This window comes from Mycolicibacterium celeriflavum (assembly GCF_010731795.1).
Classification (GTDB): Bacteria; Actinomycetota; Actinomycetes; order Mycobacteriales; family Mycobacteriaceae; genus Mycobacterium; species Mycobacterium celeriflavum.
Window position 1 is genome coordinate 2,674,322 of sequence record NZ_AP022591.1, and the last position, 54,425, is coordinate 2,728,746.

Here is a 54,425-nt window from a genome sequence, read left to right on the forward strand (position 1 = left end):
TAGATGCGCGTGACGACGGCGCCGACGACGAGGCCGATCGCCAGCCCGATCGTCGACATGACAAGGGCGTGGGTGAGACCGGCGTCCGCGCGGCCGTCGAAGTACAGCAGGGCACGGGCGCCGAGGAACACCTGATGCATGGGTTCGAACCTCGCCAACCAGCCGAAGATCCTCGGGGCCGCCTCGAGAGGGATGGTCGCGCCGTTGGACGGCAAGCCGAGCATCACGAAGATGAACAGGTTCACCAGCAGACCCATCGAGCCCAGCGCGGCGATCAACGAGGTCGCGGTGATGCCGACCGCGGCAATCGTGAAGGCGCCGTACGCCCACAACGCCCAGACATTGGGTACCGGCATGCCCAGCGCAGCCCCGATCGCGATGTAGATCGCTGAGGTGAGCACGGCGAGGATCACCATGAACAACCACTTCACCAGCAGCGTCCGGAACCGGGAGATCTTGACCTGCTCGGCGAGCCGGTACACCGGGCCCAGCTCGGCGGGCACGAAGCCGAGCATCGAATCGACCAGCGAGCTCACGATGATGCTGCCGGTAAACCCTGCGAGGAGCAGCAGGAGCGCGTAGTAGAACGCCGAGAGCCCGTTGCCGGTGCCGTTGGGCAGCGGGTCGGCGTCGTTGACCTGAACGTCGAGCGGGCTCGACAGTGCCAGCGACGCCGCCGCCGGCAGCGGACCGGCGGCCTCACGCATAACCTGTGCCGACAGCTGCTCGCCCACTTTGGCGTTGATGGCGCGGACGGCCTTGCCCAACGCCTCCCCCGCGATGCTCGCGCCGAGTGTGGAGGCTCGGGGGTTGAGCGAGATCGTGACGACCGGCCTGCTCAGTTGCCCGGGCCGCAGCGCGCCCTGTCCGAGCTGCTCGAGCTTGGCCGAGAAGTCCTGCGGTATCTGGACCGCCCCGTAGATTTCCGCGGTGCCCAACTGCCGCTCGGCCTCGTCGGCCGTGAGCACGCGCACGTCGAACTGTTCGGAGTCGAGCCCGGAGGTGAGGCCGTCGACGATCTGCTTTCCGGCGGGTCCGACATCGGCGTTGACTACCGCGACCGGGAAGTGCCGCAGATTCGTCGTCGGGTTGAGGATGCCGGCGAGGTACAGGGCGGCCAGCGCCGAGAACACCGTCAGCGCAACGACGATCGGCGACAACCAGAACCGCGGGGTGCGCAATGTCTGCAGCGGGTCGGGGGCTGCGTGGCGTGGATGCATGGGACTGGTCATTCGCCGTGAACCTGCTTGCCCGCCAGGAAGGTCGCCCGCACCTCGAGGTCGGCGATCTGTTCCGGCGGCACCGCGCGCGGGTCGGCCGACAGCACCACCAAATCGGCGTACTTGCCGACCTCCAGCGAGCCGATCACATCGTCGGAGAACAGTTGATACGCGGCGTCGAGCGTCTGCGCGCGGATGGCCTGTTCGACCGTGATTCGCTGCTCGGGCCCGATCACCCGGCCGCTGGGCGCGGTGCGGGTGGCCGCGACGCTGATGTTGCGCAGCGGCTCTTCCGGGGTGACCGGCGGGTCGTTGTGCAGCGAGATGCGCATGCCGGTCGCGACCGCGGATCCGCAAGGCATCCAACGGGTTCCGTGCTCGGGACCGAACAGGCCGTCGACGATGATGTCGCCCCAGTAATGAATCTGGTCGACGAAGATGGAGCACGTCACGCCGAGGTCGTGGGCGCGCTGAAGTTGCTCATCGCGGATGGCGCCGACGTGCTCGAGCCGCAGCCGGTGGTCATCACGCGGCCAGCGCCGCAGCGCGTCCTCGTACACGTCGAGGATGGTGTCGACCCCGGCGTCGCCCTGCACGTGGCAGGCCATCGGCCAGCCCTGCGGGAAGTAGGCGTGCACGATCTCGGTCAGCTGCTCGCGGGTGTAGTTGGCGTGCCCGCACGACCCCGGCGCGACGCCGATCGTGCGCACGGCGTCGGTGTCGAGATACGGGAACGACAAGTCGATGTTGCCGATCCACGGTGAGCCGTCGACCCAGATCTTGATCCCGGTCTGCCGGAAAAGGTCGTCGCCGTTGGTCGGCGACATGTCGGTGTCCATCTGCGCGTTGGAGATCTCGTAGACCCGCAGTCGCACGGTCAGGTCGGTGCGCAACTGCTCGATCACCGGCCGGAACACCGGGTCGAACGCCATCTCCGAACACGTCGTCAGCCCGGCCTTGTTGAGCCGGCGCAGTTCGGCGTGCAGCATCGCCGGATAGTCGCTGGGGTTGATGACGCCGGCCAGCAGGCTGAACACGGCGCCGGTCTCCTCGGCGGTGCCGTCGAGGTCGCCGTCGGCGTCGCGGCCGTAGCGCGCGCCCTTCGGGTCGGGGGTGTCGCGGTTGAGCCCGAGCTCGCGCGCTGCAGCGCTGTTGAAGAACGCCTTGTGCCCGGAGTTGTGCACGATCACCAGCGGTGTCTCGGGCGCCTGCTTGTCGAGCCACACCAGCGTCGGCTCCGGAAGTCCCGGCTGCAGCAGCGGATCCCAGCCGTTGAGATAGGCACCCTCGGGTCCGCGCTTGGCCACCTCATCGCGGATCGACGCCACCACGTCGTCGGCTTTCGGCAGCGTCACCGGACGGATGTCGACCATCCGGTCCGACAGCACGATGGCCTCCATCAGCGGATGCCCGTGCGCCTCCACCAGACCCGGCATCACACAGCCGTCTCCGATGTCCAGCGTCCGGGTGTCGGGGCCGATCCAAGCGTCGATATCGCCGCGGTCGCCGACCGCCACGATGCGGCCGTCGGCGACGGCGAGCGCCTCGGCGGTCGGCCGTCGGTCGTCAACGGTGAGCACCGTTCCACGAATGACCAGGTCAGCGGCGGGCATGGGTCATCCTCTCAGTCGGAAAGAAGAATCCGATGAAAAACTCTTGTGGATCGTGTCGATTTGAGTGGGGCGCCGTTCGACGTAGTTGCGAGGGCACGATGAACGAGCCCGTCACCCACCGAATAAGGAGACGAGAACGATGGCGCGTTACATGCTGATCATGCGGTCCACCCCCGAGGCCGAAGCCGCGATGGCCGAGATGGAAATCGACTTCGACCAGATCATCGAGGAGATGGGTCGCTTCAACGAGGAGCTCATCAAGGCCGGCGTGATGTTGGCCGGCGAGGGCCTGACGGGACCCGAGGAGGGGTTCGTCGTCGACTTCAACTCCGACCCGCCGGTCGTCACCGACGGGCCGTATACCGAGGCCAAGGAGCTGTTCAACGGGTTCTGGATCATCGACGTGTCCTCGAAGGAAGAGGCCAAGCAGTGGGCGCAGAAGATTCCGCTGGGCAAGGGCGTCAAGGTCGAGGTGCGGCGAGTCTCGGAGACGAGCGAGTTCCCGCAGGACAACCCGTGGGTCAAAAAGGAGATCCGATGGAAGGCCGAGCTCGCCGAGAAGATCGCGGCGCAGGCCCGCGCGGAGGCCGACCGGCTCAGCTGAGCGTTCGCCCCTAAATGCTGCGGACGTCAGGGGTTCCGACAGAGCGGCGCTGCCTCGGAGGCAGCGCTGCTTTGTCATGCCTACGCGACCTTCTCCAAGGTGAAGCCGCTTTGGTAGGTGGCCCCGGCCGGATCTCCACACGCCGCGGCGGCCTGGGTGTTCACGGCGGTGCCGTTCAACGTTGCCGCGTCGATTGAAAAGGCAACTGTGCCAGGAACAGTCACGTGGTCACCGGGCGGCTTGCACCGAACCGCCTGGGCGTACTGGACGGTCATGTCCCAGCGCCCGTTGTTCAGCATTGCGCGTCCGCCATACGGTGTGACCCTTTGGTCGGTGACAGGTGTGACGGCTACGTCGGCGCAACCCGGACCGCACGGCGTGATCACCCATGTGTTGTTCTTGCCGGTATCGGATCGATAGTTGTAGGTACCGCTCAGCCCGGCCGCTGAACCCTGCGGAGGCCCGCCGGCCCAGGCAGCGCCAGCCGATCCGATCGCCACGCCGGCCGCGACGATGAACACTGCAGACAGCTCGCGCGTGATGGTCATGCCGTTCCTCTCTATGACGAAAAGCTCAGGCAGCCTTCACCAGTGAGCTCCAGATGACGCTGCCGCGGAGCGCGTTGGGGTCGAATCAGACGTGTCCGGGCATCCCTCCCATACCGCCGATGTGGCCCGCACCGCCCATTCCGCCGATATGGCCCATACCTCCCATACCGCCGATACCCCCGATGCCGCCCATACCGTCGCCGATTCCGCCGATATGGCCCATTCCGCCCATACCGCCGTCGATTCCGCCAATTCCGCCCATGCCCGCCGGCGCCATCGGCGGCGGTGCGATCGGCGCCATCGGCGGAGGTGCGATCGGTGCCATCGGCGGTGGTGCGATCGGCGCCAACGGTGGCGGTGCGATCGGCGGCGCCGGCGGTGGCGCTAGTGGCGGCGGTGCGACCGGCGGTGCCGGTGGCGGCGGAGGAGGCGGTGGTGCGGGCGGCGGCGGTGGTGGAGGCGGCGGTGGGGTTGGCAGCCCGTACGGGCCGCCAGCACATACCGGGTTGGCAGGCTGGCTGATGCATGCGGGATCAGCGGGGCCGGTAGGCGGCCCCGTCATGGGTGGCGGAGGCGGCGGCGGCCCCGGCGGAGGCGGAGGCGCATACGGGCCGCCCTGGCACACGGGGTATGTCGGCATCTGCGCACATCGCGGATCATCGGGGCCCGTCGGAGGTCCAGGCGGCGGGCCGGGAGGCTGCAGCGGCGCCGGCGCAAGGGATGTGCCTGCGAGGGCTGGCATTCCACTCGCCGGCACGGCGGCACCGGTCGCGGCAACGACGATGAGCGCCCCCGCCACAGCACCTTTCGCCACGATGTCGCGGACTTCGGAGACTTTGGTCCAACTCATCTTTTGCTCCTCAGTGCCGCACCCGATGGCGGGTCACCCAAATTTATTGACGCCGAAGCATATTCGCCCATACCTACTCCCCGACGAGTCGAACTGCTCGAACGCTAACCCATCGAGCTTGCCCTGGCAGGCGATTCTGAAGAACTTTGCCGACACCGGCTGAGTGGCCGGCCTGACTGCTACGCGATCGGCGGGCGCACTCCCGTCGCGCGGATCTCGATGGGACCCCGTTGTTGCGTTCCCGGGCGAGGTGCAACATGACGCTGCGGAGGCACTCGATGTCGCTCGACATGGCGTCTCCCGACTTCCTTGTTGGCACAAGACTGATGGTGCAAACTTGTCGAGGGGTACGGCGAGACACCCGGGTTCACGCCCCCGCGCACACTCCGGAGTCGCGGATCGCCCGGCCATAGACGTTGGCGGTTGCGATGTTGGCGTTGATCTGGCCAGACGGCAGCCGCCGCTTGGTCTTGTCGCTGATCTGGGTGAACTGGTACCAGAGCCGGTAAATCGAATCCCCGTGGAAGAGCGGCGAATACTCACTCTGGTCCGGGTAGTTGACGATGAACAGCGTGTGCGCGCGGGGATCGAGGAACGCCGCGGACTGGTCGAGGTTGGCGGCGACGACATCGCCGGCTTCTGTCACTCCCGGTATCGACCAGTCGTCGCCCTTATCGTCAAGGAAGTGCTGAAAGCCGTACACCTGGGTCATCAGCTCGTCGTACTGGGCGTTGAACCATTGGCACGAGTCACGTTGTGCCGTAATCTGCTCCGGCGTGACCCGCACCTGCCAAAGGTTGTACGGGAACACGGTGTAGTCGGGCGACCAGTTCGACGGGTACGGAGTGAACACCGGCAACGTCTGTGCGGCGGGTTCGGCCCGGCTCACCGGTGCGAACACCAGCAGCGCTGTCAGTAGCACGGCGAATGCTCGAAACATCGCTATGCATCGCCGAATTCGGGGCGTAGGACCGGCGCTAACGCCGCGAGCGGGATATGAGCTTGTACGGTACCGCCGTCCATCGCCCACTGCATGCGGCCGATCGTGTAGTCCAACGGGGTGTCGCGGCCGACCGGATAGTCGGGCATGTAGAGGATCAGCTCATCCGGTGTGAGCGCCCAGGCCCGGTAGCCGCCGGAGTACACCTTGTCCGGAGACCAGCGGTCGGGAGTGAACGGGTAGGTGCCAGGCTGGTGCGGTGGCGGTGCGGCGTCGAGTGCGGCGACGATGAACGGCGCGCCCAGGCGCGGGATCTCGGCCCGGTGGTCGACGCCCGGTGTGAACAGGTCGGCAAGTTGCAGCTGCCGCCCCCCGGCGAAGGTGAAGGTGCGGTAGGCGTCGCTGATGATTGGCGCGTTCGGGTGTGCGAGGGCGTCGGTACCGACCGTGCCCGAATACATCTCGTGGAAAACGGCAGTCATCGCGCCGCCATTCTGGAAGATCTGGAAGTGCTGCTCGCCGAAGCTGTCGTGGACCATCATTTTGGCGGCGTTGCGCCAGTTGTTCATCAGGTTAATCAGATACTCCCGGATGACGGGGTTTTCGACCAGATCGCCCGGCAACGCCATCTTGATGTTGCGGACCGCTTCGCGCTCCGAGACCACCGACGTGCTGCAGAACTGTCCGTCCCACTGGCCGCCCAGCTCACTGCAGAACGACGGGGCCGACGCCGACGCGGGTGGTGCGGTGGCGATTACCACCGCAGCCACCACGGTTATCGAGCTACCCAGCATCCGCGGCCGCATGATTACGGCAGCTCGACTTTACTTGCGCGCCAACGACCGTCGACGTACTCCATGGTCATCTTGATCCGGCTGCGATCGATACGCGGATCTGGGACACTCGCGTTTTGCACCGACTGATCGACGAACAGCAAGACGACAACCTTGTCCTTGGTGGCGGACTGCACTGCCGATTCCAGCACTACGCCGTGCGCGGAGGCCTTGTTGTCGATCAGCAACTGGCGCAACTCGGTGCTGGACTTCGAGTACATGTCCTTGAACTCGCCGGTCGCGCCGTCGAGCACGGCTGCGAAGTTCTCGTCGACCTTGTTCGCGTCGATGCTGGTCAGCACGTGCGCGTAGTCGACCGCCGCCTGCTGGGCGGCATGGCCGGCTTGTGCCACTTGCCGCTGTTGCCACAGCTGCCAGCCCATGAGGCCCGAGCCGGCCAGCACCCCGACGACCAGGATGGCCAGTGCGGCGAGTCGGATGCGGCGGGGCCAGTTGCGCTCGTCCTCCGTGCCGGACGTCGGGTCCTCGGGTGTCTGGTCGCCACTGTCCGAGGCGGTCTCGGGGGCGTCGGACTCGTCACCGTCGGGTTTCTTATCGGTGTCCTTGTCGCTGGTAATTGACATCATCATCTCCTAGCGCGGTGGCTCGATCGGTAGGGTCGGCCCACCGTAGGGGGTGGGAATCGTGAACCGGCCCTTCGGGGTCGGATCCGTCTGACGGCCGAGATCGGCACCGGGTGGGGGGCCCGCGGTGTCGTCGTCGGCCGGCCGTGGCGCGTTCTTGGCTCCGCGGACCAGCATCCCGGGGTGATCGTCGCGGCAGTAGGTGTACATGAACGGTTCCGGGTAGTCCGCGTTGGACGGTGGAAGGCGCGGCGTTCCGTAGTCGCAGTGATACCGCGGGTAGATGTCGCCGGTGGCCCACAGCCCGTTGTCGTGCATCGCGCTGCCCAGCGCGTCGAGCAGCGACGTGCGGTAGTCCGGGAACAGCGCATTGAGTGCCGGCACCCGCAGGTACAGCAGCCGCGAGACAGTCGTCAGGTTGCCCAGCAGTTGCACCATGGTGTCGGAATTGTCGACGAACAAGGCGTCCACCGCGCTCAGCGCATCCGGGCCCTGGTTGGTGAGCCGGCGATAGCCTTCGCGCATCTTGTTGATGCCGACGAAGCTCTGGTCCAGATTGTCTGCGGCGACTGCGATTCCGGCGTTCTTGTCGGCGGCCAACGTGAGCACCACCCGGCTGGTCCGCAACAGGCTGCTGGTCTCCGGCAACACCGAATCCATGGTGGACAGCAGGAACGTGCCGCCTTCGACGATGTCTTCCAGCTTCTGCGGACCAGCCTCCGACAGGCTCAACTCCCGCCTGATCAGCTCGAGTTTCTCGGTATCGGTCTGCGCCAATGCCCCGTCTGCGTCGGCCAGCAGCTTGGCCAGGCTGACCGGCACCGTGGTCCTATCCTGGTCTATGACGGCGCCATCGGCGAGGAAGGGACCTTGGTCGGACTCCGGTATGAAGTCGATGTACTGCTCACCGGCCGGCGACAGGCCCGACACCCGGACATCGCTGGACTCTGGGATCTTCATCGTCGATTTGACGTTGACCACCGCGTTCACCCCGGCCGGGGTGATGTCGAGCCGGTCCACCCGGCCGATCGGCACGCCACGCATCGTCACGTCCTGATCGGGCAACAGGCCGGCCGACTCGGGCAGTTGGATGGTGAGTTGATACTGCGAGGCCAACGGATTCACCCGCAACGCACCGAACAGCAGGTAACCGGTCCCAACCACCAGGACCATGACCAACCCGGCCGCCGACAGCCAGGCGCGGCGGCGGTGGCCGAACCGGACAATGTCGACCAGCCGGTCGGCAGCTGTCGAGATCATCGTGGCGCCTCCGCGGGCAGCGGTGCGGGCGCGGGCGTGGCGGGCGAAGGTGGCAGCGGCGGCCCCGCCACCGGCCCGAGTGCCGGCAGTGGAATATCGGTCGCCGGCGGCGCCACGGGCAGCGGTTCCGGCGGAGTTGGTGGGGCGAGCGGTGGCCCCGCGACCTCCAATTGCCCCGGCTCGGTCGGACTGGGGATCACCGGGAACTGGGGCACGTCGGGGCCTTTGCCGACGATCTTCTCCTGCAGCCGGTACAGCGTGTACTTGAACGAGCCCACAAGTTGAAACCAGTTGTGCCACTTGGGACCGTGGAACCCCGGGTCTCCGGCGAAGCCGATATCGGGTATGTGTCCGAGGATCAATCGGTCGATGCTCGCATTCACCGCGAGCGCGTTGCCGGTTGTTCCCTTGACGAATGGGGGCATCAGCCGGTTGAGCGCATAGAGCGTCGCGTCCGGGGTCAGCACGACGTCGTTCCACGCGCCGGCGACGGTGTTGGCGTCGGCGATGACGCTGCGGCCGCTGCTGTCCGTGCCGGCGATCGACGGGAACTTGCGCGCCTGAACGGACACATCACCGATCTGCTCGACGAGGTCGGCGATCTGGGTGGTGTGCGCGGCCAGCGTGTCGGTGGCTGGACGGGCTTCGGCCATCACTTCGCTGATGGTCTGGTTCTTGGCCTCAATGGCCTCGACGAGCCGGGAGGTCTCGGTGATCGCGTTGGAGATCTGCCCGGACCGGGCGTTCAGCGTGCCCAGGGTGTCGTTGGTCTTGCGGATGAGATTGCCGAAGGCCTGGCCCTGATCGCCGGTCGCCTTGCCCAGTCCGTTGATGATGTTGGTGAAGTTGCGCACCGCGCCGCCGTTCACCAACACCGCCGCCGAACTCAGCACCGACTCGACGGTGGCTGCAGCCGTCGTCGACTTCAACGGAATCGTGTCGCCATCGGTCAGCAAGGGCGCGCTCGGATCGGCGGGGAACGGCGGCTTGATCGCGACGAAAATATCGCCAAGGGGCGTCGCGGAACGCAATTCGGCGGTGCTGCCCTGGGGCACCTGAACTCCGTCCATGATGCGCAAGGTGGTCACCGCGGTGTAGTTGCGCGCGTCCATCGATTCCATTTGGCCGACGTCGGCACCGGCGAGCTTCACCTTTGCGTTGGCGGGCAGGTTCAGCGCGTTGGAGAACACCGCCGTCAGCCGGTAGCCGCCGGAGCCGACGCCGGGCGCCGGCAGCGGAAGACTGGCCAAACCGTCGGTGGCACAGCCGGAAAGCGCGAGGCACGCCGCCATCGCCAGCGCTATCGGCCGACGGCTGCGCCTGCTGCTCGGGGTCATCATTTCTGTCCCATCGCAGCGAGTCCGTCCAGCATGTACGTCAGCCCGAAGTCCGGCCCGAAGTCCTGCAATGTCCCGGTGCTGCAACCCAGTTGCCGCAGCCCCATCACGTTGCACACCTCCTTGATGAACTGGTTGTCGAACAACACCCGGTCGGTGAGCACCTTGACACGCAAGGCGCCGTTTTTCTGGTCGACGATGTTGTACAGGTTGTCCAGCGTCATCGGCGCCACGTCAAGGAATTCCTTGAGATCGCGTTCGTGATCGACGGCCGTGTTCAGCACGATGTCGCCGTTGGCGACGAGGTCCTTGACGGCGTCCCGATGGGTTTCGAGCACCTCACGGGTGTTGGTCAACACCTCATTGATCTTCTTACCCGTGGTACCGCTGCCGAGGTTCTCATCGGCCAGGATCTGACTGAGTGCCCGCACCGACGAGCCGAACTCCCGCAGCGTCTCGTCATTCCTGGCGGCCGCCTCTGACAACGAACTCAAGTTCCGGACGATGGTGGTCAGCTGATCCTTGGTCACCGTGCCCCGATCGGCGCTGAGCCGCAGGGCATTCGACAGTTCGCCCAGCGCATCCTTCATCTGCTGGCCGTTGCCGTCGGCGATCGCGGCGCTGGCGTTGACCACATCGGCGATCGGGCCGTTACCCTCTCCGTCGCCCTTCAGAGATACCGACAGCTTGTCGAGAACGTCGAGCACCCTGGCGAATTCGACCGGGGTCTGGGTGCGGTTGCGGCCGATGGTTGCATGATCCTGCAGCGTCGGACCGCTGCCCGAGTAGGGCGGCGTCAGCTCGATCTGCCGGTCGGTCAGAATCGAGTTGGAAATCGTCACCGCCTGGGCGTCTGCAGGAACCTTGACGTCCTTGTCCACGGTGAAGTCGACCTCGACGTAGCCGCCCTTAGGCGTGATCTTGGTGACCTGGCCGACCGGCATCCCGAGAACCGCGACGGTGTTTCCTTCGTATAAACCTGCGGCACTGTCGAACTGGGCGGTCACCGTCATGGTGTCGAGTTGGTCCTTGGCGTAGATCACCGCGACGGTGGCCAACGCCAGGCCCACGACCAGTGCGATCGCACCGGCAACCACCAGCTTGGTCTTGGTGATCGTCATTTGCAGTCCTGGAAGTACTCGATCATGGAAAATTGCTTGGCGCGGCCGCTGATGGCGCACATCCACGAGTCGACCAGCAGGCCGTTGGTCGCGTTGAACCCAGCTGCATTGCCGCTGCCGGTGGCGTTGGCCAAGCCACGCAGGGCGATTGGCCCGGACTGCAGGATGCTGCGCAGGAAGCCGTCGCCGTCGCGGGCGAGCAGAGTGGACAGCTCACGCAGATTGCGCAGCAGTTCCTCGAGTTCTGGCCGGTCGTCGATGACGATGCCGCTCAATGTTTCGACGAGGTTGGTGAGCGCATCCATCATCGCGTGGAACGTCGCACGCGACGCGACGAACTCGCCGAGCAACGAGTTGCCCTGGTTCACCAGGCTACCGATGGTGGACTGCTGACGGCGCAGCGTATTGCTGACCACCTCAGTGGTTTTCAGCAGTTCGCCCAGTTGGTCGCGACGTTCGGCGATGATCGTCGACAGCTTGTGGGTGTTCTCCACGGCCTGCGGCACCACCGGCGGCAACGTCTTCAGCTGCTCGCCCAGGATGGACAGTGTCTCGGCGAACTTGTCCGAGTCCACCTGCTCGTAGGTTCTGGTGACGTCGGCCAGGGCTTCCTGCAGATCGTAGGGGACCTCGGTGTGGGTCAGGTCGAAGGTGTCGTTCGGCAACGAGCCCGCACCATCGGGAAACAGGGCCAGATACCGCGAGCCCAGGATCGTGGTGATCTTGATCGTCGCCCGAGAACCCTCACCCAAAACCACGTCATTGCGCACCTTGAGCTTCGCCTCGACGTAGTTACCGGCGAGGTCCATGCTCAACACCTCGCCCACCGGGATTCCGGCAATGGTGACCGGGTTACCGACTTGCAACGCGGCGGCCTGCAGGAAGTGCGCGGTGTACTGCCGGTAGCCGACGTTGGCCACCTTGAACAACAGCAGCGTTGCGACGAGCAACGAAACCACCAGGACGGCAACGACTCCCATCCACGTCTTGTTGCGGCTCTCCAGCGGGCGGCGGCGCCGCGGCTTCGATTGATCTGCCTTCGGTTGATCAGCCATTGGCCATGTTCCTGCACTTGGGGGTGTAACGCGCCTTGTTGCCTGGGGTGGCGGCGTCCACGATGATCGGCACCACGTCGTTGAGGCCGGGGAAGAACCCTTGGATGTTCAGATCGCATGCATAGGCGTTGGCGAAGGAGCCTTCACTGGTGATGCGTGCAAAGCCCTTCAGCAGCAACGGGAGGTTGGCACCGGTGAACGCCAGCTGATTCTCCAGACCGACCATGTGCGCCGCGAAACCCGGGTCACGCGTGACCATTTCCTTCAGCGATGGGTACACCTCGTCGGAGATCGTCGACAATTGCCGCACCACCTTCGCGATCGAACTCATCGACTCCACCAATTGGGGGCGCCGCGCGTCGAAGGTCGAAACCACCGTGCGGGCTTCGCCGATGATGTGGTCGAGGTCGTTGTTGTGCCGGGCGAGATTGGCCATCACCACGTTCAAGTCAGTGATCACCTCACCGAGTTGCTCGTCCTGGCCGGCGAACGACTCGGTGAGCCGGCCGGTCTGGTCCACTAGGGCGGTGATGGACCCTTCGTCGCCCTGCAGCGATTGGATGACTCCCTTGGTCAGGTTGTCGGCGTGCTTGGGATCGAGCACGCTGAACAGCGGCTCGTACCCGTTGAGCAGTCGGCCGACATCGAACGACGGATCCGTGCGCTCGACGGGGATGACGCTGCCGGGCTCCAGCGGTCCCGGGACACCGAGATTGCCCAGCGACAGACCGAGGTATCGCTGGCCGACGATGTTCTGGTAAGTGACCGAGGCAACGGTGGTGCCGAGCACCTGCTGGTCGCGCTGCACCACGAACGACACCTTGGCGAGTTTTCCCTTCAGCTCGATCTTTTCGACCCGGCCGACGCGGACGCCGGCCATCCGGACGTCATCACCTTCCCGCAGGCCGAACACGTCGGTGATCATCGCGGCGTAGGGCACGGTCCGGCCGGCCACGTCTCGACGCAGCGTGACGTACACCAGCCAGGTCAACGTCACGGCGACCACCATGAACAGCGACAGGCCGATCAGTGCGCCGCGGTACTTCATCGGGCCTCCTGGCCAAGCGAGACAGTCGTGCCACGGGCCACCGGTCCGAGCAGCAACTGGGTCGCCGTGGTGGCCGGCTGACCGGTGATGAGGGAGAGCTGGTTGCGTTCCTGTTGGCTACCAACGGGTCCCACGTTCCCGCCGAAGGCCGCCGGCGCGGCTTCGGCGGGCAACGGACCGGGCGGTGGCGGACCCGCCGGCGGTGGCGGATCCCATGGTTTGGGCGCGACCGGTGCCGGTGGGGATTGGTTCACCGGCGGCGGAGGCGTCGGTTCTAGCGCGGGGTTGGCCGATCCGGGTACCGGTGGCGAGGGCGAAACTCCCGGCGGCAGCGGTGGATTCGGGTCGGTTAGGTTTGGGTACGGGTTGATCAGCGGTGGCCCGACGGCGACCAGGTTGCCGTTCTCGCCCAGCACCGTGCCGGGCGGGGGCGCCAGATCCTTCGGAGGCTGGTAGTTCTGTGGCAGCAACGTATCCGGCAGGGGCGGCCGCACCGGAACCAATGGCGCGGTGTAACAGCTCGGGCCCTTGAGTTCGCCGTACTGCGGGCAGTCGGCACGGGTATAGGTGTAGGTCGGCGTGAATGACAGGTTCACCCGCATGTTGCCGATGTCGCGGTCATGCATCCACACCTCGTCGAAGAACTTGTCGGACAGCTGGTTCAGCTTGACGAAGGCCGGCACCCAGTGGTGCGAGGTATCCGCCAGGTTGCCGACCACCGGGGTCAGCTCGGAGGTGATCTTGACCATTCGGTCGGTGTGGTTCTCCAGCGCGGTGTGAGTGGTGGTCATGGTGTGGACACCGCCGCCGATCAGCGCGTCGAGTTGGGCACGCTGCTCGACCAGCACCTGCATCGGTTCCACCGCTTTCTGTAGCGCGTCGAACAGTTCCGGTGTGGTCTGCTGCAGGCCGACGGCCGCATCGGTGAGCGCCGAAACCGTCGTCGAGTCCGGCTGGATGGCCACGATCGCCTGGACATTGTTGATGAGCCGGTCCAATTGCGCGCCGGCGGCAAGCAGTTGAGTACGGCGATCCTCGGTGGCCTCGTTGACGGCGGCCAGGATGCCGATGGTTTTGTCTTCGCGACCGCGCCCGGTCGCAGCCAGGATGTCGCGGAGCTTGCTGATCGTGGTCTGGAACAACACCGTCGGTAGCTCGGCGTCCTCCGGAATATGTGCACCCGCACTGATTGCGGGACCAGGCCCGCGGTCGACGAGTTGCACCGAGGACACCGCGAACACGTTGCTTGGCACCACTCGCGCGGTGACGGTCGCCGGTATGGACCGGGCATACTCCGGCTTCAGATTGATGTGGACGTAGTTGGGGTTCCCGTGCGCGGCCGGGGTGACGCTTTCGACGGCGCCGACCAGGACGCCGTGGTACTTCACGTCGGAGCGTTGCGGCAGTCCGTCACCGACGTTGACGAGATTCGCGACAACGCGGACGAAGGGATCCAGGCGTCCTGTCGCCTTGACCAACAGAGTCGCCGAAATCAACGCCAGCACAACGGCAACGGCGATCCCGCCACCGATCAACTGGCGATCGGTGGGCCCGCGCCCGTCCAGATCAAAGGAATTCGCCACCTACCCCCCAAACCTCGCGCCGGCGTCCACGTTCCACAGCGCCATCGTGAGCAGCATGTTGACGATGATCACGACGGTGATGCTGGCCCGCATGGCGTGTCCGGCGGCCACCCCGACACCCTCGGGACCACCGCCGGCGTAAAAGCCGTAGTAGCACTGGATCGTCGTGGCGATCCACACGAAGACGATCGCCTTGAGCAGCGAGTACAACATGTCTTGACCCGACAGCATCAGGGTGAAGTAGTGCAGGTACGAGCCGGTCGCGCCACCGCTGATGACCTGCACCACAAGCTGTGTCGTCAGATAGCTGACCGCGAGGCAGACGACGTAGAGCGGAATGACCGCGATCACCGAGGCCATCAACCGGGTGGTCACCAGATATGGGATAGGACGGATTGCCAGCGAATCCAAGGCATCGATTTCTTCAGAGATGCGCATCGACCCCAGCTGTGCGGTGAACCGGCAGCCGGCCTGCGTGGCGAACGCCAACGACAACGCGATCGGGGCGAGTTCGCGCGTGTTCACCAGCGAGGAGATGATTCCCGTCGCCGGGCCCAGACCCAGCAGGTCCAGAAAGTTGTACCCTTCGATGCCGACGAGCGCACCGACGGTGACGCCGAGAACGAGCGCCACCCCTGCGGTTCCGCCCCCCACCACCAAAGAGCCGTTGCCCCAAGCGATGTCAGATAGCAGCCGGACGAACTCGCCACGATAGTGCCGTAGCGCCACTGGGACCGCGACGATCGCCCGGACGAAGAAGACCAGCATGTGGCCGAGCTGCCCCATGAGCGGCGCGACCTTCCCGTATACCCGGACGAACGGTGCCAGCAGCGGCGGTACGAATGTCGACGCCATGTCACAGACCGACCCGCGGGAACAGCATGATGTAGAGCTGGCTGATCGCGACGTTGACGACCATGAGAATCAAAATGGATTCGACCACGGCGGCATTGACGGAGTTCGCCACGCCGGTGGGCCCACCCTGCGTAGACAGCCCCTTCTGGCAGGACACCACGGCGACGATGGCGCCGAAGATGACGGCCTTCACCAGCGCGACGATCATGTCGCCGGTCGTGGTGAACGATGCGAACGTCGCGACGAAGCTGCCGGGAGCGCCGTTCTGGAAATACACGTTGAACAGGTAGCTGGCGAGGAAGCCGACAAAGCACACCATCCCGGTGAGCGCCACGCCGATCATGATCGCTGCGGCGAACCTCGGAACCACCAGGCGGCGAATCACCGACACCCCCATGACTTCCATGGCGTCGGTCTCCTCGCGCATCTTGCGTGACCCGAGGTCTGCGGTGATGGCGGAGCCGACTGCGGCTGCCATCAGGATCGCCGCGGTCAAGGATGCGGCCTGGCGGATCACCGCCAGACCGCTGGCGGCGCCGGCCAGCGACGTGGCGCCGACCTGGCCGGCCAGGAGTGGGAACTGGATCGACAGGGTCACGCCGATGGGCAACGCGACCAGGACCGTCGGCACCACCGCTGTTCCCGCCATGAACGCGGCCTGGCGGATGAACTCCCACCATTGGAAGCGCCCCGTGACCAGATCGATGGCCATGTACTGCAACGTGCGCGCGCCGAGCACGAACTGCTCCCCGACCGTCGCCAGCGATGCCACGGGGTGACGTTCGACGTAGCCACCGGCCCATGCGCCGATGGCCTCAACCCCGTCACCGCGTGTAGTCATGATGAACTGCCATTCACTTAATGCCCCTGACCCCGTGTCGGCAGCATCCACCATCCCACCTGGCCGCCGCAGCATATTCGCCATAACTCCACCAGAATGGCGGCGGATGCCGCCTCGGCTATCTCATCCTGAACCCACATGTTGAACCACGCGTGAGACGAGTATGCGCATTAACTTATGCCGAGAGTGACGGATTTCGGAAAAGTCGCCCCTAGTGCCAAGCGCCGACTCGACCCACGCATCGCGCAGCGTGGCCGTCTCACACTCCAGAAGCGCGGTGATATCTGGACCCGATCGGAAAAGCCGGCATAGACCACCGGCCGCGTGACGTTGAGCCGCTCGGCGATTGAGCCGATGGTCACCTGGCTCACGCCCTGTTCGACGGTGATGGCCAAGGCGGCATCGAGCACCTGCGGGCCGCGTTGCTCCGGACCGAGATGCGCTGCGCGGCTGCGCCGTTTGTGCCGACTGACTACCGCCATCGGGCGAACCTACCACGAATCATTCAGAAGTGAAGCTTTTTCCTGTTCGAGTGTAGGAATTTGCTTCATTGTTGTAGATTTTTGGAGGCCGGCGGCCTGGCGACCTCACGGCAGATGTCCTAATCTGTGGGATATAGGGCCTATGGCTGATGACAGTTTCGGCGCTGAGCGTCACCGCCAGGCATTTCCCGGGGACCCGCTGACTGAGATTGGAACACGTTCTAGTCTGAGGGCCATGAGTGATGACCTGCTGCGCCACCCCATCCACTCCGGCCACCTCACCGTCGGCGCTCTCAAGCGCAACAAGGACAAGCCGGTGCTGTTCCTCGGCGACACCACGCTGACCGGTGGCCAGCTCGCAGAGCGCATCAGCCAGTACATTCAGGCGTTCGAGGCGCTCGGTGCGGGTACCGGCAGCGCCACCGGTCTGCTGTCGCTGAACCGGCCCGAGGTGCTGATGATCATCGGCGCCGGACAGACCCAGGGATACCGACGTACGGCACTACACCCTCTCGGTTCTCTGGACGATCACGCGTACGTGCTGACCGACGCTGGCGTCTCGGCGCTGATCATCGATCCGACCCCGCAGTTCGTCGACCGGGCGCTCGGCCTGTTGGAGAAGGTGCCCAACCTCAAGCAGATCCTGACGATCGGGCCGGTCCCCGAGGCGCTCGCGGGCGTGGCCGTCGACCTGACCGCAGAGGCCGCAAAGTACTCGCCTGTGCCGTTGGTGGCCGCGGACCTGCCGCCCGACCACATCGGCGGGATGGCCTACACCGGCGGCACCACCGGTAAGCCGAAGGGGGTGATCGGCACCGTTCAGTCGATCACCACGATGACGACGATCCAGCTCGCCGAGTGGGAGTGGCCGGAGCGTCCGAAGTTCCTGATGTGCACGCCGCTTTCACACGCGGGCGCGGCGTTCTTCGTGCCGACGATCATCAAGGGCGGCGAGTTGGTCGTGCTGACGAAGTTCGACCCGGCCGAGGTGCTGCGGGTGATCGAGGAGCAGAAGATCACCGCGACGATGCTGGTGCCCTCGATGATCTACGCGCTGATGGACCATCCCGACTCGCACACCCGCGACCTGTCCTCCCTCGAGACGGTCTACTACGGCGCATCGGCGATGAACCCGGTCCGGCTTCGCGAGGCGATCCGGCGGTTCGGCCCGATCTTCGCGCAGTACTACGGCCAGTCCGAGGCCCCGATGGTGATCACCTATCTCGCCAAGGGCGACCACGACGAGAAGCGGTTGACGTCGTGCGGCCGGCCGACGGTGTTCGCGCGGGTGGCGCTGCTCGACTCCGACGGAAATCCGGTGCCGCAGGGCGAAGTCGGCGAGATCTGCGTGTCCGGCCCGCTGGTGTCCGGCGGCTACTGGAATTTAGCGGACGAGACGTCGAAAACTTTTCATGACGGCTGGATGCACACCGGCGACCTGGCCCGCGAGGACTCCGACGGCTTCTACTACATCGTCGACCGCACCAAGGACATGATCGTCACCGGCGGCTTCAACGTGTTTCCGCGGGAGGTGGAAGACGTTGTGGCCGAACATCCGTCGGTCGCGCAGGTCTGTGTGATCGGCACCCCCGACGAGAAGTGGGGCGAGGCGGTGACGGCCGTGGTCGTGCTGCGACCGGACGCCGACCGTTCCGAAGATGCGGTCGTCCGCATGACCACCGAGATCCAGACCGCGGTCAAGGAGCGGAAGGGCTCGGTGCAGTCGCCGAAGCAGGTGATCGTCGTCGACTCGGTGCCGGTGACCGCGCTCGGCAAGCCCGACAAGAAGGCCGTTCGCGCGCAGTTCTGGGAGGGCAGCGAGCGCGCCGTCGGCTGAGGTCCGGCTCGCGAGCGACCGCGTTTGCACACGCATCAGCGGCGTGTCGACGGGCAAACACGGTCGCTCGCGGAGTGGTTGCTACAGAGTCAGTCCAGGAGCGCATCGATCTCGGCGGCGAACCGAGCAAGCCGTTCTTGTTCGCTGGGGATGCCTCGTTGCTCGTCGGCGGCCCGTTGCCAGCCCAGCCGCCACATCCGCGCGACGGCCCGGTCACCCAGGCCCGCATACGGGTTGGCGAACGTGTGCGGAAACGCCTTGCGGCCCTCCCGGTACGCGGTAACCAAGCGATGTGTCATCGCTGTTCACTGTCCTGCGCCGGGTGGCGTTTCGGTCGCCATTTCGGCGGCGTGTCGGGGGAATTTTGAGGCGCCCCGGCACAATGGGCACGTGACGAGCGACCTGCGCGAGACCGTCGACGCGGTGTGGCGGATGGAGGCCGCCAAGATCGTCGCGACGTTGACCCGCACGGTCGGTGACGTCGGGTTCGCCGAGGACCTCGCCGCCGACGCGCTCGTCGACGCCCTCGAACAGTGGCCTAGGACCGGTGTGCCCCGCAGTCCCGGCGCCTGGCTGACCACCGTCGCCAAACGCAAGGCGATCGACCACTGGCGCCGCCGGGAGAATCTCGACGGCAAGTACGCGGCGATGGCACGCGAGCTGGAAACCCATGTCGACGAATCCTGGGATCCCGACCGCATCGACGACGACGTGCTGCGGCTGATCTTCATCTCGACGCACCCCGTGCTGTCGCGCGAGGGCCAGATCGCGTTGACGCTACGGGTCGTCGGCGGTCTCACCACCGAGGAGATCGCCAGCGCGTTCCTCGCGTCGACCCCGACCATCGCCGCGCGCATCACCCGCGCGAAGAAGACGCTGGCGGCCGCCGATGTGCCGTTCGAGGTGCCGGATCGCTCGGAGTATCCGCATCGACTTTCGGCGGTGCTCAGCGTCATCTACCTGATCTACAACGAGGGCTACTCGGCGTCGTTCGGCCAGCGCTGGATCCGCGACGAACTCTGCAGCGAGGCATTGCGTCTCGGGCGCGTGCTAGCGGCGCTGGTGCCCGACGAACCCGAGGTGCACGGCCTGGTTTCGCTGATGGAGTTCCAGTCCTCGCGGTTCGCCGCCCGCACCGACGGCGACGGCAGACCGATCCTGTTGGAGGACCAGAACCGCGCCAAGTGGGACCGCGCGCAGATCCAGCGCGGCGTCGCAGCCCTGGAGCGCGCCGCAAATGCCGTGCAGCGCAAGGGCACCGGCTGGGGCCCGTATGCGCTGCAAGCCGCGATCGCCGAGTGCCACGCCACTGCCCCGACCGCCGCCGACACCGACTGGCGCCGCATCGTCGTGCTGTACGACGGGCTGGTCCAGGTGTCGCCTTCGCCGGTGGTCCAACTCAACCGGGCGGTGGCGGTGGCGATGGCCGACGGTCCCGAGGCCGCGCTGACGATCGTCGACGGCTTGACCGGCCTGGACGGGTCATACCTGTTGCCGAGCGTGCGCGGGGAACTGCTGGCCCGCCTGGGCCGCGCGGCCGAGGCCGCCGCCGAGTTCGACCGCGCCGCCGCCCTGACCGACAACGAACGCCAACGAGAAGTACTGCGGGACAAGGGCGCCCGCATGCGCGGTTAGCATGGCGTGGTGACCCAGATACGCGCGGTGCTGTTCGACTATTCCGGCACGCTGTTCCGGCTCGAGGAGGACGAGAGCTGGTTCCACGGAATGCAGGTCGACGACCGTGAGGTCGACGGGCACGTGCAGGCCGAACTGATGCGCAGGCTCACCGCGCCGACCGGCCAGCACGTCGAGATGGGCCCTGACGAGTACCACGCCTGGCTCAACCGCGACCTCGCGCCGCACCTGCATCGCGAGGCCTACCTGCATGTGCTGCGGGAGTCAGGGCTGGCTGACCATCACGCCGAATCGCTGTACGGCATCCTGATCGACCCGCTGAACTGGACACCGTACCCGGACACCGCCGCGGTGCTCGAGGGTCTGCACCGGCGCGGTATCAAGACCGCGGTCGTGTCGAACATCGCGTTCGACGTGCGGCCGGCGTTCGCATCGATCGGCGCGGCCGAGTTCGTCGACGAGTTCGTGCTGTCCTATGAGGTCGGGGCCGTCAAGCCGGACGCGGCGATCTTCGAGGCGGCGCTGACCCGGCTCGGTGTGGCCGCGGCGGACGCGGTCATGGTCGGTGACAGCGACGAGGCCGACGGCGGTGCCCGCGCGGTCGGCTGCGAGTTCAGCCTCGTCGACCCGCTGCCCACCACCGAACGGCCCGATGGCCTGCGGGTCGCGCTGTCCGGGTACGGCGTCGCCGTGTGACTGCCGGTGTTCCGCATCGACCCGATCACGTAGCGTCGCTGCTATGTCCGACAGCACTCGTATCCGGCCACCGTGGTGGCTGAAGTACGTCAACATGGTCATGATCGGCATGCAGCGGCTCGGCGTCGGCTTCGGCGGCAATGGGCCCATCGTGCTCGAGGTGCGCGGACGCAAGAGCGGCAAGCTGCGCTCGACACCGGTGACCCCGATGACCGTTGACAACAAGCGGTACATCGTCGGCGGGCTGCCCGGCTCGGACTGGGCCGCCAACCTGCGCGCCGCCGGCGAGGCCACGCTGCGGCAGGGCCGCCACGCCGAGCGGGTGCGCGTCGTCGAAGTGCCGGCCGAGGCGGCCCGCCCGCTGCTGCGCGTGTTCCCGATCGAGGTGCCCACCGGCGTCGGCTTCATGAAGAACGTCGGCCTGGTGACCGGACCCAATCCCGACGAGTTCGAGGCATTGGCCGGCCGCTGCCCCGTATTTCAGCTGGATCCGGTAAACGCATGAGTGACAACACCTTTGACCCGTCTCTTTGGCAACCCGTCGACGGCTTCGGGTTGACCGACATCACGTACCACCGTCACGTCGTCGACGGCGTGAAGCAGCCCACGGTGCGCGTCGCGTTCGACCGGCCGGAAGTCCGCAACGCGTTTCGTCCGCACACCGTCGACGAGCTGTACCGCGTGCTCGACCACGCGCGGATGTCGTCGGACGTCGGAGTCATCCTGCTGACCGGTAACGGGCCGTCGCCGAAGGACGGCGGCTGGGCGTTCTGCTCCGGCGGCGACCAACGCATCCGCGGCCGCAGCGGCTACCAGTACGCGTCGGGCGACACCGCCGAGACGGTCGACCCGGCGCGCGCCGGACGGCTGCACATCCTCGAAGTGCAGCGGCTGATCCGCTTCATGCCCAAGCCGGTGATCTGCCTGGTCAACGGCTGGGCCGCCGGCGGCGGGCACAGCCTGCACGTGACCTGCGACCTGACCTTGGCCAGCCGCGAGCACGCCAGGTTCAAGCAGACCGACGCCGACGTCGGCAGCTTCGACGGCGGGTACGGCAGCGCGTATCTGGCCAAGCAGGTCGGCCAGAAGTTCGCGCGTGAGGTCTTCTTCCTCGGCCGGCCGTATACCGCCGAGCAGATGCACGCGATGGGCGCGGTCAACGAGGTCGTCGACCACGCCGAGCTGGAAAACGTCGGGCTGGAATGGGCCGCGGCGATCAATGGCAAGTCACCGCAAGCGATTCGGATGCTGAAGTACGCGTTCAACCTCACCGACGACGGACTGGTGGGCCAGCAGTTGTTCGCCGGGGAGGCCACGCGGTTGGCGTACATGACCGACGAGGCGGTCGAGGGCCGCGACGCGTTCCTGGAGAAGCGCGACCCCGACTGGACCGCCTTCCCGCGCTACTTCTAGTGGCGATTTCGGTGTACGTGGTCGCGCGAGGCGCGACCAACGACACCGAAATCACACTCTCTAGACTCGCGAGTCGTGAGCAAGAGCCCGTTGCGAAGGTTGGCCGACCAACTGCTGCTGACCACCATGCGCCCGCCGATCGTCCCCGAACTGCTGCAGTACCAGCCCGGCCGCGAGGTCGTCGACCTGCGGGGCAAGCGCATCCTGCTCACCGGCGCGTCCTCGGGGATCGGCGAGGCGGCCGCGGAGAAGTTCGCCCGCCGCGGCGCCACCGTGGTGGTGGCCGCACGTCGTCAGGAGTTGCTCGACGCGCTGGTCGACCGGATCACCGACGACGGCGGCGACGCCTGGGCGCACGCCTGTGACCTCTCGGATCTCGACGCGGTCGATGGCCTCGTCGCCAGGGTCACCGAGGAACTGGGCGGCGTGGACATCCTGATCAACAACGCGGGCCGCTCGATTCGCCGGCCGCTGGCCGACTCGCTGGAGCGTTGGCACGACGTCGAGCGCACCATGGCGCTGAACTACTACTCTCCGCTGCGGCTGATCCGCGGGCTCGCTCCCGGGATGCGCGAGCGGAAAAACGGCCACATCATCAACGTGTCGACGTGGGGCGTGCTCAGCGAGTCGTCCCCGTTGTTCGCGGTGTACAACGCGTCCAAGGCGGCGCTGACCGCGGTGAGCCGCGTCATCGAGACCGAGTGGAGCCGCGACGGCGTGCATTCGACGACGCTGTTCTACCCGCTGGTGCGCACGCCGATGATCGCCCCCACCCGCGCCTACGACGGCGTCGCCGGATTGACCGCATCCGAGGCCGCCGACTGGATGATCACCGCCGCGCGCACCCGGCCCGTGCGCATCGCGCCGCGGATGGCCGTCACCGCTCAGGCCGTGAACAGCCTCGCGCCAGCCGTCGTCGACAGGGTGATGAAACGCCAACGGGTCCAACCGAACTCCTGACATGCCACACCCCGATATCGCGACCGCCGCGGACATCGCGCGGGTCTACGGCGCCGAACGACCCGAAACGGTCGCGTTGGTCGCCGGTGACCGGACCCTGACCTTTGCCGACCTCGACGCGCGGTCCAGCCGCGCCGCGCAGGCGTTTCGCGCGGCGGGCGTCGGGTTCGGCGACCGGGTCGCGTTCATCGAAAAGAACGGCATCGAGTTCTTCGAAGTCGTCTGTGCCCTGTCCAAACTCGGCGCGATCGTCGTACCCGTCAACTGGCGCCTTGCGCCCGCCGAGATGGCCCACATCATCGACGACGCGGACGCGCGCGTCGTGGTCGTGGGCGACGAGTTCTTCGGCCACGTCGAGGCGATCGAAGACCGGCTGGCGGCGTCCGTAGTCGCCATCGGCGAACACCCGCGCTGGCCGGCGTTCGACGCGTGGCTCGCCGACCACCCCGCTGACGATCCCTGCGTCACAACGCAACCCGACGACGTCGCGTTCCTGATGTACACCTCGGGAACGACCGGCGCCCCGAAGGGCGTCATGCTGACCAACGACAACTACTTCTGCAAGGCCACCGGTATCGCCGAGAAGTGGCGCTTCGACGCCGACAGTGTGAGCCTCGCCGTGATGCCGATGTTCCACATGGCCGGCTCCGGCTGGGCTCTGGTCGGGCTGTGCGAGGGGGCGCGCACCGTTGTGCTGCGTGACGTCGACCCACCCGCGATCCTCGAAGCCGTTGCGCAACATGGGATCACCAACATGCTACTGGTACCCGTCGTGATCCAGCGCCTGCTCGAAACCGCGGGTGTCGAGACGACGGACTTCGCCAGCCTGCGCGCGATCGTCTACGGGGCGTCGCCGATCACCGATGACGTCCTGGTCAAGGCGCTCGAGCGGTTCGATTGTGACCTGTTGCAGGTGTACGGGCAGACCGAAACCACCGGCTCCATCACCCAACTCGACCGCCACGACCCGGAGTTGTTGCGGTCGTGCGGCAAGCCGTTCGAATGGGTCGAGGTGCGCATCGTCGATGACGCCGGACGTGATGTGCCCACCGGCACCGTCGGCGAGCTGTGGACCCGCTCGCGGCAGAACATGCGCGGCTACTGGAATAACCCGGACGCAACGGCCGCCACGCTCACCGACGACGGCTGGCTCAAGACCGGTGACGCCGGCTACCTCGACGAAGAGGGCTATGTGTTCCTGCACGATCGCGTCAAGGACATGATCGTGTCGGGCGGCGAGAACGTGTACCCCGCCGAGGTCGAGAACGTGTTGATGACCCATCCTGCGGTCGGTGACGTCGCGGTGATCGGCGTTCCCGACATGACGTGGGGTGAGGCGGTCAAGGCGATCGTCGTCCCTGTCTCGGTCGGCTGCCCCAGCGAGTCGGAGCTGATCGCCTATGCACGCGACCGGCTCGCCGGGTTCAAGCTGCCCAAGTCGGTGTCGTTCGCCGAAGACCTGCCCCGCACTCCGAGCGGCAAGGTGCTCAAGCGGGCGCTGCGCGAACCGTACTGGGAAGGTGTCGGGCGGCGGATCGGCTGACCCGGCGTGATAGACACGACGGCATGGAGATTCTGGCCAGCCGGATGCTGATTCGGCCGGCGGACTATCAGCGGTCGCTGGCGTTCTACCGCGACGAGCTGGGCTTGGCGATCGCCCGCGACTACGGCGCGGGCACCGTGTTCTACGCCGGGCAGTCGCTGATCGAACTCGCAGGCCACGGCGGACCGCACGCGGGCGGCACGATGTGGCTGCAGGTGCGCGATGTCTACGCCACCGAAAAGGAGCTTTCGGGTCGGGGCGTGCCGATCACGCGGGCGGCCCGTCAGGAGCCGTGGGGACTGCACGAGATGCATGTCAACGATCCCGACGGCGTGCTGCTGATTTTCGTGCAGGTGCCCGAGACCCACCCGCTGCGCCGCGACACCCGGCAGTAGGTTTCAGCGCGAGGCGGTGGCCAACGGCCAGCCGACCGACGCCAATCGAGACGCAACCTGGTGCATCTCTTCAGGATTCGGCTCCTGAGCAATGACCTGGTGGATCGCGTCGCGGATCTCGTCTTCGGTCACGGTGTCGGCGGTGGTGCCCTTGAGCACGGTCTGCGCGGCGCTGACGACCTCGTCTTCGGTGAGTGACCGCTTCAGCAGCGCGAGGAGGGGAAAGTAATCCTTCGGCGGCACACCGTCCGGATAGCCGCGACGCAGCCACGAGAGCACGTTGTCCAACACGTTGAGGTTCTCTGTCATGATGTCGCCGTTCATTTTTCGGGCATGAAGGGAAACAGGTCGATGCCGGTGTGGTGGATGATGGTGGACCGGGTGATCCACAGCACCGCGGTGACGATCACCCAGCCGACGAACACGAACAGCGCCACACCGACGTATCTCCGGACCGGGTTGGGTGCGCTCACGGTGCCGTCGGCGGACTCGTCACCCGCTCCGTTGGAGAAGGCCACCAGTCCGGTCGCGAACAGCGCGGGCAGCCCCGCTCCCAGCACGAGCCCGACCACCAGCACCTTGAGGATGCTTTCCAGATAAGTCATCGACGTTCCTTTGCTACACCATCGCCGCGGTCTTGCTCGGCGTCTCGCGCAGTTGCGGGGGCACGACGGAGTTGGTGGCGTCGTCCCAGTCGGCGTTGACGTTGTTGTGGTCCACCTTCTGCTGCTTGGCCCGCCGCCACATGTAGAACGAGAGCCCCACGAGCGTGAGGAAGATGAGGCTGTCGCCGGCGAGGTCGGACCCGGTGAGTGTCTTCACCCCGTGGGAAAGCCAGAACGAAAGCGCCCCAACGAATCCCGCGGCGGGCAGCGTGATCAACCAGGCGACCGCCATCCGGCCGGCCACCGCCCAGCGGACGTCGGCGCCCGGCTTGCCGACACCGCTGCCGAGGATTGATCCGGTGGCGACGTGGGTGGTCGACAGCGCCATGCCGGCGGCGCTGGAGCTGAGAATGATTGCGGCCGAAGATGCTTCGGCGGCGAAGCCCTGCGGGGAGTCGATCTCCACGAGCCCCTTGCCCAGGGTGCGGATGACGCGCCAACCGCCGAGATAGGTGCCCAGACCGATCGCGACCGCACAGCTGAAGATGACCCAGAACGGCAGGCCGTTCTCCTTGACGTCGCCGCTGAGGTTTCCGGTGGTGATGAGTGCGAGCGCGATGACGCCCATGGTCTTCTGCGCGTCGTTGGTGCCGTGCGACAGTGCGACCAGTGAAGCGGTCGCGATCTGACCCCAGCGGAAGCCCTCGCGACGGCGACTCACCGCCACCTTGCGGGTGATCCGGTACACCAGCCAGGTGCCGCATGCGGCCACCAGACAGGCGATGAGCGGCGCGGCGACCGCGGGGATGAGCACCTTCTGGGTGATGCCGCTCCAGTTGACGCCCGCGGTGCCCAGCGCGGCGAGGCCCGCGCCGATCAGCCCGCCGAACAGCGCGTGCGACGAGCTTGAGGGTATGCCGAACAACCAGGTCAGCAGGTTCCACAGGATCCCACCGATCAGCCCGGCGAAGATGATCGTCAAACCCGTCGACGCATCGATTGACGGCAGCAGAGCGCCGCTGTTGCCGTCCTGCACGTTGAGCACCGATGTGGTGACCGTGACCGCGACCTCTACCGAGAGAAACGCGCCGACGAGGTTGAGGACACCGGCCAACAAAACAGCCGTCTTGGGCTTGAGGGCGCCGGTGGCAATTGACGTCGCCATCGCATTGCCGGTGTCGTGGAAGCCGTTGGTGAAGTCGAATGCCAACGCGGTCGTGATCAACAGCACGAGGATGATCAGCTCGGTGCTCACGGCGCTAATTCTGCGGCCACAGCGGCCATTCGCCTAATTCATGGCCACTTTCGAGGGGCGTGTCGAGCAGGTAGTTCGCCGCTGCGGGCAATCTGTTCATCGATTGTTCACCCGACGGCGGTCGGGTGTTTGCCCACGGCGTCGGACTCGACTTGTTCGAACTCGCATTAGCATCATCCAATCGGGAGCGGGTAGACCCGATGCGACACGCGGGAGGGCACAGTGACGAAGTTTCTGGCCAGAATCGTCGCGTGGATCACCGCGGGTTATCCCGAGGGGGTGCCCGGACCGGATCGGGTGCCGCTGTTCTCGCTGCTTCGGCGGCGGCTCACCGATGACGAGGTGAGGACCGTCGCGGTGGAATTGAAGCGGACGGGCGAGTTCGACGACGCCGACATCGGGGTGCTGATCACGTCGATCATCGATACGCTGCCCACGCCGGAGGATGTCGAGCGGGTCCGGCAGCGCCTGGCGGTGCGGGGCTGGCCGCTCGACGACCCACGCGATCCGGAGGACGACCCATAACCGTCCTGACCCCGATCGCGGTCGGTTCGGGTGCCGCGGCCCTGTCACTCCTGCCCACGGTTCAGGAGATGCTCGCCGGACGCGCCAGCATCCTGCCGGTGCCCGCTGATGACGAACGCGAAACATCGCTGCTGTCAACGTCGTTGCGTGCCGGTGCCGCGATCGACGACGACGTCGCCGTCGTGGTATCCACGTCCGGCACGACCGGAACTCCCAAGGGGGCGATGCTGACCGCCGCGGCGTTGACGGCCAGCGCGGAGGCCACGCACCACCGGCTCGGCGGGCCGGGACAGTGGCTGCTCGCGCTGTCGGCGCATCACGTCGCGGGGTTACAGGTGTTGGTGCGTAGCGTGGTCGCCGGGACCACGCCGGTGGCGATCAGGCCGAGCTTCGTTGCGGATGAGCTGATTTCGGCTGTAGCCGCGTTGGGACCTGGGCGCCGCTATGCCTCACTGGTGGCCGTGCAACTCGACAAGGCGCTGCGGGACTCGGAGTCTGCGGCCGCATTGTCGAGCCTGGACGCGGTCCTGCTCGGCGGCGGTCCGATGCCCGCCCCCCTCGCCAGACAAGCTGCCGCAGCAGGGATTCCGGTGGTTCGGACGTACGGCATGAGCGAGACCGCCGGCGGGTGCGTGTACGACGGTGTGCCGCTGGATGGGGTACGGATCCGGATCGTCGACGGCCGGATCGTGCTGGGCGGGGCGACGCTGGCGAAGGGCTACCGCAATCCGGTGACTCCGGACCCGTTCGCCGAAGCGGGCTGGTTCCGCACTGATGACGTCGGCGCCGTTGATGCTTCGGGACGGCTGACGGTGCTGGGCCGGGCCGACGACGCGATCAGCAGCGGCGGGCTGACCGTCATCCCGCAGGTCGTCGAGGCCGCGGTGGTCGGGCATCCGGCGGTCGCCGAGTGCGCGGTGTTCGGGGTGCCCGACGAACGGTTGGGCCAGCGGGTGGCCGTCGCCGTGGTGCTCGTAGCCGGCTGCGACGCGCCCACGCCTGCCGAACTCCGCGGGCAGGTCGCCGCGGCACTGGATGTCACTGCGGCGCCCCGCGAGGTCCACATCGTCGACGAGTTGCCGCGGCGCGGCATCGGCAAGATCGACCGGCGAGCCCTTGCGGCCCGGTACTCCGATCTGGGCTAAGCGGTCAGGGGGCGGGCTTGAGCGGATCGTGGCCGATCGTCATCAGCCGGTGCCGCCAGTTCTCCTGTCCTGCGGTCGGCTCGAGATCGTCACGACGTTCGGCGTGGATACGGTCGACCACCTTGCGCATCACGCGTTCGTCCTCGTCGGTCAGGTCGCCGCGCCGCTTCTGCAGCACCTCCAAGACCGCGCGGCCCGTCTGCGTGCCGGCCTGATCCGGCATCTCCTCGGATTCCTCGCCGGCCGACCGCGTGCGCAACCAGTCCATCAGCTCACGGGAGGTCATGTTGACCACCCGGTGGAACTCCTCCCAGAGTGCGGGGTCTACGTCGACATGATGGGCCATCACTTTCACCTCCGCCGATCGGCTACCCGGCGACCGGGGGAGCTAACCCGATCCGAGGGTGATCCGCCCGGATTCGTCCACGTCATCGACGACACCACGATCGCGATTCCCGAGCGGCCGGGCAACAAGCGTGTCGACGGCTATCTCAATGTCCTGCAGAACCCGCATGTGGGCACGCTGTTCCTGATCCCGGGCCGCGGCGACACGCTTCGAGTCAACGGTACGGCCAGAATCGTCTCGGACGCAGACTATTTCGACGCGCTGGCGGTGAAAGGAAAACGGCCGCTCCTGGCGCTGGAGGTCGCGGTAGAAGAAGTATTCTTCCACTGCGCCAAAGCCTTTCTGCGTTCGGACGCATGGGACCCTTCGACCTGGAATCCGTCGGCGCTGCCGAGCGTCGCGCAGCTGCTCAAGGCGATTCGGTACGACTGGAGCCAGGCCCAGCTCGACGAGTACCACAGCGAGGAGAACACCCGCAGCCGGCTGTACTGACCCCCCGGCGATTTGGGGGTTGAGTGGTCGCGGTGAGCGCAACCAGCTACACCGAAATCACCAGTCATTAGGGTGGCGGCATGCGGACAGGTCGCAAGGAGGCGGTGGCGGTCGCTGTCGGCGTGGTGTTGGTCGTCGCCGCGTTCGTCATACCGCACCTGCATCTGGGCATCGTCACGCCGCTGATCAACGCGACGCCGAAGCGCTTCCACGACTACGCCGACACCGCGCCGATCTTCGGGTGGTGGAACGCACACGTCGGATGGGGCACGATTGCGGCGATTCTGATCGGCGCAGCGGCGGTGCTGTGGGGGCCGTCGCTCGCGCAGCGACTGCCGTGGCGCGCGGTCCTGTGGGTCACCTGGCTGACGGCGTGTGCGTGGGCGTTCTCGCTGGCGATGGTCGACGGTTGGCAGCGCGGCTTCGCCGGGCGGCTCACCGACCGTCACGAATACCTGCGACAGGTGACGACCGTCACCGACATCCCCTATGCCCTGCGTACGTTCGCCGACAGAATCCTTGACTATCAACCGGATTCATGGATCACCCACGTGTCGGGGCATCCGCCGGGGGCGCTGCTGACATTCGTCTGGCTGGACCGCATCGGTCTGGGCGGGGGCGCGTGGGCGGGGCTGCTGTGTCTGCTGATCGGCTCGAGCGCGGCCGCCGCGATCCTGGTGGCGGTGCGCGCGCTGGCCGATGAGCGGACCGCCCGGCTGGCCGCGCCGTTCGTCGCGGTGGCACCGACGGCGATCTGGATCGCGGTGTCGGCTGACGGTTACTTCGCGGGCGTGGCGGCGTGGGGTATCGCGCTGCTGGCGGTGGCCGTCGCGCGCACGACGCGTTGGCCGGCACTGGCGTCCGCTGGCGCCGGTCTGCTGTTGGGCTGGGGCATCTTCCTGAACTACGGGTTGGGGCTGATGGTGCTGCCGGCGCTGGCGGTGTTGATGTGCGCGCCGGACTGGCGGGCCTCGCTTCGCGCGGCGGCACCGGCGATCGTCGTTGTCCTCGCGATCGTTGGGCTTTTCGCGATCCAGGGCTTCTGGTGGTTCGACGGCTATCAGCTGGTGCAGGAACGGTATTGGCAGGGCATCGCCAACGACCGCCCGTTCCAGTACTGGGGGTGGGCGAATCTGGCATCCGTGGTGTGCGCGATCGGCCTGGGCAGCGTGGCCGGGATCGGAAGGTCGTTCGACATCGCCGCAATCCGACGCCGACCCGGCCTGCACATGATCCTCGTGGGCGCGCTGCTGGCGATTGTGTTCGCCGACCTGTCGATGCTGAGCAAGGCCGAGACGGAACGCATCTGGCTGCCGTTCACCATCTGGCTGACCGCTGCGGGCGCGTTGCTGCCGCCCCGGTCACACCGGTGGTGGCTGGCCGTCAACGTGGTGGGCGCCCTGCTGCTCAACCACTTCATTCTGACGAATTGGTAACGGACGCGAGTCAAGCAGACACCTGCGGCCGCGCGACTGGACTCTGGTGACATGGACCCGATCGACCGCCCGCGGCGACAGCGGCTGATCCGCTGGCGCAGCCCGCTGCGCGGGTTGTGGCTGACGTCGGTGTTCGGCGCGGTGCTGTTGGTCGGGTTGCCGGTGGTGATCCTCACCGGCCTGCTGTCCTACATCGCTTACGGGCCGCAGTTCGGTCAGGCCATTCCGGCCGATGTCGGTTGGCTGAAGTTGCCGACCTTCGACTGGCCCACCGATCCGTCGTGGCTGTATCGGCTCAACCAGGGTCTGCATGTCGGGCTCGGACTCGTGCTGGTGCCGGTGGTGCTCGCGAAGCTGTGGTCGGTGATACCCAGGCTCTTCGCCTGGCCGCCGGCGCGCTCGATCGCCCAACTGGCCGAACGTGTTTCGCTGCTGATGCTGGTCGGCGGCGTGCTGTTCGAAATCGTCACCGGCGTGCTGAACATCCAGTACGACTATATTTTCGGGTTCAGCTTCTACACCGCGCACTACTTCGGTGCGTGGGTGTTCATCGCCGGGTTTCTGGTGCACATCGCGATCAAGATTCCGCGAATGTGGGCGGGGTTGCGGTCCCGGTCGATGCACACTGTGCTGCGTACCTTGCGCGAGGACACCGTCGCGGATCCGTATACGCCCGACGGGTTGGCCCCCGCCGACCCGGAACCCGCGACGTTGAGCCGTCGCGGCGCGCTGGCGCTGGTCAGCGGCGGCGCAGCGGTGGTCGCCGTACTCACCGCCGGGCAGGCCATCGGCGGGTGGACCAGGCCCGCCGCCCTGCTGCTGCCTCGCGGACGGACCCGCGGTGACGGACCGAATGACTTTCAGGTCAACAGGACCGCCGCCGCGGCGCGGATCACCCCCGACCTGACCGGCGAGCGTTGGCGGCTCGCCCTGACCGGCGGGCCGGTGCCCGTCGTGCTGGATCGCACGATGCTGACCGAAATGCCCCAGCGCACCGCCCGCCTGCCGATCGCCTGCGTCGAGGGCTGGTCGACCACCGAGACCTGGACCGGCGTACCGCTGCGCGACCTCGCACGACTGGCCGGCGTGCCGGAGCCCGCGTCGGCGTTCGTGCGGTCGGTGGAACGACGCGGTGCGTTCAATCGCGCGACGCTGCAACGCAATCAGGTCATGCACCCCGACGCCCTGCTGGCACTGAAGGTCAACGGCGCCGACCTGTCACCCGACCACGGGTTTCCGGCCCGGATCATCGTTCCCGCGCTGCCGGGTGTGCACAACACAAAGTGGGTGGCCCGCATCGAGTTCAGGCCGGTGGATTGACATGCGCGCCGGGCGTTTCCGTGATGTGTACGGATCACATCCGTTGCACCTGCTGACATTGCTCGCCGGCTTCGCGTTGTTCGGTTGTGTGCTCGCCACGATCACGCCCGCGGCGCTGTGGAACTCCCGCACGTGGTGGCAGTCGATCGTGGTGTGGTTCGCCGCTGCGATCGTCGTCCACGACCTCGTGCTGTTTCCGCTGTACGCGTTGGCCGACCGGATCCTGGGGCGGAGCACTCGAATCCCTCGGCTGCCGGTGCCGCTGCTGAACTACTTGCGGATCCCTGCGCTCGGTTCCGGGCTCACACTGCTGCTGTTCCTGCCCGGGATCGTCGAACAGGGCGAGGCGACCGTGCTGGCCGCCAGCGGGCAGACTCAGGACCCGTTTCTGGGCAGATGGTTGCTGTTGACCGCCGCGATGTTCGGGGTGAGCGCGGCCGTCTACGCCATCCGGTTGGCGACGAGCAGACGCTAGGACAGCGTCAGGCTCGCAACCACCCGGTTTCCGATCGGATGGACCCTGGTCAGCACCAGCCCCGCGTGCTCGGCGATCTCGGCGGCGCAGTCGATGCCCACCGAGGCCCATTGGAACCAGGGGCCGACCGTGCACGACGACTCCAACCGGACCCAGCCGGTGCGGATACCGTTGGTCAGCGCCTCGAACTCGGCGATGCAGCGACCGCCACGGCGCAGCAACTCGGCCGCCCTGCGCAGCACCCGCAGCGGGTCACCGCCGAGCCCCACGTTGCCGTCGGCCAGCAGTACGGTCTGCCACCGACCGGTCGCAGGCAGTTGCCCGAACACGTCCCGGCGCAACACGGGAGCGCCGTTTCGGCGGGCCAGGCCGACAGCGGTCGCGGACTGGTCGACACCCAGTGCGGGGACACCGCGTCGGATCAGCTCGATCACCAACCGGCCGGGACCGCAGCCGAGGTCGATCGTGGGACCTTCGCAGAGGTCGACGACGGCCCTGTCGAACCGGCCGTCGGCGTGCGCACCACCGATCCAGTTGTGCACGGGGAGCTTTCGCACCTCACCGTCATCCTGGCGGATCCAACAGCACTCACCGTCGAGGGCGCGGTCGTAGAGTTGTCCCAGCATCAGGCCCGCACCGCTTCGGTTGCACGCGCGAACCGGCTGTGCGGCAAGCACTCCCGGCGGACGACGCCGACGTCGTCGAGAGTGTCGAAATCCGCGAGCATGTCGACCATGGCGACGTCGACCCCGTCGCTACGCAACGCCGCGAGCGTCATCGCGCCGGTGTCGGGCCGCGACATCGGCACCGTCCTCAGGCAGTCCGCCATGGACGGCCGCGAGACGCCCAGCACCCACCAGCCGCCGTCCTCGGCGAGTCCGAGCACCGCGTCGGTGCCGATCAGGTTCCGGCCGCAGCCGGCAAGCAGTTCGGCGCTCACCTGCGGGGTGTCCATCCCGATCTGCAGGACCGGGATACCGGTGGACGCGTCGGCGTGCGCGTTCGCCAATCGCTCGGCGAAGTCGGCGCCGCGCTGGGCCAGCACCGTGAAATCCGCGAGGCTGCGGCGTATTTCGTCGCCGCGACTCGCGCAGTTCAGGTCACCGGTCATCGCGACGACCCTGCGCTCGACGGGTGCGCTGGCCACGGCTTCGAGTGTGTCGAGCAGCGCGGCCGCGGCGATGTCCGCGGCGGCGGTGGCACCGATCGACGCCGCGAGGCGCGTCTTCGCCAACCCCGGCACGGGTGCCTTGGCCACTACCAGCGCGGTCACCGGTAGGACCGTCATGAGATCACCCGCCAGAAGTCGAGAGCCGCCACCGCACTGCCGCGCAGCGAACCGCTCACCTTGGACCTCCCGCCGGTTCGCGGGCCATAGGCGACGTCGCGCTCCACCACGTGCCAGCCCGCAGCGGCCGCCCGGACTAGCAGTTCGAGCGGATACCCAGATCGGCGATCGCTCACACCAAGGCCGAGCAACGCATCGCGGCGGGTGACGCGCATCGGCGCGATGTCGTGCACCAGCAAACCGTGGCGCCGGCGCAGCCGCCAGCACACCGCCGCGGTGCCCAGCCGGGCATGCCAGGGCCACTTCACGTCGGGCACCGGCCGACGCCGGCCGATCGCCATGTCCGCGCCGCGGTCGAGCTCGTCGACCAGCGCCGGCAGGTCACCCGGGTCCAGTGAGCCGTCGGCGTCCAAAACCGCAACGATCGGCGTCGTCGCCGCCACCACCCCGGCATGCACCGCAGCGCCGTAACCGGGGCGTTTCTCGGCGACCACCTCGGCGCCGTGCCGCAGCGCCACCTGCGCGGTTGCGTCGGTGCTGTTGTTGTCTACCACCAGCGGCCGGTATCCGGCCGGCATCGCCGCGAGCACGCCGGGCAGTGATTCCGCCTCGTCGAGGCACGGCAGCACCACGGTCACCGGACAGTCGGGCATGGTGTCGAGGCTAACCACCGCCCCGTGGCCCCAACCAGCCGATTGGTGACGAATCCGTGACATCGGCGCAGGTCGTGGCCGCATCGGTCTAGTCTCGGGAAGTGTGACGCGCGTTTTGATCGCCGACGACGACACCGTCGTGCGCGACGTCGTGCGGCGCTATCTCGAACGCGACGGACTCGACGTGGCGATCGCCCACGACGGGACGGAGGCGCTGCGGCTACTCGGTTCCCAGCGCATCGACGTCGCCGTGCTCGACGTGATGATGCCCGGCCCGGACGGGCTGACACTGTGCCGCAACCTCCGCCAGCGCGGCGGCTATACGGTCCCGGTGATTCTGTTGACCGCGCTCGGCGAGGAGGACGATCGGATCGCGGGCCTGGAGGCCGGCGCCGATGATTACCTCACCAAGCCGTTCAGCCCGCGCGAACTGGCGTTGCGAGTGCGCTCGGTGCTGCGACGCGCGCCCTCGCCGACTGCCAGGCTGCCGTTGAACGTCAGCGTCGGCGGTCTGACGGTGTCGACGGCGGCGCGCACGGTGACCGTCGAGGGTGCGCCCGTGTCGCTGACCAACCGGGAGTTCGACCTGCTGCTGTTCTTCCTCACCCACACCGACGTGGTGTTCAGCCGCGAAGAGCTGCTGAAGCGGGTGTGGCACTGGGATTTCGGCGATCTGTCGACGGTGACGGTGCACGTCAAACGGTTGCGCTCGAAGCTGGGTGAACACCACCGGGTGCAGACGGTCTGGGGCCGCGGCTATCTGTGGAGCAGCGAAGCGCGCTCACCGGAAGGGCAGAGCGCGTAGTGCCGACCGACCTGTGGGAGATCATCGGGTTGGCGTTGGCGTGCTCGGTGCCCGTGGTGCTCGCCGGTGCGCTCGTCATCCGCCTGGCCCGGTCCTGGTCGCTGGCGGTGAGCATGGTGGCGCTGGTGCTCATTCCGGTGTTGGCGACGTTCACCGGCGTCCTCGGCGCCAGCGGGTTCATGATCACCGAAACCTTCGAGCAGACCGCGATTGTCTTGGTGATCGTCTCGGTGGTGACGATTCCCGCCGCGGTGATGCTGGCGCGCTACCAGGCCCGCCGCACCGTGTGGGAGCAGGAGATCCGCGAGTCCGAACGGGCCGCCGAACAGTCGCGTCGCAGGCTGGTCGCGTTCGTCAGCCATGACCTACGCACCCCGCTGGCCGGCATACGCGCGGTATCCGAGGCGATCGCCGACGGTGTGGTACCCGACGCCGAAGTGCGGGTGCACGCGAAAACCATTGAGCACGAGTCGATCCGACTGTCCGAGATGGTCGACGACCTGTTCGAGATGTCGAAGATCAACGCGGGTGCGATCCAGCCGGTGTTCGACAAGGTCGCGCTCGACGAGGTCGTCGACGACGTCCTGACCGCCCACCGGATCGCCGCCGAGCGCGCAGGCGTGGCGTTGACGGTCGACCTGCCTGCGACGCCGGTGCGGGTGCTGGGCAGCGACCGGGCACTGGTGCGGGTGTTGTCCAACCTGGTGGCCAACGCGATCGCCCACACCCCGGCGGGCGGCCGGGTGCTGCTGGCACTGGGATCCGACGAGAACGGCGCGTGGGCGCGCGTCGACGACACCGGCGTCGGCATCGACGAGGCCGATCTGCCGCGGGTGTTCGACGTCGCGTACCGCGGCTCGAACGACCGGGTGCCACGGGCGGATTCGTCACTGCCCAGCGGTTCGGGGTTGGGCCTGGCAATCGCCGCGGGCCTGGTGCAGGCGCATCGCGGGACGTTGTCGGCACGCAACCTGGGCAGCGGCGCGCGGTTCGAAGTGCGGTTGCCGCTGGCGGCGGACTAGTTGTACCGGGACAGGACGTTGGTAGCAGGCGTGTCGGCTTGATGTGAGGAGAACCTCCGGATGAGGTGTGGCTTGTCTAGGTCCACCACCGTCCGGAGGTTCTCGTGTCCCACCGTAATGCCCGTACGACGTTTCACGGCCGACTGCTGATAGTGCAGCGGTATCAGGCCGGCTGGGCTAAAGCCCATATCGCCAAGGCGATGGGGGTGTCGCGCAAGTGCGTACACACCTGGATCACTCGCTACGAAACCGACGGCGAGGCGGGCCTGTGCGACCGGCCCTCGCGCCCGCATACCACGCCCACCCGGGTTACCCACGGCCTCGAAAATCAGATCGTGGCTTGGCGGCGTCGGCACCGCTGCGGTCCCGACGAGATCAGCGCGAAGCTGGGTGTGTGCGCCCGCACGGTGTCGCGTGTGCTGCGCCGACGCGACGTGCCCTATTTGCGTGACTGTGACCCGATGACCGGTCACGTTATCCGCGCCTCCAAGGCCACCGCCGTACGTTATGAACGATCCCGGCCCGGTGAACTGGTCCATATGGACGTCAAGAAGCTGGGCCGCATACCCGACGGAGGCGGTTGGCGCACACGGGCGCGGTAACACTGGCTTAGATGTCAACCGGCGTAACGGGTTTGACTACATCCACTCACTTGTTGATGACTACAGCCGGCTGGCCTACAGCGAAATCCTTCCCGACGAGAAAGGCTCCAGCTGCGCTGGGTTTCTGCGCCGCGCCGCAGCCTACTTCTGCGCCCACGGCATCCCTGCCATCGAACAGATCATGACCGACAACGCCTGGGCCTACCGATACTCGCTACGCGAAGTCAGCGCTGAGCTGGGCGCTCGCCAGATCTTCATCAAGCCGCATTGCCCCTGGCAGAACGGAAAGGTGGAACGCCTCAACCGCACGCTGCAGACCGAATGGGCCTACAAGCGCGTCTTCACCTCCAACAGCCAACGCGCCGCAGCCCTTGCCCCCTGGCTCAAGTACTACAACACTCAACGGCGTCACAGCGCACTCGGTGGACTGCCGCCCATCAGCCGACTGCAACCAACCTCATGACCGAGTACAACTAGTCGGGGAGCGAGTTGCTCAGGCGTTCGGTCGCGGCGACGTAGTCCTCGATGAACTCCCGAACCACTTCTCGAGCGGGTTTGACCTTGTTCATCAGCCCGACGCCCTGCCCGACAAAATACGTCGCCAACGCCTGGGCACCGGGATGGCCCTGCGAGGCGAGCACGTCGATCCGGCGGATGACCGGCTCCGACAGCATCGACTGCAACGGCAACGGCAGCGGCCGCTGGCCGCCGTCGTTCGGCAGCCACGCTTGTGTCCAGTCCGAAACGAGCTGTCGCGCAGGCTTTCCCGTCCTACCCGCCGAACGGACGGTATCGCGCGACGTCGCGGCCAGAAACTTCTGCTTGGTGTGCGGCGCGGTCTCGGCCTCCTCGGTGGTGAGCCACACCGATCCGGTCCATGCCCCGTCGGCGCCCATCGCCACCGCCGCCGCCATCTGCCGGCCCGTGACGATGCCCCCCGCGGCGAGTACCGGAACCTTGGACCCGGCGGCCTCCACAGCCTCTAAGACCTCGGGGACCAGCACCAGCGTCGTCACCTCGCCGCAGTGTCCGCCGGCTTCGGTGCCCTGCGCGACGATCAGGTCAACGCCGGCGCGCACCTGTTTGACGGCGTGCTCCTTGGCCCCCACCAGCGCCGCGACCGGAATGCCGCGCTCCTTGCCCGCCTCGATCATGTAGTCCGGCGGCACACCGAGCGCGTTGGCGATCAGCTTGATCGGATGGCTCATCGCCACGTCGAGCAGGTCCTTCCCGGTGTTGCCGGACAGGATGGGCGGACCGGTGCGCGGCGACGCCTCCGGCTCGATGTCGTGAGCCGCCAGCAGTTCGGTGATGAAGCCGCGGTACTCGTCGGGGATGCGCGCGGCGAGGTCGCCGGTCGACAGCTTCTCCCCTTTGCCCTCGAACTTCGCGGGCACGATGATGTCCAGGCCGTACGGCTTGCCGCCGACATGGTCGTCGATCCACGACAGTTCCTGATCCAGCAGCTCGGGGGTGTACGCGGTCGCGCCCAGCACGCCGAACCCACCGGCGTTGGTCACCGCGGCGACGACGTCACGACAGTGGCTGAACGCAAAGAGCGGAAAGTCGATACCGAACTGTTCACAGATGGCGGGTTTCACGCCACCAGTATCACTAAGTCAGACCTGTATCCGAAAGAAACTTCCGGATCTCGTCGAGCATCTGCCGGCCGACGAGCAACTCGAGGTCGTTGTGTCCGGCGCCCGGCACCAGCACATAGCGCTTCGGTTCGTTGGCGGCGTCGAACAGCCGACGGCTCATCGGCTCGGGCACGACGTCGTCGCGAGCCCCCGCGATCACCATCAGCGGCACCCGTACCGACGCGATGCGGTCGACCGACGGGTAGCGGTCCGTCAGCAACCAACGCACCGGCAGCCACGGGTAGTGCACCGCGCCGACGTCGGGCAGCGAGGTGAACGGCGAGCGCAGCACCAGCGAGTGCGGCGGCCGCTCAACACCGAGCCCGATAGCGACTGCGGCGCCGAGGGATTCGCCGAAATAGGTGATCTTCTCGACTTCCGGCTGCGCGGCCAGCCAGGCTTGCGCGGCCCGTGCATCGGCAGCCAGACCCTCCTCCGACGGGCGGCCCGGATTCCCGCCGAACCCGCGGTAGTCGAACAACAGCACAGAGCAGCCCATCCGGTTCAGCGCCGAGGCCAGCGGCACGCGCATCGACCGATCGCCGGCGTTGCCGTTGAACACCAGCACGGCGGGAGCCTCGCCCTTGATCGGGAAAAACCAACTGGCCAGCCGGATTTCGTCGTCGGTCTCGAACACCACGTCCTGCCCGTTGGGGAGCATGGTGGCGGCAGCCGGCAGTGGACCCGGCGACGGGAAGTAGATCAACCGCCGCTGCTGGGACCAGAGTAGACCGATCAGACCCGCCGCCACGAGCGTGACGATAACGAGTACGCCGACCGTCCGGCGCATCAGGCCCGCAACGGCGCGAACGCGAACTCGCGCAACCCGTCGCGTGGGTCCACCGCCGCGTGGAACCCGAGTACGTCGGCGGCCCGCGCGGGGTCCGCGACGATATGGCGGACGTCGCCGCTGCGGTACTGTCCGGTGACCACGGGCGGGGCGTCACCGCGTGTTTCGCACAGCTCGGTGGCCACCTCCAGTATCGAGATCGGCCGTCCCGAACAGACGTTGAAAGCGCCGAACCCCTCCAACCGGGATTCCACCGCGGCCACGTTGGCCGCCGCGACGTCGTCGACGTGCACGAAGTCGCGCATCTGCCCACCATCTTCGAAAACCCGTGGTACATCACCAGATTCGAGTTCCGACCGGAAGATCGCCGCCACCCCCGAATACGGGGTGTCGCGCGGCATGTAGGGGCCGTACACGTTGTGGTACCGCAGGGCTGTGACGGCGCCGCCGACCGCCTCGGCCCATGCCAGCGCGTAATGCTCTTGAGCCGTCTTGCTGGCCGCATAGAGGCTGCGGGGCCGCAGCGGGGCGTCCTCGCCCACCAGCCGCCACTGCACGAGCACCCCACACAGCGGGCACCGGTGCTCGAACACGCCGGCGTCGAGGTCGGCGCGGGTGCGCGGCTGCGGGTCGACCGGCCCGTGTTCCGGGCAGTCGTAGCGCCCTTGGCCGTAGACCACCATCGAGGACGCCAGCACCAACCGCTGACAGCCCGCTGCGAACATCTCGGCTAGCAGCACCGCGGTGCCGTAGTCGTTGTGACTGCCGTACGACGGCGCGTCCGCGGCGTTCACCCCCGCTCCGACCACGGCCGCCTGATGGCACACCACGTCGATGCCCTTCATCAGCGGCGCCAGCGCGGACGCGTCGCGGACGTCGAGCACCCGGCAGTCCGCGGGTGCCTCGGCGCCGGGCCCGTGGGCGGCGGGCAGCATCGCGTCGACAGCGATGACGTCGTGGCCGGCCTCGCGCAGCGCCGCGTCGACCCGGGCGCCGATGAAACCGGCCGCGCCGGTCAGCAGGACTCTCACGGGAGTTCGAACGGCAGTCGGATGCCGTCGTGCGGCTGGCAGTGCGTACAGGAATTGTCCTGGGCTGTGTTTTCGATCGCCTCGTGCACGAGTTTCTTGAACGGCACCAGGTTGCGTTCGAATTCGGCGAATACGTCCACCGCCCGCACGCCGGCGCCCGTCTCGATGCCGGCATCCAGGTCGGTCACCAAGGCGATTGCGGCATAACACATCTCGAGCTCACGAGCCAGCACCGCCTCGGGGTATCCCGTCATGTTCACCAGGGTGAAGCCCTGCTCGGCGAACCACCGGCTCTCGGCGCGGGTGGAAAACCGCGGTCCCTGCACCACCACCATGGTGCCGCCGTCGATGACACCGGGCAGATCGACGGCCGCGGCGCGCAACGTCGGGCAGTACGGGTCGGCGAATGCGACATGGATGCCGCCCGAGTCGAAGTAGGTGTCGGGGCGGCCGCTGGTGCGGTCGACCAGTTGGTCGGGCACCACCATGGCGCCCGGCCCGAAGTCGGAGGTGAGGCTGCCAACGGCACACGGTCCGAAGATGCGTCGCACACCGAGTGCGCGCAGCGCCCACATGTTGGCCCGGTACGGCACCGTGTGCGGGGAGAACTCGTGGTTGACACCATGCCGCGGCAGGAACGCCACTTCGTGTTCGCCGACGGTTCCCACGGTGATCGGGGCGCTCGGCACGCCGTACGGGGTGTCGAGGTTGACGCTGCGCGCGTCGGGCCCGAAGAAGCTGTAGAAGCCGCTCCCGCCGATGACTCCGAGCACGGTCTAAGCGGGCGGTTGATCGTCGGTTTCGTCGAGCCGTTGCGACGCGAGGCGCACGGTGTCGCGGATCTCGAACGCGTCGGTGGCAAAGCCGCCGACGGCGTTGGCGACGTCCTTGACCGCGGTGGTGATGATCGAGACCACCTCACCGACAGTCGATACGCCGGAGTCGAAGATCTCCTGCACGGCGTCCTTGCGAATCTCCGCCTTGCTGAGTCGGTCCTCCATGCGCTCAGTCTGCCACGGTCTGCGCCCGTGGGAGACTGTCGCTCGTGGCCACATTCGCCCAGTGGGTCGAAGGCGCGCGCCCGCGCACCCTGCCCAACGCGATCGCGCCGGTGATCGCGGGCACGGGCGCCGCGGCCTGGCTGCACGCCGCCTGCTGGTGGAAGGCGCTGCTCGCGCTGGCCGTGGCCGTCGCTCTGATCATCGGGGTGAACTACGCCAACGACTACTCGGACGGGATCCGCGGCACCGACGACGTTCGGGCCGGCCCGCTGCGGTTGGTCGGGTCGAAGGTCGCCACGCCGAGGGCGGTGCTCACGGCCGCGGTGGTGAGCATGGCCCTCGCGGCGGTGGCCGGCCTGGTGCTGGCGGCGGTGAGCGCGCCGTGGCTGATCGCGGTCGGCGCGGTCTGCATCGCTGGGGCGTGGCTGTACACCGGCGGCAAGCGGCCCTACGGCTATCTGGGGCTGGGCGAGGTCGCGGTGTTCGTGTTCTTCGGGCTGGTGGCCGTGCTGGGCACGCAGTACACCCAGGCGCTGCGGATCGACTGGGTGGGCGCCGCGATTGCGGTCGCGATGGGCGCCATGTCGTCGGCGGTGCTGGTGGCCAACAATTTGCGCGACATCCCGACCGACAAGGAGTCGGGGAAGATCACGCTGGCCGTGCGACTCGGCGACGCGCGGACCCGGCTGTTGTATCAGGGTCTGCTGGCCGTGGCGTTCGCGTTGACATTGGTGCTGATGTCCGCGACGCCGTGGGCGGCGGTCGGCTTGATTGCGCTGCCGCTCGCGGTCCGCGCGGCGAGGCCGGTGCGGAAACGCCTCGGCGGCAAGGACCTCATTCCGGTACTGCGGGACACCGGGCTGACGATGCTGGTGTGGGCAGTGGCCGTCGCTATCGCCCTTGCGATTAGGTGACGGCCGTCGGGGCGTCGGCGGCCTTGACCAACTGGACCTCGGGCCGGGCGGGCACCGCGTCGGCGAGGAACCACCGGAACGCCAGGTTGCCGCGCGGATAGTCCACCGTGGTAATCGAATTCGGATGTTCGGTCATGCCGCGGGAGATGACGACCGTGACCGATCCGTCGGAGTTGGGCACCGCGCTGTAGCCGTTGACCGATGTCCTGGCGTCTGGGACACCGGCCATGAACTGGTTCCACACCACCAGGTTCCAGAACCGGCATGCCGGCGGCCGGTGCGTGACGATCAGCGCCTCGTCGTCGGAGAGTTCGAAACTACCGTAGGCGTAGCAGGCGTCACGCGCCGACCAGCCAAAGTTCGCATCGGGCACCTGGTACGGATCGGCGAATTGGTTTGCCACCTGCGAGATTTCGTGACCGAGAGCGTGATGGTCGTCGACCCGTACACCAACGGCCAGCGGCACGATCGCGAACATCGTGCGCAGCCACGCCGCACTGGCCCGTAGCGCGGCCGCCGTCTCCGGGTCGCCGTGGCGGATCGCGTCGGGCTCGTCGAGCGCCTCGATCTGCCACGCCACCGGTCTGCCGGTCAGCGGGTCGGCCTGGTAGTCGCGGGTCACCAGCACCACGCCGTCGTCGGTGGGCCCGTAGTCGAACGAGAAGTTGCCGTCGGCGTCCATGTCCAGGTCGTCGTCGCGGATGACCGCCACCACGCGGTCGGACCACGCGCCCGGTGACGGCTCGTTGTAGGCGGTCACCGAGAAGTACACGCTGTCGCCCTTGTTGCCGCTGATGCGGTAGCGGCGCTTCGGGTCGACCGGGCACATGAAGTACCAGGCGTCGGTGTTGTCGCCGCCCCAGCGGCGGTCGCGGCGGAACGGGGTGTTGAGCTCCACCCACTGCGGCCGGCTCGGCTCGGCGAACAGGTAGGTGTCGAACGCGACCCCGAGAGTCGTCGCGAGCATGCGGTAGCCGTCGGCGATGTGACGATCGTCGGTGACCGCGCGATCCCCCTCGAGGAAGGCGCGGTCCAGCCCGCCGAGCGTGTCGAGCAGTTCGCGCCAGGCGGCGGTGGACTCGTGTGTCATGCGCTGATTCCTCTCGAGATGAGTTCGGCGGTGCGGTCCACCCACGCGTCGTCCAGACCATCGCCGCGGGTGATCAAGGCCATGAATGTCATGCCCGCCACGGCCTCGACGAGTTCGGCGGCCGAGACGTCGGGCCGCACCTCACCGCGTGCCACCGCCGCCCCGAGCCGTTCGGTCAGGCCATGCGAGAGCACGTCGGCGAAGCGTTCGAGCAGCGCGGCGTGCAGTGGCGGGTTCGCGGCCATCTCACCGACGAGCCCAGGCAATGCGGCCCTGGCAGCGGGCGTGGTCAGCACGCCCGCTGTTCGGCGGACCATCTCGCGGACGTCGCCCGGCAGCGATCCGGTGTCGGGCAGTTCGGTGGCGGCGCTCACCGGAAACACGGCTTCATGCACGACGTGCGCCTTGCCCGGCCAGCGCCGGTAGATCGCGGGCTTGCTGGTTCCTGCCCGACGTGCGATCGCGTCGACGGTCAGGTCCGCGTAGCCGGTCTCGCCGAGCAGGTCGACCGTCGCGCGCAGGACGGCGCCGTTGATGCGTTTGTCGCGAGGTCGGCCGATTTCCGTCGTCATTACGAAACTGACAGTAACATAAGTTGCTGTGACCGACACCACATCACCCGCGCCCGTCGTGCTCGACGACCTCGCCGAGCCCCGCTTCCCGGCCGAGATGGAGCCGCTTCGCCAGATGATGGCGGCGATGGCGCCCGACTGCCCACTCAACGCCGACGTGCTGCACGCCAAGGCCAGCGCCGAAACCGGGCTCGACGCCTTCGGCGCCGACGACTATCGCGAGCGGCTGGACGTGTTTCTCGCTGCGCTCCAAGAGATTCCGGGCCTGCACGATGCCGGCGTCGTCAACTTCCACGCGCAGCTGTTGCAATGGTTGAAGAACCGGCTGCTGCTGACCGACCTGCTCGCCCGACATCCCGAGATCCACGACATCGAGTTGGCGCCGCCGGTCGTGATCGCCGGTCTGCCGCGCACCGGCACCACGCACCTGCACAACCTGCTCGCGGCCGGCCCCACCCTTCGCGCGCTGCCCTATTGGGAGAGCAACGAGCCGTTCCCGCTGCCCTCGGAGGCCGGTGTCGAGCCGGACCCGCGGCGCACCCGGATGGACGCCGCGGTGGAGTTCATGAACGCGGTGATGCCGCACTTCGCGTTGATGCACGAGATGACCACCGACCACGTCCACGAGGAGATCCAGCTGCTGGCCAACGACTTCTCATCGATGCTGTTCGAGACGCTCGGACACGTGCCGCGCTGGCGCGACTACTACCTGAGCCACGACCAGACGCCGCACTACGAGCATCTGGCCACCCAGCTCAAGGCGCTGCAGTTCCTGCGCGGCGGCAGGCGCTGGTTGCTCAAGTCGCCGCAGCATCTCGAGCAGTTGCCGGTGCTCGACCGCGTGTTCCCCGGGGTCGTGATGATCGCCACCCATCGCGATCCGGTGCCGGTGGTGTTGTCGATGCTGGCGATGCTCACGTACTCCGCGCGGATGCACTGCTCGCCGGTGCCCGTCGAGCAGATCGCGGCGTGCTGGGTGGACCGGCTCGAACTCATGCTCAACGCGTTGATCCGCGACAGAGACGTCATCGGAGCGGAGCGCTCGATCGACATTCGCTTCGACGACTTCATGGCCGATGAACTGAGCACTGCCGCAAGCGTTTATGCGCTAGCCGGTGAGCCATTCACCGATGAGGCCCGCGCCGCGATAGCCGACTATCTGGCCGGACACCAGCGCGGCCGGTTGGGCCGGGTCGCGACGTCGGCGGAGATGTTCGGCCTGGACCCGGATGACCTGCACGCCCGCTTCACGCCCTACATCGAGCGCTTTCTGTCCTAAGCGGCTTCGTCGAGCAGCGTGACGATTTCGTCGCGCAGCCGATCCGCATCGACGTGCTCGGTGATCAGTCGGAGGGCGCAGCGGTCACCGCCGCGCAGGATGCCGAGGATCAGGTGTTCGCAACCGATACTGGAGTCCTTGTGCGCCAAGGCTTCCCGCAGGGACAGCTCGAGTGCCTTCTTGGCCGGTTTGGTGAACGGAATGTGCCTGCGACGACGGGGCCGCCGGCCGGAGTTGCGAAGCGCGTTGTTCCACGCGTCGCGACCGAAATTGCGTACCACGTTGTCCCGCATGGCCCGCAGATCTATCCCGATCGAGCGCAGCGCATCGGCATCTTCGTCGAATGTCGGGTCGGCCGGCGTATCGGCCGAGTCCAGCTGTGCACGGACGGCTTCGGCCGTGACCCCGCGCCCTGCGAGCAGCCGCGAAAGATCGCGTCCCGCACTTTGCAAGACACCCACCAGCAGGTGCTCCGGCCGTATCGCTTCGGAATCCAACTCCCGCGCTTCTTCCTGCGCCAGCACCACGGCGATGCGGGCGTTGCGGCTGAACCTCTCGAACATGCTCACCCTTTCCTGTTGTACTTCTGGTGCACCGCCTGGCGGCTGACCTCGAGGGCGGCCGCAATGGCCTGCCAACTCCAGCCCTGCTCCCGCGCGTTCGCCACGTGAATGGCCTCCACACGTTCCTGCAAACGCTGCAAAGCGCGTACCGCCGCCAATCCGACTGCAGGGTCTGTGCTGGTCAGCGCGTCGACATCGGTCATGATGTCAACTTTACCTGACGTCTCTCGTTATGACAGCGGTTGTCTATACCCTTGCCCGGGTATCCGCATCCGGCAGCCGGACCCGAAAGGCATTCATGACCGCAGCACGGACACGCATCGACCAGCGCGATCTCGCGGAGGCGCAGCGCGTCGTCGCCGCGGTTTCCGACGCGTTCTCCGCCAAGGTGGTCGGCCAGGAGAACCTGCGCGAGTCGCTGCTGATCGGGCTGCTCACCGGCGGCCACATCCTCATCGAGAGCGTGCCTGGGCTCGCCAAGACCACGGCCGCGCGCGTCATCGCCGAATCCATCCACGGCGGATTCCAGCGCATCCAGTGCACCCCGGACCTGCTGCCCAGCGACATCATCGGCACCCAGGTGTACGAGTCGGCGACCAATTCGTTCGTCACCCAACTCGGCCCGGTGCACACCAACATCGTGCTGCTCGACGAGATCAACCGGTCCAGCGCCAAGACCCAGAGCGCGATGCTCGAAGCGATGGAGGAACGCCAGACCACGATCGCCGGCACCGAGTATCCGATTCCCGAGCCGTTTCTGGTCATCGCGACGCAGAACCCCGTCGACCAGGAAGGCACCTATCCGTTGTCGGAGGCGCAGACCGACCGGTTCATGCTCAAAGACGTCGTGCACTATCCCTCCGCCGAGCAGGAGGTGGAAGTGATGTTCCGGATGGACGCCGGCCTGTACGACAAGAACCACCGCAGCAGGCCGGTCGCCGGTCTCGACGACATTCGCCGGCTGCAGGATGTCGTCCGCCACATCCACATGGACCGCGCGCTGATGCACTACGCCAGCCAACTGGTCGGCGTCACCCGCGAACCCGATGCGCACCTACCCCGCCAGCTCGCCCGGCTCATCGAATACGGCGCCAGTCCCCGCGCCACCATCGCGTTCTGCAACGCCGCCCGGGCGCTGGCCCTGCTCTCCGGCCGCGCCCACGTCATTCCGGGCGATATCGCCAAGCTCGCCCACCGGGTGCTGCGGCACCGGCTCATCCTCGGCTTCGAGGCCGCCAGTGCCAACGTCACCTCTGAGTCGATCATCGACGCTGTCCTGCAAGCGGTTCGAGTCCCGTAGGGCCGCCATGGGCAAACACCTCACCACGGCGAGGACGCACTTCGGCACCGACACCCGCGGAATGCTCGAAGGCGGCCGCTACGCGCTGGTGCACACCCGCAGCCTGGAATTCGACGATCTGCGGCCCTACGTGCCCGGCGACGACGTCCGCGACATCGACTGGAAGGCCTCGGCTCGCTCCGGCCATGTGCTGATCAAGCGGTTCGTATCCGAGAAACACCACAAGGTGCTGATCGTCGCCGATGCGGGCCGCAACATGACCGCGCTGACACCGAGCGGTGAGCTCAAACGCGATGTGGCCGTGAACATCATCGGCGCATTCGGACTCATCACGCTCGGACGCTCCGATCAGATCGGGATGGTGTTCGGCGACGCCCGCGGCTGTGTCAACATCCGCCAGCGCCGCGGCGAGACACACATCGAGAGCATTCTGCACAGGTTCTACGGTCACACATCGAACGCAGCCGGTCGCAGCGACATCGTATGTCAACTCGATTATGTCGCAACGCATTACCGTCATCCGATGTTGATCGTTGTGGTGTCCGACGAGCCGGAGGTCGACGAACGGCTCAGCGATGCCGTCACGAGGTTGACCGCCCGCCACGATGTCATGTGGGCGACGGTGTCCGACATGCCTGCTGTGGGCACCGCCGCCGACGACCGTGCCGGCTTCGACGTCTCGACAGGGCGTTTCGTTCTGGACACCGCCACGCTGGGCCCACGGGTGTTGGCCGCCTATCGTCGCGCCGAGCAGATGCGGGCACACCGACTGGACGAGTTCATGACCGCCCGCGCGGTTCCACACACCAGAATCGGCGCCAGCAGCGAGATCCGCGCCCGGCTCGTCGAGCTCACCGGGGTGTTCGCCCGTGCCGGATGACCTGTTGCGGTTCGTCGGCGGGCCGATACCGTACTCACCGGCGTGGCTGTGGCTCGGCGTCCTGCTGACCGCCGTCGTGATCACCTGGTACGTAGGCGTTTTCGTGTGGACGCTGCCGTCGCGGCGACTGCAGCGTATACCTGCGGTGCGTTCGCTGCACGGCAAGCTGCTACGGCGCCGTTTCGCGCGAGCGGTGCAGCGTATCGCCGCCCGGCACCGCGACGGTGAGCTCACCGCCGCCCAGGCCGGCGCCGCGATGAGCCGCACCCTGCGCAGTTTCCTGCACCAGGCGACGGGTGTCCGGGCGCAGTACATGCACCTCGACGACATCGCGTCCGGTGAGTTGGCGCCTGCCGCGCCGATGCTCACCGCGCTCGACGACGCGCAGTTCAACGCCGCATCACCGGTGCGCGTCGATGACGTCGGCGGCGGGGTCGAGGAGCTGATCTGCTCGTGGCCCTGACCTGGTGGCCGGTCGCGGTCGTCGGATTCGCCTGTCTGGCAGGCGCTGTCGCGCTGGCTGTGTTCGTACCGACGAAGCCGTCGCAGAGGCAGTTGCGACCGCTGGCGAACACGACGCGGTTGACCCGCCTGCCGGAGTACGCGCGGGTGGCGCGCGCCCGGACCGTGTCGTTGATCGTCACGATCGCATTGCTGGTGCTGTTGTTCGGGGCCGCGGCACTGGCCAGCGCCCGCCCGAGCGGCTTGTGGTGGTCGATGCAGACGTCCGACGTGCCCGAGGACATCATGCTGTGCGTCGGCCAACCGGCCACCGAACCGACCACCGGCGAGTTCCTGTCCCATTTCGCCGAGCAGGCCAGGACGTATGGCACCCAACGCATCGGGTTGACCTCCGCCAACCGCCGGGTGATCCCACTGACCCGTGACCACCAGTTCGCGGTCGAAAAGCTCGGCGAGGCAGCCGGTCTGGCGGAGCTTCCAGACGACGGCGCGCTCTCGCCCACTCAGTTGTCGGCGAAGCGCAACGCCCTCGCGTCGTTCACCGCACCCGTCACGTACGTGGATTACGCGGCGAGCGTCGCCGACGTCCTCGCGCTGTGCCTGGCCGGGTTCCCGGCCGACGAAACGCCCGACGAGCGCAGGCGGTCGCTCATCTACCTGGGCCCCGGCCAGTTGCGCGCCGCGGACGAGACGCGCCCCTCCTTGTTCACCGAGCAGCAGGTCACCGAGATGGCGCGTGAACGCGGAGTCCAGGTCAATGCGCTGGTGACATCGCCGGGTCCGCTGCGGTCCGTCGTGGAAGCCACCTACGGGCGGTACGCACCGATCAGGACTGACCTGGCGGCCCAGTTGGACGGAATCCGCGCCCACCCACCGGATGCCGACCGAGCCGCCACCCTGACCGGGTTCCGCGGAGACACCCCGACCATTCCGCTGGCGGCCGCGGTCGCGGTGTCGGCGCTGTTGTGCCTGTCCCTGGCGGTGTTGCGGCGATGACGTTCTCACCCGTCGTACCTCCGGCACTTCTGATCGCGATCGCCGCGGCCGTGGTGGTGCTCCGGCTCATCACCATGTGGCAGTTGGCAGGCAGCGCGCGCCAGCGATGGACAACGGTGTGGCGATGGTCGGCGCTGACGCTCGCGGTGGTGCTGATGTTGATCGCCGCCGCCCGGCCCGCGATCGGCGGCGGTGCGCAATTTTCGGCCGAGAGAGCCTCGGGCGACGACGCACCGGCCAACGTGTTCTTGATCGTCGACCGCTCCGCCGACTCGGCCATCACCGATCACCTTGCCGGGCAATCGCGGATCGCCGGCATCCGCGACGACATCACCGCGCTCATCGACCGCTACCCGCGGGCCCGGTTCGCGCTGATCACGTTCGCGTCCCGGTCGTCGTTGGAATGGCCGCTGTCCGAGGACACTTGGAGTCTCAAGCCGGTGGTGGCGGGTGTGCAGCCCTACCCGGACAACATGACAGCCGAGGTGAATGCGGCGGCCGCGGCGAATGTCCTTCGCTATCAGCTGATTGCGGCCGGCCAACGCGATCCGGGTGCGCAGAATCTGGTGTTCTACTTCGGGTCGGGCGCGCCGTCGTCGCGGGCGCCGCAGGGTGAGTTCGACCCGGTACCCGGCTCGGTGGACGGCGGGGCGGTGTTCGGTTACGGCGCAACGCGCAACGAGCCGGGCCTCCGGCGGATCGCCGATCAGCTCGACGTGCCGTTCGTCGCGCGCGACACCGCCCGTCCGGTCACCGAGGCGGCACCCGACGTGAGCGGTGTCGAGCCGACGCAGTCCACCGGCGCCGCGCCCGACCGCACGGATCTGTACTGGGTGTTCACCATGGTCGCGGCCGTGCTGTTGCTGTTCGAGATCTACCTCACGCTGCGTGAGTTCCGGACCAGCCGCGCGGCCCGCCGGGACGAGGTCGTCTGATGCGCGCGCAGAGTCCCCGTCCGTCGCGGTTGCGGCTGCGGCGCCGGCTGGTCTTGTTCTCGGCTCCCCTCGCAGTCGCGGTGATGGCCGTTGCGTTGAAGCTGATCTCCGCTGTGGTCGCCGGTGAATCGGCGGTCTCGAACTACGCGGAGCGCGACGCCGATGCGCTGCGTGCCGATGTCGCGGTGATGGGTGTGCTCAACGTCGTCGAACCCGCGCGGGCTCCGTTCGCGGCGGGCACTCTCGCGGTGCTCGACGGCCGTCTCGACGACGCCGACGCACACTTCTCCGACGCACTGCGCCGCACGCCGCGTGAGCAGTCGTGTCCCGTCCTGATCAACCTGGAACTCGTCCGCGAGCGCCAAGGCGATGTGGACGCCTGGGAGAACCGCCCCGAGGCCGCCCGGGATCGGTACCGCAGCGCGTTGGCCATCGTGGAGAACGCTCCGGCGGGATGCTTCGAGGCCAACTCCGATCCCGATCCCGAGCGCAGGGCGGTCCGCAACGATGCGGCACCCCGGCTGGCGGCCAAGCTGGCCGGCCTGACCGCTCCGCCGCCTGTTCCGCCGCCTGCGTCCGTTCCGGCCCCGCCGCCCCCGGCGCCGCCGCCCGCACCGGTGTTGCCCGAACCCGACTCACCGCGGGACGCGCTGCGGCTGGATCCCGCCGCCGGCGACCCGCTCGACAAACTGCAGCAGGTGCTGCAGGACGCGGCCGGTTAGCCGGTGGAGGTGCCCGTCCAGTACTCGGCGAACTTCCCGTCCTCGATTCGCAGGATGTCGTTGCCGGTGAACCGCTTCGGTCCGTCCTCGGCCGCGCCCGTGCCGATCCACCTGGCCGCGAGCATGTCGCCCTCGACGAACGGCTGCAGCTCGATCCAGAACTTCAGCTCGTCGAGCATCTGACGGGACTCATCGACGGCTGCCTGCAGTTCCGCCGGGCCTCGGACCACACGTTGCGGCCAATGCCCGACGAAGTCCTCGGTGACCAACTCGGCCGCGATGGGCTTTCCTGACCACAACTCGTCGATCCACCGGACATACAAATCTTTGGGTGAGGTCATGCCCGTGTACTTACCGGGCGAGACACCGATGCGCAATCCGCTTCACGAAGCGGACGCCGTCACGGCGTGGACGGCGGCTCCTCGCCGCGCAGCCGAGCCTGCAGCTGCGCCCGATCCCGGCGTCGACCTTCGTCGAAGGCGGCGATGCTCGCGGTGGCGCGGCGGCGGAGCGGGGCGAACAGCCAGATGCCCAGCGGAAGTGCGATCACCAGCGCGAAAAGCAGCGCCACGACGAGCGGAAACTCGCGCAGACCGAGCAGATGTCCGGCGCCGAAGATCACCGCCGTCAGCGCCGCCACGAGCAACAGACGCGCCAGCAGATAGGCCAGCACATCGAGCACGAGCCGAGTTCCGGGACGACCGTCAGACACGAACCGAGCCTACCGACGGCGCGTATATTCGAAGAAAGGAGGTTTTGTTCCCGTGGCGTACCTGCTCCTGATTCTCGTACTCGGCGTGCTGGCATATGTCGGCTGGCGGCTGATGCGAGTTTCTTCGAGCCGTCCGCGGACCCGCGTGATCGGGCCCGACGACGATCCCGAGTTTCTGCGTCGGCTCGGCCAGGAGGACAACCCGCGTCCCTGACCCGTGAGCTCAGCGTTGGGCGCCGGGGAATCCGGCCGCGACCGCGGCCGCGAGTTCGAGCAATGCTTGTCTGGTTTCCGGTTTCAGTCGCTCGAGGCTGATCTCCGCGCCTTCCTCCAGGTGCGGGTCGAACGGCACCTCGAGCACGGCCCGGCAACGCCGGTTGAAGTGGTCGACGACCTTGCGCATGTCGACCTTCCCCGACCGTGGTCGAACCGCGTTGATCACCGCGATGGAGTTGCGCACCATGTCCTGGTGGCCGTGGGCGTCCAGCCAGTCCAGCGTCGCCGAGGCGCTGCGGGCCCCGTCTACCGAGCCCGAGCTGATCACGACCAGCGTGTCGGCCTTGGCCAGCACCGCCGCCATGGCCGAATGCATCAAACCGGTGCCGCAGTCGGTGAGCACCAGGCTGTAGAACCGCTCGAGGACTTCGAGAGTGCGGGTGTAGTCCTCGGAGCTGAATGCCTCCGACACCGCGGGGTCGCTCTCGGAGGCGAGCACCTCGAGCCGGCTCGGGCTCTGTGAGGTGTAGCTGCGGACGTCGCTGTAGGCCTGGATGCCGTCGGCGTCGCGCAACAGGTGACGCACGGTGGCCGGCGTCTCGAGCGGCACCTTCTCGCTGAGCGTGCCGCGGTCGGGGTTGGCGTCGACGGCTATCACGCGGTCACCCCGGATCGAGGCGAGCGTCGAACCGAGCGTCGCGGTGATCGTGGTCTTGCCGACGCCGCCCTTCAGCGACAGCACCGCGATGCGGTGGCAACCCCGCAGGGGTCGCTGAACCTGTGCGGTGAGTGTGCGGCGGCGAACGGCCTTCGGTCCGTCGCCGAGATTGATCAACTTGAACGAGCCGAAGTACAGCCACTTGCGCCAGCCCTCAGAAGGGGCACGCTTGGGTTGGCCGAGCAAGGCGACCGTCGACAGGTCCAGGTACGGCGGCGGGTCGTGTTCTGTGAACTCCCGCGGCGGGGAGCTGACCGGCAGGCCGCCCGGCGGTGTCGGTGCTGTCCACTCCGGCGGCGGTTCGGCCGCGGGATCGCTGAACCGGCTCTGCGCACGGAATCCGCCTGGCGCATAAGCGTTTTCGGGTATCACCGACGGGGAAGCCGCATCCTTGCCGAGACGATCCGCAGCGCGGTGCGCCGGATGTTCAGACACGCTGACGGTCCCCCAAGGCTTCGCAGGCTAACGTGAGCGATCTTAGCGAAAGGGTGATACGACGGCCCGTCAGCCCACCCCGGCGTAGGAGTGCAGGCCCACGGTCACGAGGTTGATGAAGAACAGGTTGAACACCATCGCAACGAAGCCGACGACGTTGATCCAGGCGGCCTTCTTGTCGCGCCAACCCGCGGTCGAACGGGCGTGGAGATAGGCGGCGTAGACCACCCACGCGATGAACGACACCGTCTCCTTGGGATCCCAGCCCCAGTAGCGGCCCCACGCCTCCTCGGCCCAGATCGCACCGAAGATGACGCCGAAGCCGAACACCGGGAACGCGAAGATCGTGGTGCGATAGGCGATGCGGTCGAGGGTCTGCGGATCGGGAAGGCGGTGCACGACGCGGGCGAGCACCCCGTCAGCGCCGGGCTCGCCGAACCGCGACATCTTCATCAGGAACAAGATGCTGGCGACGCCGGCCACCAGGAACACCCCCGAGCCCAGGCTGACCACCGAGACATGGATGGGCAGCCAGTAGGACTGCAGCGCGGGCATCACCGGCGCGGCGTTGGTGTACAGCCAGCGGCCGGAGATCGTCAGCAGGATCAGCACCGGAACGAGCACGAACACCCACAGCGACCGGTACTGAGGGCGACGCAGCACCACCGCCGCGGCGACCAGCCCGCAGAAGCTGGTCAGGTTGATGAACTCGTACATGTTGCCCCACGGCACCCGCGAGGTGGCCAGGCCGCGCAGCACGATGCAGCCCAGCAGCAGGCCGATCCCGAGGTAGGTGAGCGCGAGGCCGGCGCCGCCGATGCGCTCGTCGACGGGGCGCTTGGGGGTGTCGGCGACGACGCCGGGCGCGGCGCTGTCGGCGCCCACTCCGACCAGCTCGCGGGTCTCGGCCTTACGGCTGCGGTGGTACGCCAACTCGATCGCGAGCA

At 67.3% G+C, this 54,425-nt stretch carries 63 protein-coding genes and 1 pseudogene (2 of these 64 running past the window's edge); 27 read left to right on the top strand and 37 right to left on the bottom strand.

Features of this window, described 5'->3' with window-relative positions:
- Both G6N18_RS12965 and G6N18_RS12970 read right to left on the bottom strand, forming a co-directional pair.
- Positions 1-1,232, bottom strand: the 5' portion of a protein-coding gene (locus G6N18_RS12965) for a YhgE/Pip domain-containing protein (protein WP_234806183.1). Its footprint begins 73 nt before the window's first position; only the first 1,232 of its 1,305 coding nucleotides appear in the window; it begins with the start codon at positions 1,230-1,232; its stop codon lies beyond the left edge, outside the window.
- Positions 1,229-2,833: an amidohydrolase gene (locus G6N18_RS12970; protein ID WP_083002961.1), complete on the bottom strand. Its 1,605-nt coding sequence runs from the start codon at positions 2,831-2,833 to the stop codon at positions 1,229-1,231. Before G6N18_RS12970 ends, G6N18_RS12965 begins: the two co-directional genes overlap by 4 nt.
- A gap of 139 nt (positions 2,834-2,972) precedes the next feature.
- Between G6N18_RS12970 and G6N18_RS12975 the strand changes: the two genes are divergently transcribed.
- Positions 2,973-3,437 carry a YciI family protein gene (locus G6N18_RS12975; RefSeq protein WP_083002957.1) on the top strand — a complete coding sequence of 155 codons (465 nt, stop codon included), beginning with the start codon at positions 2,973-2,975 and terminating at the stop codon, positions 3,435-3,437.
- An 80-nt stretch (positions 3,438-3,517) separates the two neighbouring features.
- Here G6N18_RS12975 and G6N18_RS12980 read toward each other — a convergent pair whose 3' ends face one another.
- The 14 genes from G6N18_RS12980 to G6N18_RS24915 form a co-directional block, all read right to left on the bottom strand.
- Positions 3,518-3,985 (bottom strand): hypothetical protein, encoded by a 468-nt coding sequence (locus G6N18_RS12980; RefSeq protein ID WP_083002954.1) that lies wholly within the window; start codon positions 3,983-3,985, stop codon positions 3,518-3,520.
- A gap of 85 nt (positions 3,986-4,070) precedes the next feature.
- Positions 4,071-4,835, bottom strand: coding sequence for a hypothetical protein (locus G6N18_RS24400; protein WP_163689753.1), 765 nt, complete (start codon positions 4,833-4,835; stop codon positions 4,071-4,073).
- 367 nt (positions 4,836-5,202) lie between these two features.
- Positions 5,203-5,775: a hypothetical protein gene (locus tag G6N18_RS12990; protein WP_083002946.1), complete on the bottom strand. Its 573-nt coding sequence runs from the start codon at positions 5,773-5,775 to the stop codon at positions 5,203-5,205.
- A 2-nt stretch (positions 5,776-5,777) separates the two neighbouring features.
- On the bottom strand, positions 5,778-6,581 hold the full coding sequence (locus G6N18_RS12995; protein WP_083002942.1) for a mannan-binding protein: 804 nt from the start codon (positions 6,579-6,581) through the stop codon (positions 5,778-5,780).
- A gap of 2 nt (positions 6,582-6,583) precedes the next feature.
- On the bottom strand, positions 6,584-7,192 hold the full coding sequence (locus tag G6N18_RS13000; RefSeq protein ID WP_234806182.1) for an Rv1363c family protein: 609 nt from the start codon (positions 7,190-7,192) through the stop codon (positions 6,584-6,586).
- A 9-nt stretch (positions 7,193-7,201) separates the two neighbouring features.
- Positions 7,202-8,452: an MlaD family protein gene (locus G6N18_RS13005; RefSeq protein ID WP_083002935.1), complete on the bottom strand. Its 1,251-nt coding sequence runs from the start codon at positions 8,450-8,452 to the stop codon at positions 7,202-7,204.
- Positions 8,449-9,792 carry an MCE family protein gene (locus G6N18_RS13010; protein WP_083002932.1) on the bottom strand — a complete coding sequence of 448 codons (1,344 nt, stop codon included), beginning with the start codon at positions 9,790-9,792 and terminating at the stop codon, positions 8,449-8,451. Before G6N18_RS13010 ends, G6N18_RS13005 begins: the two co-directional genes overlap by 4 nt.
- Positions 9,789-10,910 (bottom strand): MCE family protein, encoded by a 1,122-nt coding sequence (locus G6N18_RS13015; RefSeq protein WP_083002928.1) that lies wholly within the window; start codon positions 10,908-10,910, stop codon positions 9,789-9,791. Before G6N18_RS13015 ends, G6N18_RS13010 begins: the two co-directional genes overlap by 4 nt.
- Positions 10,907-11,965, bottom strand: coding sequence for an MCE family protein (locus G6N18_RS13020; RefSeq protein ID WP_083002925.1), 1,059 nt, complete (start codon positions 11,963-11,965; stop codon positions 10,907-10,909). Before G6N18_RS13020 ends, G6N18_RS13015 begins: the two co-directional genes overlap by 4 nt.
- A complete protein-coding gene (locus G6N18_RS13025; protein ID WP_083002920.1) occupies positions 11,958-13,013 on the bottom strand; it encodes an MCE family protein in 1,056 nt (351 codons plus the stop codon). The genes G6N18_RS13020 and G6N18_RS13025 overlap by 8 nt, the downstream gene beginning before the upstream one ends.
- Positions 13,010-14,596: an MlaD family protein gene (locus G6N18_RS13030; RefSeq protein ID WP_083002916.1), complete on the bottom strand. Its 1,587-nt coding sequence runs from the start codon at positions 14,594-14,596 to the stop codon at positions 13,010-13,012. The genes G6N18_RS13025 and G6N18_RS13030 overlap by 4 nt, the downstream gene beginning before the upstream one ends.
- Positions 14,597-15,451 (bottom strand): ABC transporter permease, encoded by an 855-nt coding sequence (locus G6N18_RS13035; protein WP_083002913.1) that lies wholly within the window; start codon positions 15,449-15,451, stop codon positions 14,597-14,599.
- Position 15,452: 1 nt separating this feature from the next.
- On the bottom strand, positions 15,453-16,292 hold the full coding sequence (locus G6N18_RS13040; protein ID WP_109749480.1) for an MlaE family ABC transporter permease: 840 nt from the start codon (positions 16,290-16,292) through the stop codon (positions 15,453-15,455).
- Positions 16,293-16,462: 170 nt separating this feature from the next.
- The gene (locus G6N18_RS24915) at positions 16,463-16,774 is read right to left on the bottom strand and encodes a TetR/AcrR family transcriptional regulator (RefSeq protein ID WP_083002910.1); all 312 of its coding nucleotides are present in this window, start codon (positions 16,772-16,774) and stop codon (positions 16,463-16,465) included.
- A gap of 235 nt (positions 16,775-17,009) precedes the next feature.
- Between G6N18_RS24915 and fadD8 the strand changes: the two genes are divergently transcribed.
- On the top strand, positions 17,010-18,611 hold the full coding sequence (gene fadD8, locus G6N18_RS13050) for a fatty-acid--CoA ligase FadD8 (RefSeq protein ID WP_083002907.1): 1,602 nt from the start codon (positions 17,010-17,012) through the stop codon (positions 18,609-18,611).
- A gap of 89 nt (positions 18,612-18,700) precedes the next feature.
- On the opposite strand, the gene G6N18_RS13055 is transcribed toward fadD8, so the two are convergent.
- Positions 18,701-18,910 carry a ribosome modulation factor gene (locus G6N18_RS13055; protein WP_083002904.1) on the bottom strand — a complete coding sequence of 70 codons (210 nt, stop codon included), beginning with the start codon at positions 18,908-18,910 and terminating at the stop codon, positions 18,701-18,703.
- 133 nt (positions 18,911-19,043) lie between these two features.
- Between G6N18_RS13055 and G6N18_RS13060 the strand changes: the two genes are divergently transcribed.
- The 7 genes from G6N18_RS13060 (at position 19,044) to G6N18_RS13090 (ending at position 25,253) form a co-directional block, all read left to right on the top strand.
- Entirely contained in the window at positions 19,044-20,246 is a 1,203-nt protein-coding gene (locus tag G6N18_RS13060) for an RNA polymerase sigma factor (RefSeq protein ID WP_179962434.1), read from the top strand.
- Between the two features lie 6 nt (positions 20,247-20,252).
- A complete protein-coding gene (locus G6N18_RS13065; RefSeq protein WP_083002898.1) occupies positions 20,253-20,942 on the top strand; it encodes an HAD family hydrolase in 690 nt (229 codons plus the stop codon).
- Positions 20,943-20,985: 43 nt separating this feature from the next.
- Positions 20,986-21,447, top strand: coding sequence for a nitroreductase family deazaflavin-dependent oxidoreductase (locus G6N18_RS13070; protein ID WP_083002894.1), 462 nt, complete (start codon positions 20,986-20,988; stop codon positions 21,445-21,447).
- Positions 21,444-22,355 (top strand): 1,4-dihydroxy-2-naphthoyl-CoA synthase, encoded by a 912-nt coding sequence (locus G6N18_RS13075; protein WP_083002891.1) that lies wholly within the window; start codon positions 21,444-21,446, stop codon positions 22,353-22,355. Before G6N18_RS13070 ends, G6N18_RS13075 begins: the two co-directional genes overlap by 4 nt.
- A 75-nt stretch (positions 22,356-22,430) precedes the next feature.
- Complete coding sequence (locus tag G6N18_RS13080) at positions 22,431-23,315, top strand: SDR family oxidoreductase (protein ID WP_083002887.1); 885 nt, start codon at positions 22,431-22,433, stop codon at positions 23,313-23,315.
- A 1-nt stretch (position 23,316) separates the two neighbouring features.
- The gene (locus G6N18_RS13085) at positions 23,317-24,858 is read left to right on the top strand and encodes a long-chain-fatty-acid--CoA ligase (RefSeq protein WP_083002884.1); all 1,542 of its coding nucleotides are present in this window, start codon (positions 23,317-23,319) and stop codon (positions 24,856-24,858) included.
- A gap of 23 nt (positions 24,859-24,881) precedes the next feature.
- The gene (locus G6N18_RS13090) at positions 24,882-25,253 is read left to right on the top strand and encodes a VOC family protein (RefSeq protein ID WP_067224115.1); all 372 of its coding nucleotides are present in this window, start codon (positions 24,882-24,884) and stop codon (positions 25,251-25,253) included.
- 3 nt (positions 25,254-25,256) lie between these two features.
- Here G6N18_RS13090 and G6N18_RS13095 read toward each other — a convergent pair whose 3' ends face one another.
- From G6N18_RS13095 to G6N18_RS13105, 3 genes are read right to left on the bottom strand one after another with little or no spacing between them, the layout of a single operon-like run.
- Positions 25,257-25,562 carry a DUF3349 domain-containing protein gene (locus G6N18_RS13095; RefSeq protein WP_067224295.1) on the bottom strand — a complete coding sequence of 102 codons (306 nt, stop codon included), beginning with the start codon at positions 25,560-25,562 and terminating at the stop codon, positions 25,257-25,259.
- A gap of 11 nt (positions 25,563-25,573) precedes the next feature.
- The gene (locus G6N18_RS13100; protein ID WP_083002881.1) at positions 25,574-25,858 is read right to left on the bottom strand and encodes a hypothetical protein; all 285 of its coding nucleotides are present in this window, start codon (positions 25,856-25,858) and stop codon (positions 25,574-25,576) included.
- 13 nt (positions 25,859-25,871) lie between these two features.
- On the bottom strand, positions 25,872-27,113 hold the full coding sequence (locus G6N18_RS13105) for an inorganic phosphate transporter (protein WP_083002877.1): 1,242 nt from the start codon (positions 27,111-27,113) through the stop codon (positions 25,872-25,874).
- A 222-nt stretch (positions 27,114-27,335) separates the two neighbouring features.
- Between G6N18_RS13105 and G6N18_RS13110 the strand changes: the two genes are divergently transcribed.
- Together G6N18_RS13110 and menE are read left to right on the top strand one after the other, a co-directional pair.
- Entirely contained in the window at positions 27,336-27,638 is a 303-nt protein-coding gene (locus G6N18_RS13110) for a DUF3349 domain-containing protein (RefSeq protein ID WP_067224109.1), read from the top strand.
- A gap of 68 nt (positions 27,639-27,706) precedes the next feature.
- Entirely contained in the window at positions 27,707-28,783 is a 1,077-nt protein-coding gene (gene menE, locus G6N18_RS13115) for an o-succinylbenzoate--CoA ligase (RefSeq protein WP_234806181.1), read from the top strand.
- A gap of 4 nt (positions 28,784-28,787) precedes the next feature.
- On the opposite strand, the gene G6N18_RS13120 is transcribed toward menE, so the two are convergent.
- Positions 28,788-29,129 carry a DUF3140 domain-containing protein gene (locus G6N18_RS13120; protein ID WP_083002872.1) on the bottom strand — a complete coding sequence of 114 codons (342 nt, stop codon included), beginning with the start codon at positions 29,127-29,129 and terminating at the stop codon, positions 28,788-28,790.
- Here G6N18_RS13120 and G6N18_RS13125 point away from each other — a divergent pair.
- The 4 genes from G6N18_RS13125 to G6N18_RS13140 all read left to right on the top strand — a co-directional run bounded on the left by G6N18_RS13125 (position 29,118) and on the right by G6N18_RS13140 (position 32,852).
- A complete protein-coding gene (locus G6N18_RS13125) occupies positions 29,118-29,621 on the top strand; it encodes an MSMEG_1061 family FMN-dependent PPOX-type flavoprotein (protein WP_083002869.1) in 504 nt (167 codons plus the stop codon). The two genes, G6N18_RS13120 and G6N18_RS13125, sit on opposite strands and share 12 nt — an antisense overlap.
- 80 nt (positions 29,622-29,701) lie before the next feature.
- Positions 29,702-31,057 carry a hypothetical protein gene (locus tag G6N18_RS13130; protein ID WP_083002866.1) on the top strand — a complete coding sequence of 452 codons (1,356 nt, stop codon included), beginning with the start codon at positions 29,702-29,704 and terminating at the stop codon, positions 31,055-31,057.
- Positions 31,058-31,108: 51 nt separating this feature from the next.
- Positions 31,109-32,377: a molybdopterin-dependent oxidoreductase gene (locus tag G6N18_RS13135; protein WP_083002863.1), complete on the top strand. Its 1,269-nt coding sequence runs from the start codon at positions 31,109-31,111 to the stop codon at positions 32,375-32,377.
- 1 nt (position 32,378) lies between these two features.
- Complete coding sequence (locus tag G6N18_RS13140; protein ID WP_083002860.1) at positions 32,379-32,852, top strand: hypothetical protein; 474 nt, start codon at positions 32,379-32,381, stop codon at positions 32,850-32,852.
- Here the strand turns inward: G6N18_RS13140 and G6N18_RS13145 are convergent.
- Genes G6N18_RS13145 through G6N18_RS13155 form a run of 3 tightly spaced genes read right to left on the bottom strand, consistent with a single transcriptional unit; the run spans position 32,849 to position 34,793 of the window.
- Complete coding sequence (locus G6N18_RS13145) at positions 32,849-33,478, bottom strand: methyltransferase domain-containing protein (protein WP_083003204.1); 630 nt, start codon at positions 33,476-33,478, stop codon at positions 32,849-32,851. The two genes, G6N18_RS13140 and G6N18_RS13145, sit on opposite strands and share 4 nt — an antisense overlap.
- Positions 33,478-34,140 carry a TIGR04282 family arsenosugar biosynthesis glycosyltransferase gene (locus G6N18_RS13150; protein ID WP_083002856.1) on the bottom strand — a complete coding sequence of 221 codons (663 nt, stop codon included), beginning with the start codon at positions 34,138-34,140 and terminating at the stop codon, positions 33,478-33,480. The genes G6N18_RS13145 and G6N18_RS13150 overlap by 1 nt, the downstream gene beginning before the upstream one ends.
- A complete protein-coding gene (locus tag G6N18_RS13155; RefSeq protein WP_109749479.1) occupies positions 34,137-34,793 on the bottom strand; it encodes a glycosyltransferase family 2 protein in 657 nt (218 codons plus the stop codon). Before G6N18_RS13155 ends, G6N18_RS13150 begins: the two co-directional genes overlap by 4 nt.
- Before the next feature lie 103 nt (positions 34,794-34,896).
- Between G6N18_RS13155 and G6N18_RS13160 the strand changes: the two genes are divergently transcribed.
- From G6N18_RS13160 to G6N18_RS13170, 3 genes and pseudogenes are all read left to right on the top strand, one after another.
- The gene (locus G6N18_RS13160; protein WP_067224096.1) at positions 34,897-35,598 is read left to right on the top strand and encodes a response regulator transcription factor; all 702 of its coding nucleotides are present in this window, start codon (positions 34,897-34,899) and stop codon (positions 35,596-35,598) included.
- Complete coding sequence (locus tag G6N18_RS13165) at positions 35,598-36,620, top strand: sensor histidine kinase (protein ID WP_067224094.1); 1,023 nt, start codon at positions 35,598-35,600, stop codon at positions 36,618-36,620. The genes G6N18_RS13160 and G6N18_RS13165 overlap by 1 nt, the downstream gene beginning before the upstream one ends.
- A 104-nt stretch (positions 36,621-36,724) precedes the next feature.
- A pseudogene (locus tag G6N18_RS13170) lies at positions 36,725-37,685 on the top strand (IS481 family transposase).
- 10 nt (positions 37,686-37,695) lie between these two features.
- Here the strand turns inward: G6N18_RS13170 and G6N18_RS13175 are convergent.
- From G6N18_RS13175 to G6N18_RS13195, 5 genes are read right to left on the bottom strand one after another with little or no spacing between them, the layout of a single operon-like run.
- A complete protein-coding gene (locus G6N18_RS13175; RefSeq protein WP_083006050.1) occupies positions 37,696-38,823 on the bottom strand; it encodes an NAD(P)H-dependent flavin oxidoreductase in 1,128 nt (375 codons plus the stop codon).
- Between the two features lie 13 nt (positions 38,824-38,836).
- On the bottom strand, positions 38,837-39,652 hold the full coding sequence (locus tag G6N18_RS13180; RefSeq protein WP_083006052.1) for an alpha/beta hydrolase: 816 nt from the start codon (positions 39,650-39,652) through the stop codon (positions 38,837-38,839).
- Positions 39,652-40,683: an NAD-dependent epimerase/dehydratase family protein gene (locus tag G6N18_RS13185; RefSeq protein ID WP_083006054.1), complete on the bottom strand. Its 1,032-nt coding sequence runs from the start codon at positions 40,681-40,683 to the stop codon at positions 39,652-39,654. Before G6N18_RS13185 ends, G6N18_RS13180 begins: the two co-directional genes overlap by 1 nt.
- Positions 40,680-41,456 carry an S-methyl-5'-thioadenosine phosphorylase gene (locus tag G6N18_RS13190; RefSeq protein WP_083006056.1) on the bottom strand — a complete coding sequence of 259 codons (777 nt, stop codon included), beginning with the start codon at positions 41,454-41,456 and terminating at the stop codon, positions 40,680-40,682. Before G6N18_RS13190 ends, G6N18_RS13185 begins: the two co-directional genes overlap by 4 nt.
- Positions 41,457-41,459: 3 nt before the next feature.
- Entirely contained in the window at positions 41,460-41,684 is a 225-nt protein-coding gene (locus G6N18_RS13195; protein ID WP_083006058.1) for a hypothetical protein, read from the bottom strand.
- A gap of 44 nt (positions 41,685-41,728) precedes the next feature.
- Here G6N18_RS13195 and G6N18_RS13200 point away from each other — a divergent pair, with 44 nt between their 5' ends.
- On the top strand, positions 41,729-42,598 hold the full coding sequence (locus G6N18_RS13200; protein ID WP_083006060.1) for a 1,4-dihydroxy-2-naphthoate polyprenyltransferase: 870 nt from the start codon (positions 41,729-41,731) through the stop codon (positions 42,596-42,598).
- Here G6N18_RS13200 and G6N18_RS13205 read toward each other — a convergent pair.
- Both G6N18_RS13205 and G6N18_RS13210 read right to left on the bottom strand, forming a co-directional pair.
- On the bottom strand, positions 42,591-43,688 hold the full coding sequence (locus tag G6N18_RS13205) for a DUF1214 domain-containing protein (protein ID WP_083006062.1): 1,098 nt from the start codon (positions 43,686-43,688) through the stop codon (positions 42,591-42,593). The genes G6N18_RS13200 and G6N18_RS13205 overlap by 8 nt on opposite strands.
- The gene (locus tag G6N18_RS13210) at positions 43,685-44,260 is read right to left on the bottom strand and encodes a TetR/AcrR family transcriptional regulator (protein WP_083006064.1); all 576 of its coding nucleotides are present in this window, start codon (positions 44,258-44,260) and stop codon (positions 43,685-43,687) included. Before G6N18_RS13210 ends, G6N18_RS13205 begins: the two co-directional genes overlap by 4 nt.
- A gap of 97 nt (positions 44,261-44,357) precedes the next feature.
- Between G6N18_RS13210 and G6N18_RS13215 the strand changes: the two genes are divergently transcribed.
- The gene (locus G6N18_RS13215; protein WP_083006125.1) at positions 44,358-45,539 is read left to right on the top strand and encodes a sulfotransferase family protein; all 1,182 of its coding nucleotides are present in this window, start codon (positions 44,358-44,360) and stop codon (positions 45,537-45,539) included.
- On the opposite strand, the gene G6N18_RS13220 is transcribed toward G6N18_RS13215, so the two are convergent.
- The gene (locus G6N18_RS13220; protein ID WP_083006066.1) at positions 45,536-46,102 is read right to left on the bottom strand and encodes a Clp protease N-terminal domain-containing protein; all 567 of its coding nucleotides are present in this window, start codon (positions 46,100-46,102) and stop codon (positions 45,536-45,538) included. The genes G6N18_RS13215 and G6N18_RS13220 overlap by 4 nt on opposite strands.
- A 2-nt stretch (positions 46,103-46,104) precedes the next feature.
- Entirely contained in the window at positions 46,105-46,305 is a 201-nt protein-coding gene (locus tag G6N18_RS13225) for a helix-turn-helix domain-containing protein (RefSeq protein ID WP_083006068.1), read from the bottom strand.
- 95 nt (positions 46,306-46,400) lie between these two features.
- Here G6N18_RS13225 and G6N18_RS13230 point away from each other — a divergent pair, with 95 nt between their 5' ends.
- The 6 genes from G6N18_RS13230 to G6N18_RS13255 are packed head-to-tail and all read left to right on the top strand — an operon-like array spanning position 46,401 to position 51,397.
- Positions 46,401-47,402: an AAA family ATPase gene (locus G6N18_RS13230; protein WP_067224063.1), complete on the top strand. Its 1,002-nt coding sequence runs from the start codon at positions 46,401-46,403 to the stop codon at positions 47,400-47,402.
- A gap of 7 nt (positions 47,403-47,409) precedes the next feature.
- Positions 47,410-48,282, top strand: a complete 873-nt coding sequence (locus tag G6N18_RS13235; RefSeq protein WP_083006070.1) for a DUF58 domain-containing protein — start codon at positions 47,410-47,412, stop codon at positions 48,280-48,282.
- Positions 48,272-48,745 (top strand): hypothetical protein, encoded by a 474-nt coding sequence (locus G6N18_RS13240; protein ID WP_083006072.1) that lies wholly within the window; start codon positions 48,272-48,274, stop codon positions 48,743-48,745. The genes G6N18_RS13235 and G6N18_RS13240 overlap by 11 nt, the downstream gene beginning before the upstream one ends.
- Positions 48,736-49,740: a hypothetical protein gene (locus G6N18_RS13245; protein ID WP_083006074.1), complete on the top strand. Its 1,005-nt coding sequence runs from the start codon at positions 48,736-48,738 to the stop codon at positions 49,738-49,740. Before G6N18_RS13240 ends, G6N18_RS13245 begins: the two co-directional genes overlap by 10 nt.
- Entirely contained in the window at positions 49,737-50,675 is a 939-nt protein-coding gene (locus G6N18_RS13250) for a vWA domain-containing protein (protein WP_083006076.1), read from the top strand. Before G6N18_RS13245 ends, G6N18_RS13250 begins: the two co-directional genes overlap by 4 nt.
- On the top strand, positions 50,675-51,397 hold the full coding sequence (locus tag G6N18_RS13255; protein WP_083006078.1) for a hypothetical protein: 723 nt from the start codon (positions 50,675-50,677) through the stop codon (positions 51,395-51,397). The genes G6N18_RS13250 and G6N18_RS13255 overlap by 1 nt, the downstream gene beginning before the upstream one ends.
- On the opposite strand, the gene G6N18_RS13260 is transcribed toward G6N18_RS13255, so the two are convergent.
- Together G6N18_RS13260 and G6N18_RS13265 are read right to left on the bottom strand one after the other, a co-directional pair.
- A complete protein-coding gene (locus tag G6N18_RS13260) occupies positions 51,394-51,738 on the bottom strand; it encodes an ester cyclase (RefSeq protein WP_067224048.1) in 345 nt (114 codons plus the stop codon). The two genes, G6N18_RS13255 and G6N18_RS13260, sit on opposite strands and share 4 nt — an antisense overlap.
- 59 nt (positions 51,739-51,797) lie before the next feature.
- A complete protein-coding gene (locus G6N18_RS13265) occupies positions 51,798-52,109 on the bottom strand; it encodes a DUF4229 domain-containing protein (protein ID WP_067224046.1) in 312 nt (103 codons plus the stop codon).
- 52 nt (positions 52,110-52,161) lie between these two features.
- Here G6N18_RS13265 and G6N18_RS24255 point away from each other — a divergent pair, with 52 nt between their 5' ends.
- Complete coding sequence (locus G6N18_RS24255; RefSeq protein ID WP_165606485.1) at positions 52,162-52,323, top strand: hypothetical protein; 162 nt, start codon at positions 52,162-52,164, stop codon at positions 52,321-52,323.
- A gap of 9 nt (positions 52,324-52,332) precedes the next feature.
- Here the strand turns inward: G6N18_RS24255 and G6N18_RS13270 are convergent, their stop codons facing one another.
- Positions 52,333-53,415, bottom strand: a complete 1,083-nt coding sequence (locus G6N18_RS13270; RefSeq protein ID WP_234806243.1) for a MinD/ParA family ATP-binding protein — start codon at positions 53,413-53,415, stop codon at positions 52,333-52,335.
- A gap of 132 nt (positions 53,416-53,547) precedes the next feature.
- A protein-coding gene (gene ccsB / locus G6N18_RS13275; protein ID WP_083006080.1) for a c-type cytochrome biogenesis protein CcsB crosses the window boundary here: on the bottom strand, positions 53,548-54,425 show its 3' portion. 91 nt of this gene lie beyond the right edge of the window; only the last 878 of its 969 coding nucleotides appear in the window; the start codon falls outside the window, past its right edge; it ends in the stop codon at positions 53,548-53,550.

Bases quoted from the DNA above. Each gene is read 5' to 3' on its own strand.
- G6N18_RS13090 (WP_067224115.1), top strand. From the start codon at position 24,882: ATGGAGATTCTGGCCAGCCGGATGCTGATTCGGCCGGCGGACTATCAG.
- G6N18_RS13135 (WP_083002863.1), top strand. From the start codon at position 31,109: ATGGACCCGATCGACCGCCCGCGGCGACAGCGGCTGATCCGCTGGCGC.
- G6N18_RS13000 (WP_234806182.1), bottom strand. From the start codon at position 7,192: ATGTCAATTACCAGCGACAAGGACACCGATAAGAAACCCGACGGTGAC.
- G6N18_RS12975 (WP_083002957.1), top strand. From the start codon at position 2,973: ATGGCGCGTTACATGCTGATCATGCGGTCCACCCCCGAGGCCGAAGCC.
- G6N18_RS12995 (WP_083002942.1), bottom strand. From the start codon at position 6,581: ATGCGGCCGCGGATGCTGGGTAGCTCGATAACCGTGGTGGCTGCGGTG.
- G6N18_RS13155 (WP_109749479.1), bottom strand. From the start codon at position 34,793: ATGCCCGACTGTCCGGTGACCGTGGTGCTGCCGTGCCTCGACGAGGCG.
- G6N18_RS13140 (WP_083002860.1), top strand. From the start codon at position 32,379: ATGCGCGCCGGGCGTTTCCGTGATGTGTACGGATCACATCCGTTGCAC.
- G6N18_RS13010 (WP_083002932.1), bottom strand. From the start codon at position 9,792: ATGATGACCCCGAGCAGCAGGCGCAGCCGTCGGCCGATAGCGCTGGCG.
- G6N18_RS13070 (WP_083002894.1), top strand. From the start codon at position 20,986: ATGTCCGACAGCACTCGTATCCGGCCACCGTGGTGGCTGAAGTACGTC.
- fadD8 (WP_083002907.1), top strand. From the start codon at position 17,010: ATGAGTGATGACCTGCTGCGCCACCCCATCCACTCCGGCCACCTCACC.
- G6N18_RS13085 (WP_083002884.1), top strand. From the start codon at position 23,317: ATGCCACACCCCGATATCGCGACCGCCGCGGACATCGCGCGGGTCTAC.
- G6N18_RS13055 (WP_083002904.1), bottom strand. From the start codon at position 18,910: ATGACACATCGCTTGGTTACCGCGTACCGGGAGGGCCGCAAGGCGTTT.
- G6N18_RS13230 (WP_067224063.1), top strand. From the start codon at position 46,401: ATGACCGCAGCACGGACACGCATCGACCAGCGCGATCTCGCGGAGGCG.
- G6N18_RS13075 (WP_083002891.1), top strand. From the start codon at position 21,444: ATGAGTGACAACACCTTTGACCCGTCTCTTTGGCAACCCGTCGACGGC.
- G6N18_RS13015 (WP_083002928.1), bottom strand. From the start codon at position 10,910: ATGACGATCACCAAGACCAAGCTGGTGGTTGCCGGTGCGATCGCACTG.
- G6N18_RS13125 (WP_083002869.1), top strand. From the start codon at position 29,118: ATGATGGGCCATCACTTTCACCTCCGCCGATCGGCTACCCGGCGACCG.
- G6N18_RS13195 (WP_083006058.1), bottom strand. From the start codon at position 41,684: ATGGAGGACCGACTCAGCAAGGCGGAGATTCGCAAGGACGCCGTGCAG.
- G6N18_RS24915 (WP_083002910.1), bottom strand. From the start codon at position 16,774: ATGGCGGTAGTCAGTCGGCACAAACGGCGCAGCCGCGCAGCGCATCTC.
- G6N18_RS13040 (WP_109749480.1), bottom strand. From the start codon at position 16,292: ATGACTACACGCGGTGACGGGGTTGAGGCCATCGGCGCATGGGCCGGT.
- G6N18_RS13150 (WP_083002856.1), bottom strand. From the start codon at position 34,140: ATGACGGTCCTACCGGTGACCGCGCTGGTAGTGGCCAAGGCACCCGTG.
- G6N18_RS13025 (WP_083002920.1), bottom strand. From the start codon at position 13,013: ATGAAGTACCGCGGCGCACTGATCGGCCTGTCGCTGTTCATGGTGGTC.
- G6N18_RS24400 (WP_163689753.1), bottom strand. From the start codon at position 4,835: ATGAGTTGGACCAAAGTCTCCGAAGTCCGCGACATCGTGGCGAAAGGT.
- G6N18_RS13260 (WP_067224048.1), bottom strand. From the start codon at position 51,738: ATGACCTCACCCAAAGATTTGTATGTCCGGTGGATCGACGAGTTGTGG.
- G6N18_RS13005 (WP_083002935.1), bottom strand. From the start codon at position 8,452: ATGATCTCGACAGCTGCCGACCGGCTGGTCGACATTGTCCGGTTCGGC.
- G6N18_RS13060 (WP_179962434.1), top strand. From the start codon at position 19,044: ATGGAGGCCGCCAAGATCGTCGCGACGTTGACCCGCACGGTCGGTGAC.
- G6N18_RS12970 (WP_083002961.1), bottom strand. From the start codon at position 2,833: ATGCCCGCCGCTGACCTGGTCATTCGTGGAACGGTGCTCACCGTTGAC.
- G6N18_RS13250 (WP_083006076.1), top strand. From the start codon at position 49,737: ATGACGTTCTCACCCGTCGTACCTCCGGCACTTCTGATCGCGATCGCC.
- G6N18_RS12990 (WP_083002946.1), bottom strand. From the start codon at position 5,775: ATGTTTCGAGCATTCGCCGTGCTACTGACAGCGCTGCTGGTGTTCGCA.
- G6N18_RS13020 (WP_083002925.1), bottom strand. From the start codon at position 11,965: ATGGCTGATCAACCGAAGGCAGATCAATCGAAGCCGCGGCGCCGCCGC.
- G6N18_RS13215 (WP_083006125.1), top strand. From the start codon at position 44,358: ATGGAGCCGCTTCGCCAGATGATGGCGGCGATGGCGCCCGACTGCCCA.
- G6N18_RS13220 (WP_083006066.1), bottom strand. From the start codon at position 46,102: ATGTTCGAGAGGTTCAGCCGCAACGCCCGCATCGCCGTGGTGCTGGCG.
- G6N18_RS13100 (WP_083002881.1), bottom strand. From the start codon at position 25,858: ATGACTTATCTGGAAAGCATCCTCAAGGTGCTGGTGGTCGGGCTCGTG.
- G6N18_RS12980 (WP_083002954.1), bottom strand. From the start codon at position 3,985: ATGACCATCACGCGCGAGCTGTCTGCAGTGTTCATCGTCGCGGCCGGC.
- menE (WP_234806181.1), top strand. From the start codon at position 27,707: ATGCTCGCCGGACGCGCCAGCATCCTGCCGGTGCCCGCTGATGACGAA.
- G6N18_RS13120 (WP_083002872.1), bottom strand. From the start codon at position 29,129: ATGGCCCATCATGTCGACGTAGACCCCGCACTCTGGGAGGAGTTCCAC.
- G6N18_RS13205 (WP_083006062.1), bottom strand. From the start codon at position 43,688: ATGACACACGAGTCCACCGCCGCCTGGCGCGAACTGCTCGACACGCTC.
- G6N18_RS13255 (WP_083006078.1), top strand. From the start codon at position 50,675: ATGCGCGCGCAGAGTCCCCGTCCGTCGCGGTTGCGGCTGCGGCGCCGG.
- G6N18_RS13145 (WP_083003204.1), bottom strand. From the start codon at position 33,478: ATGCTGGGACAACTCTACGACCGCGCCCTCGACGGTGAGTGCTGTTGG.
- G6N18_RS13235 (WP_083006070.1), top strand. From the start codon at position 47,410: ATGGGCAAACACCTCACCACGGCGAGGACGCACTTCGGCACCGACACC.
- G6N18_RS13095 (WP_067224295.1), bottom strand. From the start codon at position 25,562: ATGACAGAGAACCTCAACGTGTTGGACAACGTGCTCTCGTGGCTGCGT.
- G6N18_RS13210 (WP_083006064.1), bottom strand. From the start codon at position 44,260: ATGACGACGGAAATCGGCCGACCTCGCGACAAACGCATCAACGGCGCC.
- G6N18_RS13225 (WP_083006068.1), bottom strand. From the start codon at position 46,305: ATGACCGATGTCGACGCGCTGACCAGCACAGACCCTGCAGTCGGATTG.
- G6N18_RS13180 (WP_083006052.1), bottom strand. From the start codon at position 39,652: ATGCGCCGGACGGTCGGCGTACTCGTTATCGTCACGCTCGTGGCGGCG.
- G6N18_RS13035 (WP_083002913.1), bottom strand. From the start codon at position 15,451: ATGGCGTCGACATTCGTACCGCCGCTGCTGGCACCGTTCGTCCGGGTA.
- G6N18_RS13130 (WP_083002866.1), top strand. From the start codon at position 29,702: ATGCGGACAGGTCGCAAGGAGGCGGTGGCGGTCGCTGTCGGCGTGGTG.